This window comes from Pseudomonas sp. DP-17 (assembly GCF_022380625.1).
GTDB lineage: Bacteria > Pseudomonadota > Gammaproteobacteria > Pseudomonadales > Pseudomonadaceae > Pseudomonas > Pseudomonas nitroreducens_A.
In genome coordinates this window covers 1-56,288 of record NZ_JAKSXG010000021.1, presented here as the reverse complement: position 1 = coordinate 56,288, position 56,288 = coordinate 1, and the positions used below count along the sequence as shown (strand labels likewise).

Here is a 56,288-nt window from a genome sequence, read left to right as displayed (position 1 = left end):
GGATGTCGCCGCCGTGCGTGCGCGCTTCGGCCTGGCCGATGCCGACCTGCCGCTGCTGCGCCGCTGGATCGACGGTGCCGGTGTGCGCTGGGGCCTCGACGGCCAGCAGCGCGAACGCCTCGGCCTGCCCGCCGCCGCCGAAGCCAACAGCTGGCGCTTCGGCCTGCGGCGCATGCTGCTGGGCTTCGCAGTGGGCGAGGGCGAAGCCTTCCAGGGCATCCAGCCCTACGCCGAGATCGGCGGGCTCGATGCCGCCGCCCTCGGCCCGCTGGCCGGGTTGCTCGGCGCGTTGGAAGAAGCCTGCGACCTGCTCGCCGAGGAGGCCGATGCGGCGACCTGGGTGCAGCGCCTGCGTGCTCTGCTGGAAGACTTCTTCCTGGTGAGCGACGACCACGATGAACTGCTCCGCCAGCAACTGCTGAACCTGCTCGAAGGCTGGCTGGAAACCTGTGGCTACGCAGGCTTCAGTGACCCGCTGCCACTCTCGGTGGTGCGTGAGGCCTGGCTCGGCGGCCTGGATGCCGGCGGCCTGAACCAGCGCTTCCTCGCCGGTGCGGTGAGCTTCTGCACGCTGATGCCGATGCGTGCGATTCCCTTTCAGTTGGTCTGCCTGCTGGGCATGAACGACGGCGACTACCCGCGCCCGCAATCGCCGCTGGACTTCGACCTGATGCGCAACGACTACCGCCCCGGCGACCGCTCGCGCCGCGAGGACGACCGCTACCTGCTGCTCGAAGCGCTGCTCTCCGCGCGCCGCCAGCTCTACGTCAGCTGGGTTGGCCGGAGCATCCGCGACAACAGCGAGCGCCCGCCGTCCGTGCTGATAGGCCAATTGCGCGACCACCTCGCCGCTGGCTGGCGCAGTGCCGATGGCGGTGACCTGCTGCACGGCCTGACCCTGGAACACCCGCTGCAACCCTTCAGCCGCGCTTATTTCGATGCACCCTCGGTACAGGGTATCGACGGGCTCTACACCTATGCCCGCGAGTGGCGAGATGTCCACCGCGAGTACGGTGGCGAGACGACTGAAGCGCCGCTGTCGCCGCCGGTGCTGGACGCACCCATCGGCCTGCGCGTGCTCTCGGACTTTCTCGCCAACCCGGTCGGCGCCTTTTTCCTGCAGCGCCTCAAGGTGCGTTTCGGCGAGGAGCAACTGACTGGCCAGGACGAAGAGCCCTTCGAGCTGAATGGCCTGGATGTGTGGCAGTTGCAGTTCGAACTCTGCGAGCGCCTGCGCCCGTGGGTGGAACAGCACTGGCAGGCCGATCAGCTCACGGTGCAACTGAGCGCCCAGGTGCAGCGCCTGCGCCGTGAGGGCCGGCTGCCGCTGGCGGCGTTCGGCGACTTCTCCGCCCAGGCGCTGGTGGCGCCGCTGCACGACCTGCTGGCCCGCTACCGCGAGCAACTGGAGCACTGGTCGCGGGTGGAAGACGAGCAGCGTGAACTTGTCCACCAGCATGCCGGCATTGAGCTGGCCGACTGGCTCGGCGGTCTGCGCCGCAACGCCGACGGCCAGCTCGCCAGCCTGCAACTGGTCAGCGGCAAGCTGCATGAAGGCAAGGGCTACAAATGGCATGGACTGGTGCGCCCGTGGGTGCGCCACCTCGCGCTGCAACTGTGCGGCGAACCGGTGACGAGTGTGCTGGTCGGCCTGACCGGCACCCTCGAATTCCCGCCGCTGCCGGCACAGCAAGCGCGCGCCGAGCTGGATGCGCTGCTGGATGCCTGGTTCCAGGGCATGAGCCGCCCGCTGCCGGTCGCCTGCAAGGCAGCGTTCGCCTGGCTGGCCGCCGGAGAAGACGAAGAGCATGCCGCCCGTGAAGCCGCCAAGCGCTATGACGGCGGCTTCAACCTGAGCGGCGAGGCGACGTCCTCGGCAGCGCTGGCGCGCGTCTACCCGGATTTCGCCGCGCTCAACGCCAGCGGCGAATTCGCGGCCTGGGCCGAAGCGCTCTACGGGCCCTTGTTCGAACTTCTGCAGCGCAAGGAGGCCGGACAATGAGTGCCGTCGAGCTCAATCCCCTCGACTTCCCGCTGCACGGCAGCCGGCTGATCGAGGCCAGTGCCGGTACCGGCAAGACCTTCACCATCGCCTTGCTTTACGTACGCCTGGTCCTCGACCACGGTGGCGAACAGGCCGCGTTCGGCCGGCCGCTGAGCCCACCGGAAATCCTCGTGGTGACCTTCACCGAAGCCGCGACCCAGGAACTGCGCGAGCGTATCCGTGCGCGCCTGGGCGAGGCCGCGCGCTGCTTTGCCGAGCCCGAGCAGAAGCACGACGGCCTGCTGGTGAAGCTGCGCGACGGTTACGCAGCCGAGCGCTGGCCCGGCTGCGCACGCCTGCTGCGGCTGGCCGCCGAATGGATGGACGAAGCCGCCGTGTCTACCATCCACAGCTGGTGCTACCGCATGCTGCGCGAGCACGCCTTCGACAGCGGCAGCCTGTTCACCCAGGACCTTGCCGCCGACCAGAGCGAACTGCTCGCCGAGGCCGTGCGCGACTACTGGCGACGCAACTTCTACCCGCTGGGCGTGGCGGCGGCCAATGCCGTGCGCCATTGCTACGCCGGCCCCGAAGCGCTGGCCCGCGCCCTGCAACCGCTGTTGGCGGCGCAGGAGGCCGGCTTCCGCTACGCCGACCAACCGCTGACCGCCCCAGCTTCGCTGGCCGATCTGCTGGAAGCCACCGGTCAGTTCTACGACGAACTCGCCGCCGCCGAAACCCGCGCCCGCGAAGCCTGGGCGGCGGATCGCCAGGGCGTCGCCGAACTGCTGCGCAACCTGCGCGGCGATCTCAACGGCAACAGCTATCGCGGCAAGGATGACGACGCCGTGTTCGCCGGCTGGATCGAAGCGCTCGATGCCTGGAGCGAAGGCGCCGACGCGCCGGACAACCTGGCCAGGTTCGGCCAGACGCGGATCAAGGTGAAAGCCAAGGCCGTGGTGCCGGAGCACCCCGCGCTGCTGGCCATCGACGCCTGGGTCGAGCGCTCCGAGCAGCGCCCGGAGATCGCCCCGCAATTGCTGCTGCATGCCCTGGGCGAAGTGCGGCACAACCTGGAAGTGGAGAAGCAGAAGCGCGCCGAACTGGGCTTCGACGACCTGCTGGTGCGCCTCGACCGCGCCCTGGCCGGCAGCGGCGGCGAGCGCCTGGCCGAGCGTATCCGCGAGCAGTTCCCGGTGGCGCTGATCGATGAGTTCCAGGACACCGACCCGCTGCAGTACCGCATCTTCGAGCGCGTCTACCGCATCGACGCGAATCCGCGGAACCTCGGACTCTTCATGATCGGCGACCCCAAGCAGGCGATCTACGCCTTCCGTGGCGCCGACATCCACACCTACCTGCGCGCCCGCGCCGCCACCGCCGGACGGCACTACACGCTGGGCACCAATTACCGCTCCACCCTGGCCATGGTCAACGCGGCCAACCGCTGTTTCCTCTATGCCGAAGCCCACGGACGCGGTGCGTTCCGCTTTGCCGTGGAAGGCCAGGAAAACCCCGTGCCCTTCCTCGAAGTGGGCGCCCGTGGTCGCGATGAAACACTGCTGCTCGAAGGCAGCGAAACGCCGGCCATGACCTTCTGGCAACTGGACAACGAGGGGCAGGTCTGCGGCTCCACGCTGTACCGCCAGGAGATGGCCGCGCGCAGCGCCAGCGCCATCCAGCGCTGGCTGAGCTCGGCGCAGAGCGGCTTCCGCGATGCCGATGGCCAGTGGCGTGCCCTGCGTCCCGCCGACATCGCCATCCTCGTGCGTGGCCGCAGTGAAGCAGAGGCGGTGCGCGGCGAACTGGCGAAACGCCGGCTCGCCAGTGTCTACCTGTCGGACCGCGACTCGGTGTTCGACAGCCCCGAAGCCGTCGACCTGCTGCACTGGCTGCGCGCCTGCGCCGACCCCGGCGACGATGGCGTGCTGCGCATCGCCCTGGCCACCCGCAGCCTGGCGCTGGACTGGGCGACCCTGGAACGGCTGAACCAGGACGAGCGCTTCTGGGAAGACATGGTGCTGCGCTTCCGCGACTACCGCCTGCTCTGGCAGCAACAGGGCGTGCTGCCGATGCTGCGCCGCCTGCTCGCCGACTTCGCCCTGCCGGCGCGCCTGCTGCGCGAAACCGACGGCGAACGCAGCCTGACCAACCTGCTGCACCTGGCCGAATGGCTGCAGCGCGAGGCCGTTGAGCTGGATGGCGAGCACGCTTTGCTGCGGGTACTGGCCGAGCAGCTGGAAAACCCTTCCAGCGAAGAAATCCTCCGCCTGGAAAGCGACGCCGACCTGATCAAGGTGGTGACCATCCACAAGTCCAAGGGCCTGGAATACCCACTGGTGCTGCTGCCCTTCATCTGCACCTGGCGCGAACTGGATGGCAAGAGCGGCAACCCGCCGAGCTTCCAGTCCGGTGAATCCCGCGTGGTCGAGCTGGCCCGCGACAAGGAACTGACCAAGGCGGCTTTCCAGCAGGCCAACGACGAACGCCTGAGCGAGGACATGCGCCTGCTCTATGTGGCCCTGACCCGCGCGCGCCATGCCGTGTGGCTGGGCGTGGCGGCATTGGTGATGAGCAACAGCAAGAACCCCGAGCTGCACAAGGGCGCCATGGGCTACCTGCTGGGCGGCGGCAATACGCTGTCCATCGAGGACGTGACCACGCGCCTGGTCGAGCTGCAGGCCGGGCAGACCCTCATTGCCCTGGAGCCGGCGCCGCAGATCGCAAGCGAGCAGTTCGTCGGCGTCCAGGCCGGCGAGCTGGGCGCCGCGCGCGAACCGCGCCGCCGGGTGGCGGAAAAGTGGTGGATCGCCAGCTACTCGGCGTTGGCCAACATGACCGCCGTGGGCGCCAGCGAGGACGACAGCGAAGTCGCTCCCGCGCCGGCCGCCGACGAACCTATCAGCGCCGGCGAAGACCTGCTGCGCGAAAGTAGCCTGGAAGAACACCGCGAGCTTGAAGCGGTGCCCGCACCCTTCAGCCTGCACGCCTTCCCGCGCGGTGCGAACCCCGGCAGCTTCCTCCACGGCCTGCTGGAGTGGGCCGCCGACGAAGGCTTCAATGCCGACGAAGAACAGCTGCGCGACCAGATCGCCCGGCGCTGCGCCGTGCGCGGCTGGGAAGAGTGGATCGAGCCACTCACCGGCTGGCTGGGCCAGTATTTGCGCACGGCTTTTTGCCTGCCCGCTGCGGCCCCGGTCAGCCTGTCCGGGCTGGCCACCTTTCAGAAGGAAATGGAGTTCTGGTTCTCCACCCGCAATGTCGATACCCAGCGCCTCGACGCCGCCGTGACCCGCCACACCCTGGGCGGCGCAGCGCGGCCGACGCTGCAGCCGAACCTGCTCAACGGCATGCTCAAGGGCTTCATCGACCTGGTATTCGAACACGAGGGCCGCTACTACGTGGCCGACTACAAGTCCAACTGGCTGGGGGCGGACGACGAGGCCTACACCCAGGCAGCGCTGCGCGAGGCGCTGCTGGAGCACCGCTACGACCTGCAATACGCGCTCTACCTGTTCGCCTTGCACCGGCTGTTGCAGGCGCGCCTGCCCGACTATGACTACGACCGCCACATCGGAGGCGCGATGTACCTGTTCCTGCGCGGCAGTTCCTCGGCAACCCAGGGCATGTACCTGGAGCGCCCGCCCAAGGCACTGATGGACGAGCTGGACCGCCTGTTCCGCGCGGAGGTGCCGGCATGAAGAATACTGCCGAGATGCTCGAACTGATCGGCCGCTGGGCCGAGCGTGGCTGGCTGCGCGAGCTGGACCGTGCCTTCGCGACCTTCCTGGTAGAGCGCGCGGCGGATGCCGACCCGTTGCTGATCCTCGCCGCCGCCCTGGCCAGCCACCAGCTCGGGCGCGGGCACGTCTGCCTCGACCTGGAAGCGACCCTGGCCGACAGCCGCTTTGCCCTGTCCCTGCCGCCTGAAGGCGATTCGGTCAAGGACGCACCAGAACTGCCCGGTGTGCTGCTGGATGGCTTCGACCTCGATGCCTGGCGCGCCGTGCTCAACGACCCGCGGCTGGTCGGCGATGGCCCAGGCGACACGCCGTTGGTGCTCTCCGGCCGCCGCCTGTATCTGCGCCGCTACTGGCAGTACGAGCGCGAAGTGCGCGCCGGTATCGACCAGCGCCTGCAGCAGGGCGATGCACTGCGTGCCGCGCTGCCTGCCGCACAGCTGCGCCAGGCGCTGGATGCGCTGTTCCCGAAAAGGGCAGGGGCGCCGGCGGATTGGCAGAAGCTCGCCTGCGCGCTGGTCGCCGGCAACGCCTTCGGCATCGTCACCGGCGGCCCCGGCACGGGCAAGACGACCACCGTGGTGAAGCTGCTCGCCCTGCTGCAAAGCCTGGCGCTGGGGGAGGGCGGGCGACCGCTGCGCATCCGCCTCGCCGCGCCCACCGGCAAGGCGGCCGCGCGGCTGAATGAATCCATCGCCGGCGCCGTGCAGCGCCTGGATCTGGCCGGGCTGGCCAATGGCGAAGCGGCGCGCGAAGCCATTCCGACCGAAGTCACCACCTTGCATCGCCTGCTCGGCAGCCGGCCGGACAGCCGTCAATTCCGCCACCACGCCGGCAACCCGCTGGCGCTGGAACTGCTCGTGGTGGACGAAGCCTCGATGGTCGACCTGGAAATGATGGCCTCGCTACTCGCCGCGCTACCTGCGCGAGCGCGGCTGATTTTGCTGGGCGACAAGGACCAGCTGGCCTCGGTAGAGGCTGGCGCGGTACTCGGCGAGCTGTGCAGCCGCGCCCGTGAAGGTCACTATCGTCCGGCCACCCGCGACTGGCTGGAAGCGGTGACCGGCGAGGAGATCGCCCCAGCGCTGCTGGACACTGCCGGCAGCGACCTCGACCAGGCCGTGGCCATGCTCCGTCACAGCCACCGCTTCAGCGCCGAGAGCGGTATCGGCCAATTGGCCGAAGCGGTCAACGCCGGTGATATTCCGGCCCTGCGCCAGGTCTGGAAGGCGCAGCACGAAGACCTCGCCCGCATCGCCGTGGATGCCCGGGAAACCCGCAGCCTGCGCGATCTGGTGATCGACGGCGGGCGCGGCGGCGACCTGTTCGGCCCGGTCGGTTACGCCCATTATCTGCGTGTGGTCAGCGGTTCACGTCCGGCCGACGACGCCGATCAGGCCGCGCTGGATGACTGGGCACGAAAGGTGCTGGAAGCCCACGGCCAGTTCCAGCTGCTCTGCGCGCTGCGTCGCGGGCCCTGGGGCGTGGAAGGGCTGAACCTGCTGATCGGCGACCTGCTGCAGCGCGAGGGCCTGATCCCCTCCGCCCACGGCTGGTTCGCCGGGCGCCCGGTGCTGGTCACCCGCAACGACTATGGCCTGGGCCTGATGAACGGCGACATCGGCATCACCCTGGCGCTACCGCAGGCGGCCGGCGACGGGTCGCTGCGCTGGGTGGCGCGCGTGGCCTTCCCGGCGGGCGACGGCAGCGACGCCATCCGCTGGATCCTGCCCAGCCGCTTGCAGGCGGTGGAAACGGTGTTCGCCATGACCGTGCACAAATCCCAGGGCTCGGAATTTACCCACGCCGCGCTGCTGCTGCCCGACAGCCTCAATCCGATCCTGACCCGCGAGCTGGTCTACACCGGCATTACCCGCGCGCGCAAATGGTTCACCCTTGCCAGCGCCGGGCGCGGCTGGCAGGTGCTGGAGGCAGCGACTGAGCGACGGGTGCAGCGGGCGAGCGGGCTGCTGGATTTATCCTGAGGCATCCACGGCGAAGCTGTCCCAGGGCAACACCTCGTCCAGACGTCGTATCAGCGCATCGATCCATGCCGTCACCGCCTTGGGCGCTTTGGGGGACGCCGCGCCCGTAGCAAAGCTCCGCAGGGCCAAACGCCGCAATCACCAGCCGGTGGCCAGCCTCTGCTGCCTCCAGCAGGCCTTGCAGGGCCTGGGGCGGGTTCCTGTGCATCGCGGAACAGCGCAACGGTGGTGGTCGGCATGTGGCACCTCCAGATCAACGGAGCACGAAATCGCGCCCCTCCGGTTTAGCGGGTGTCTGGCGCATGCTCGCTTCGTGGCTTGTGGGAATACGCGCGGCAACCCGCATTTCTCCATTTTTTAGATTTGTCTGATGTCCGCCCGGCGAGCTTTTCGCCAGGCTGGCAGGCATGAAACTCAAGCAATTCCTTCGTCGTCAGGATTCCTCCTTTTCCACTCCGAAGGCCGCGCGAAAGCTGCTTCGTCTGTTGGCCTGGCTGGTGATCGCCTGCCTGTTCTTCACTTTGAGCCTGTTCCTTGCCGCGAGCTTCAACAGCGAGGTGTCGCAACTGCGCCGGCAGATGAATGCCGCCATGTACGAGGCCCAGAACTACCTGGGGCAGCGCGAGTCGCTGTTGGAGCACATCAGTCGCGGCGTGACCTGGAAAGCCCGCGAGCCGCTGTTGCAGTGGCGCCAGCTGAGCGCGCCGGTGCCGCCCCATGAGCAGGTCTACGTCACGCTCGGCGAGCCGGGTTCGAGCTGGAGCCTGGCGCTGTCGGGGCGCGACCTTTCGGAGCTGGAAGCCAAGCGCCTGAACCTGATCTACGTCTCGCCCGCGCCGGAGCGCTTCGTCACCCGGCTGTACGGGGCGCCAGCGCTCAATGCCGTGGTGCCGGCCTCGGTGCTCGAAGTGCTGGGGCAGCCCGGCACGGCGACAGAAGAGAGCCAGGTGCGCTGGCTCGCCGATCCGACCGACCCGCAGGCGCGGCAGTACCTGTTCACCCGCGCGACCAGCGAGCAGGACAATGGCTGGCTCGGGCTGGAGATGTTTGGCGCCGATCTCTCGGCGGCGCTCGCCATGCCCGACGCCGGGCGTTTCCTGCTGCTGGACCGCGACCACCGGACCATCCTCGGCAGCGCGGTCACGCCGCAGCTGGGCCTGCAATTCAGCGACCTTTGGGCAGGCGACAACTTCGCCTTCAGCGGCCCCGGCCTGATTCCCAGCCACCTGGCGCTGCTCAAGCACCTGGGCAGCTCCGACTGGTCGCTGATCTACTACTTCAACCTGTCTGACCTGCTGCTGCCGATCTGGCCCAGGCTGCTGGCCTCGCTGGCCTTCCTGCTGGGCTGCTGTCTGGTGGTCTGGGGCATGTGCCGGCGCATCAACCGCCGCCTGATCGGCCCGGCGCAGCACCGACTCAAGACGCTGGTGGAGAACGAGGACTTCCATCGGGCGATGATCCAGACCGCGCCGGTGGCGCTGTGCGTGCTGCGGCGCAACGATGCCGAAGTGATGCTGGAGAACCGCCTCGCCCAGCAATGGCTGGGCAGCGGCGAGGAACGTCGGTACTGGACCTACGGCTGGCTCGAGCGCGGTTTCAACAGTGGCGAGGACGGCGGCTCGGAAGAGGTGGAAACCCACACCGGCCGGCACCTGTACCTGAGCTACACGCCGACCCGCTACAAGGGCGAGGAAGTGCTGTGCTGCGCCTTCAGCGACATCAGTGCGCGCAAGCAGACCGAGGCCGCGCTGGCCGAAGCCAAGCGCCTGTCCGATGCTGCCAACGAGGCCAAGACGCTGTTCCTGGCAACCATGAGCCATGAGATCCGCACGCCCCTCTACGGAGTGCTGGGCACCCTTGAGCTGCTTGGCCGCACCGTGCTGGATCACCAGCAGTCGGGCTACCTGCGCGCCATCCAGCGTTCGTCCTCGACCCTGCTGCAACTGATCAGCGACGTGCTCGATGTGTCCAAGATCGAGGTCGGCCAATTGGGCCTGGAACCGGTGGAGTTCTCGCCGCTGGAGCTTACCCTCGACAGCATCCAGTCCTACGCCGCTGCCGCCCGCGCCAAGGGCCTGCAGATCTATGCCTGCTGTGACTGCCTGATGCCCGAGCGGGTGCAGGGGGACGCCACGCGCATCCGCCAGATCCTCAACAACCTGCTGAGCAATGCGGTGAAGTTCACCGACAGCGGGCGCATCGTGTTGCGGGTCCGTTCGGAGCCCGGCGAAGGCTGGCATGACACGCTGCACTGGCAGGTTGCCGACACCGGCATCGGTATTCCCTGGGACCAGCAGGAGCACCTCTTCGATGCCTTCTACCAGGTTTCCGGCAACGCGCGCATGGCGGGCGGAACCGGCCTTGGCCTGTCGATCTGCAAGCGGCTCACCGAATTGATGGGCGGGCAGTTGCGGGTCGTCAGTGACGTCGGCCTGGGCAGCAGTTTCTCTCTCAGCCTGCCGTTGCCCTGTGTGGACCGTCACTCCTCCAGTGAACCCAGGCTGGGTAACTCGATGGTGTGGGTGCATGCGCCGACACGCGAACTGGCCGAGAGCCTCTGCGGCTGGATCGCCCGCTGGGGTGCCCGCGCCCAGGTGGTAGCGGCCGACCAGCCCGTCGAAGAAGATGCCGCCAGCGTACTGGTGGACCTGCGCTTCAATTCCCATGATCGCAAGCCGCTGCCCGCCTGGCGCGGCTGCCGGGTGCTGGTGACCGACCTGGGCGGCGAGCAGCCGCGCCAGGAGGGTTGCGACTGGCACGTGGGCCGCTACAACCTCGAAGGGCTGCGCCGTGCCCTTGCGGCGGCGCAGGGCTGTGCCAGCGGCGAGGCGGCGCGCCTGGCCGATACCCTGCCCGACATCGGGCTCGGCCTGCGCGTGCTGCTGGTGGAGGACAACCCGATCAACCAGCTGATCCTGCGCGACCAGCTGGAAACCCTCGGTTGCATCGTCGAGCTCGCCATCGATGGCCGGCAGGCACTGACTCGCTGGCAGACGGACGCCTTTGACCTGGTGCTCACCGACGTCAACATGCCGCATCTCAACGGCTACGAGCTGGCCCGCGCGCTGCGCCAGCGGGGCTATCGCGGGCCGATCATCGGCGCGACCGCCAATGCCATGCACGAGGAAAACGAACGTTGCCTCGCCGCTGGCATGAACCGCTGCCTGCTCAAGCCGGTGGACCTGCGCACCCTGCGCCAATGCCTGACCAGCCTGCCCGCGGAGGTGCCGCCATGCGACATCAGCGCATCCTGATCGTCGAAGACCAACCCTTCCAGCGCGAATACCTGCTCAACCTGTTCCGCGAGCAGGGCGTCGTCGAGTTGCGCGCTGCCGAGGAGGGCGCCGAGGCGCTGCGCTGGCTGGAGCAGGAACGCTTCGACCTGGTGGTCAGCGACCTGATGATGCCCGGCCTGGATGGCGTGCAACTGATCCAGCGGCTGGCCACGCTGAGCCAGCCGCCGCTGCTGGCGATCATGAGTTCGGCTTCGCGCCCGCTGATGGGCAGCGCCTGCATGGTGGCCCGGGCCCACGGCATCACCGTGCTGGAGCAGATCGCCAAGCCGGCCCGCGCGCCGGTGATCCGCCGCCTGCTGGAGAAGCTTGTCTCGCGCCAGGAGCGCGAGGTGCAACGGCACGGGCCGGCGATTGCCGCGCCCACCCGCGAGGAGCTGGAGCAGGCCCTGGCGCAGCGGCAGTTCTGCGCCTGGTTCCAGCCCAAGGCTTCGCTGATCGATGGGCGTATCGTCGCGGCAGAGGCGCTGGTGCGCTGGGAGCACCCGCATCACGGCGTATTGTTGCCGGGCAGCTTCATGGCCGCGCTGACGGCTGCGGGGCTGGATGAGGCACTGCTCTGGGCGGTGCTCGAGCAGGCACTGCAGGCGCAAGCCGACTGGAGCCAGCTGGGGTTCCGCCTGTCGGTGGCGGTCAATCTGCCCACCCACCTGCTGGACGCCCCCGATTTGCCGGACCGTCTCGCCGCCTTCGTCGCCGCCCGTGGCGGGGTGCCGGCACACATCGTCTTCGAGCTGCTCGAATGCAGTGCCACGGCGACACCGGCCAATTACTACGCCGGCACCTGCCGCCTGCGCATGAAGGGCTTCGGCCTGGCACAGGACGATTTCGGCCAGGGCTACAGCTCGCTGTACAACCTGGTCTCGACGCCCTTCACGGAGCTGAAGATCGACCGCGCGCTGGTGCATGGCTGCGTGGATGACGAGGGGCTGGCGGCGGCGCTGGAAAGCATCGTCAAGCTGGGCCGGCAACTGGGGCTGGAGGTGATCGCCGAAGGCGTCGAGCATCCGGACGAGCTGGCGCTGTTGCGCCGGCTGCATTGCGACTGCGCCCAGGGCTACCTGTTCTCCGAGGCGGTGCCGCCTGCTGTATTCACCCGCCAGTTGCTCCAGGAGCGCGCCGCCATGGCTCATTGATCCACGGCAGGGACATCGCAGATGCGCAGGCGATTGCCGGCCTCCCGGGGGGCTGGCGGGTCGCCTTATCGCGTACTCACATCTAAAGTCTGCTGGTATCCGGCGGGCCCTCCGCCGCCACTTTCCCGCGACACCGGATGCTTTGCATGAAGGAACATGACCACGGCTCGATTCGTAAACTGGCCAGCACTTCGCTGCGCCTGAACGTCGTCCTGCTGTGCGCGGTTTCCCTCGCCCTGATGCTGGTGGGCGCGTGCTACTGGGCCCTGGGCCGGGTGGTGCAGGAAGAGCGCGACAAGGTGCATTTCCATTTCAGCCGGCTGGTGGGGGATATCCACGAGCATGAGGCTTTTCTCAACCGCATCGCCCTGCAGAGCGACGAGTCCACCCAGCGCCAGGACCTGGACGTGATCCCGCTGCAGCGACGCATGCTGATCCGCGAAAACGGCCTGGAGATCCACGAGGGGCGGGAGTTCTCCTTCGCCATGTCCTTCACCCTCGCGCATCAGGTGCGCCCTGTCGATCCACAGGAACGGCCCGGCACCTTTTCCTTCGGGGTGATGCTGGCGAACTTCTACAGCAGCTACTGGAGTACCTCGTCCTATCCCTCGCCCCAGGTACTGGTGCTCGACCTGCATGGGCCCACCAGCCTCGCGGTGCCCTCCATCGGCAACTTCCGCGGGCAGCGGCCGCTGACGCGGGGCAACTACCTGGCGGTGATCGAGGGTGTGCGCGAGGCGCTGGAGAAACACTCGCCCAAGCGCAGCGACACCCAGGTGCACTGGGCCCAGGCGCAGCCCTATACCGGCGGCGAGAACCGCGAGCTGCTGGCTTACGTCAGCCTCGACCTGCCCGATGCGCTGTGGTGGGAGTCGGACCTGGACCGCCGCGTGGTGGCGGTGTCGCTGCTGGACCTGGGACGCATCAATGACCTCGAGCAGGTGCTTGACCGGCCGGTGTTCGACGAGCTGGAACTGATCTCGCCGGGCGGCCAGGTGCTGATCGACTTCCAGGGCGGTGAAAAGGATTACCAGGACGGCCTGAACTTCAGCACCGACGGCCTGGTGTTCAAGGTCCGCAGCGAGTTCGATGGCGGTTGGACCGCGCTCTATCGCCTGAGCTACGCCAGCTTCTTCCGCTACGCCAAGTGGCAGTTCCTTGGCGGGCTGGCGCTGATCCTTGGCAGCCTGGCGGGCGGCTGGTTCGCCATCCGCTGGTACTCGCGGCGGGTGATCAAGCCTGCGCGCCGCGCCCATCTGGACATAGTCGAGAGCGACGCCTTCAGCCGCGCGGTGATCCAGACCGCGCCGGTCGCGCTGTGCGTGCTGCGGCATGGCAGCCACCAGGTAGTGATGCAGAACCGCCTGGCCGAGCAGTGGCTGGGCGATGCCGAAGCCATCACCCGCATCAGCCGCGACTGGGACCTGAGCGGAAGGATCGGCGGGGGCGATGGCGAGCTGGTCTTCGAGGTGGAAGGTCGTGCCCTGCACGCCAGCTTCGCGCCGACCCGCTACCGCGGCGAGAACGTGGTGCTCTGCGCTTTCAATGACATCAGCGCGCACAAGCAGGCGCAGCAGATGCTGGCCGATGCCAAGCTGTCGGCGGATGCCGCCAGCGAGGCGAAATCGGTGTTCCTTGCCACCATGAGCCACGAAATCCGCACGCCGCTCTATGGCGTGCTGGGCACGCTGGAGCTGCTCGGGCTGACCGAGCTGACCCTGCAGCAGCGCGACTATCTGGCGACCATCCAGCGCTCGTCGTCGACCCTGCTGCAGTTGATCAGCGACATCCTCGATGTGTCCAAGATCGAGGCCGGGCAGATGGCCCTGGAGGCGGTGGAGTTCAACCCGCTGGAGCTGGCCGAGGAGGTGGTCGCAGGCTATGCCGGCGTAGCCGAGGGCAAGGATCTGCAGCTCTATGCCTGCATCGATTCGAACGTCCCTGGCCTGGTGCGCGGCGATGCCGCGCGCATCCGGCAGATTCTTGCCAACCTGCTGAGCAATGCGCTGAAGTTCACCGACATCGGCCGCGTGGTGCTGCGCCTGCGCGTCGTGATCGGCGAGCAGGGCGAGACGGCGCTGCAATGGCAGGTCACCGATACCGGTATCGGCATGTCCGATGCGCAGCAGCAGCGTCTCTTCGAGCCCTTCTACCAGGCCCACGGCCACGAGCATACGGTCAGCGGCACCGGCCTTGGCCTGTCGATCTGCGCCCGGTTGAGCCAGTTGATGGGAGGGCGATTGCGCGTGGTGAGCGAAACCGGATTGGGCAGCAGCTTCACCTTCACCCTGGCGCTTCCGGTGCTGGAACGTGGCCAACCGCTGGCCGACGGCAAGCCGTTGCTGCCGCAACCGATCTACGTGCGGGCGCCGGTGAAAGAACTGGCGCAGAGCCTGGCCGACTGGATCGATTGCTGGGGCGGCTCGGCGCTGGTCCAGGAGCAGCTGCCGCCGGATGTTCCGCCCGGCGCGGTGCTGCTGGATCTGCTCGAAGCCGCTGGCGAGTCGCAATGGAGCGGCCCTCGGGTGCGGGCGTTGACTGATGGCGGGGTGCAGCCGCAGGCGTCCGCGCAGGGCTGGGAGGTCAGCCTTTACCACCTGGCCGGCATTGCCCAGGCGCTGCGCCTGGCACAGCAGGGCGGATCCAGCGAGGCGCGCCAGGCGCCCCGGGTCGCCCGGCTGGGCAAGCTTGGCCTGCGGGTACTGGTGGCCGAGGACAACCCGATCAACCAGGCGCTGCTCAAGGAGCAACTCGAGGAGCTGGGCTGCCGCGTCACCCTCACCAGCAATGGGCGCGAGGCACTCCAGCGTTGGGCGCCCAACGCTTTCGACGCGCTGCTGACCGATGTGAACATGCCGGTGATGAATGGCTATGAACTGGTGGGCGAACTGCGCCGCCACGACAGCCGGCTGCCGATCATCGGCGTCACCGCTAACGCTCTACGCGAGGAAGGCGAGCGCTGCATGGCGGTGGGCATGAATGCCTGGCTGGTCAAGCCGATGAGCCTGCGCACGCTGCACGACGGACTGCTCAAGGTCTGCGGCCACGCGACGGCAGAAGCGGCAGAAACGGCGGAAAACGAAGCGCGGCCCGAAGCGCCGGCGCAGGATCGACTGCAGGTTTCCGAGAAGATGCGCGAGCTGTTCCTGCGCACCATGCGCCAGGACATGCAGGGCGTGACGGAAGCCCTGCGCGCCGGTGATCTTCCCACCGTCCGCCAACAGGTTCATCGTCTGCGGGGGGCACTTGCGGTGGTGCAGGCCCATGGGCTCAGTGATGCCTGCGGCGCGGTGGAGGAAGCCTTGATCGCGCAACCCGCCGGGCCCGAACTGTCTGCGGCGGTGACCACGCTGCTGGGACGAATCGAGGCGGCCCTGGCCGGCCTCTGAGAGCCTGTCCGGTAACCGGGGCTATTCTGGAATAATGGCCGTGCCCTTGTGGCGGGCCGGCGAACGCAAACGTTGGGACTCAAGAAAACTCATGGAAAAAGTCAGAGTGGCACTAGCGGACGACCATCCCATTGTCCTGATGGGGGTTCGCGAGGTGATCGAACGGGACGATCGCTTCGAGGTAATAGGCGAGGCGCATAATTCCAGCGAGCTGGTGGCCCTGTACCGCGAGCAGCGGCCGGCCATCGTCATCACCGACTACAATATGCCGGGGGACCAGACCTACGGCGACGGCATCAAGCTGATCGAGTACCTGCTGCGCAATTTCCCCGACACGCGCATCCTCATCCTCACCATGCTGTCCAACCCGCTGATTCTCTCCAGCCTTTACGACCTGGGCGTGTCGGGGGTGATCCTGAAGAATGGCGATCTCGACGAGATCCTCGTGGCGCTCAAGGCACTGGCCCAGGACCGCATCTACCGCGGGCCGGGCATGCAGTCGGCAAGCAGCGTGCTGGCCAGCGGGGACGACGTGGAGGGGCGCATCGCCAGCCTGTCGGTGAAGGAATACGAGGTGCTGCGCCATTTCATCTCGGGCATGAGCGTGCGCGACATCGCGCTGCTGCTCAACCGCAGCGTGAAGACCGTGAGCGCGCAGAAGATCTCTGCCATGCGCAAGCTGGACGTGGATACCGACCAGGCGTTGCTGACGTTCTGCGTGATGGCCAATCTGTTTCAGTAGGCCTGCACAATGTAAGGAGCGGGCCATGCCCGCGATCCGCCCATCACCAAACTCCCCATGAAGCCTGAGTGATCAGCGCAGCGCCGCAGTGCCCTGCTGGCTGTTCCCGCCATCGTCGATCCACAGGTAACGCACCTCCCCGCCGCTCGCCGGCAGGGCCTGGGTTGGCGTCAACACGCGCTTCGAAAACGGCGGCAGCAGCTCGGCCGGCAGCGCCGAGCCGGCGTTGCCCTGGCGCACCTCGGCGCCGGCCAGGGTGATGAAATAGGCGGTGGGATTTTCCACCTGCAGCGCATTGCCGTTCCTGCGGAAGAGCAGTTTGCGGGGAGCCTCCTCAGCATCCTTTGCCAGTGCCCGCGGGCGGTAGATGACCTTCATCTGCGTGCGCAGGGTAACGGTCAGGCGCGATTCCCCTTCGCCCAACGGCTCGTCGGATTGGGGCGGAATCTCGTAGAGGTTCAGCCAGTACAGCGACTCGCGGTCCTTCGGCAGCGCATCGCCGGTATAGAGCAGGCGCAGGCTGCGCATCTGGCCGGGGTTCAGGCGGAATACCGGGGGCAGCGGCATGATCGGCGCCTGCGCGGTTTGCGGCGCGGCGTCGAGGTCGCCGTCGTCGATCCAGGTCTGCACGATGACCGGGTAGCTGTTCTGGTTCACCAGCGCGAGGGAAGCCTCGCGCTTGCCTTCGTCGAAGATCACCCGCGTGCGCTCGGCGGTGACGCCGGCGTGCACCTCTGCACCGACCAGTATCGTCAGCCCCAGCAGAGCGGCGCACCAACGCTTACTGCACACGGATCACCACCTGCGCGGTGGCCTCGACGCGGCCGGGGGTGACGGTGGGCATGCTGCCGAGGCTGAGTTTTTCCAGGCGCGCGCGGAAGGTCTCGCTGTACTGGGAGATGCCGCTGACCTCGCCGGTCTTGTTCGAGGCGTTACCGATCACCGGGTACCAGCCGCGCGCTTCGGCGTTGCTGCCGTTGGCGGAATCCTCGTTGGCCAGCAGGTTCATCGCGCTGCCGTTGCGCAGCAGGCGGATGCCCACGCCCTGGGCCATGCCGGGCTGGCCATAGCGGTCGGAGACCAGGTAGGAAAGCCCGCCGCTGGCATTCACCAGCCCCAGCCCGGAGGCGGCGGCCAGCGCGCCGGCCGAGACCTTGATGCCCAGGGCGGTACCGCTGGTGCCGGTTTGGCTGGTGCTGGGGGTGGTGCTGCTGAGTACGCCGCTCTGGCACTTGAAGTCGACCTGGAAGGGCATCTCGCGGCTCGACCCGGCGTTGATCTCACCGATGGAAATCGATGGGAATACCACGTGCGGCGTAACGTTGGTGACGGCGCAGGTCGGGTAGCGCTTGAGCGTGACATCGCCATACAGGCCGATGGCGCCCGGCCAGTTGTAATGCCAGCCGCTGTAGTTGCCGTAGTGGGTCTGGCCGACGTTGGGATAGGCCAGCCCCGGCCCCTTGATGGCGATGTAGCCGGCGGGCTGGGTGCGGCCGTACAGCTGCGATTTGGTATTGGGTGAATAGCCCTGGGTGGTTTCCAGCGGCGCCCTGAAGAGTTCCGCGCGCACCGCGCTGAGGTTCTTCGCCTTGACCAGCTGGTAGCCGCGCGAGTCGATGTCCAGCCCGCTGAGCTGGCGCTCGCGCCAGACATCGGTGAAGTACTGGCCGGTTTCCACATGGGTCAGGCGCAGCAGCACGTTGGGCCAGGCGGTGCGGTAGGCGGCCTGCAGGCCGATGGAGTTGCCCACGCTGTCGCCGCCCTGGTACCAGCCGCTGTAGAGGTCGTCGGCGTTGGTGGAGAACATCTCGTACACGGCGTCTTGCGGCGCGCAGCGGAAGAACACGCGCTCGGCGTCGTAGCCGGCGGAGTTGCCGTACTGGGTGATGGGCGACACGGCACTGGCGATCAGGCTGCCGTCGGGCTGGAAGCTGGCATCGCTGACGTTGATCACGCTGGGCAGGCCGAGGGAGCCGTTGCAGGTGTCGCAGGCGCCATCACCGGGCCAGGCGCCGGCCACGCCTTCGCCGGGGCGGATCTGGTAGGTCAGGGTGGTAGTCGCGCTGCCCACGCCGGTGACCTTGTAGCAGGTAGCCCACGCACTTGGCGCGAGCAGCAGGGCGAGCAGCGGCAGGCTGCGCAGGAGTGGATTCATGAAGCCTCCGGTAGACAGGTTGCCTGCAGGCGCACCAGCACCTGGTCGGGGGCGGCGCCTTTCAGGTCATAGGGCAGCAGGCAGCTGTCCTCCGCCCGGTCGCCCCATTGCACGCGCAGCCGGCCCTTCTCGCCCTCGGCGCGGGCGTAGACCTGCCCGCCCTGGCCGACCATGCCGATGTTCACGCCCTTGCCGTCGAGCACGTCGGCGCCCAGCGGCAGCGGCTGGCCATCGGGCAGCCGGGCCTGGATCAGCAGCGGGTGCCCGGTGAGGGTCTTGAACTCGACCCGCACGGCAGCGCCGGCGTAGGGCGCGATCTTGCGTTCGGTTTCCACCAACTCGGCGTTTTCGTCGATGCCCTGCGGGTCGAGGCTGATGGGGTTGTAGCGGTAGGGCGAAAGCGAGGGCACCACGGCATAACCGTTGCCGTCCACCCGCGCGCCCTGGCCGCCGCGCACGCCGGCGCCGCTGGCGCCCTTGGCTTCCACCAGGGCGAAGGTATCGCCGACGTAAGGGCCCAGGGTCAGGCCGCCGCTGTGCAGCACCGCCGCGCCGCGCATGCCGCCGTTGACCTGGCGGTAAGTGGAGCTTTCGGCGTAGCCGGCGTTGAAGGTGGCGACCGAGGTCTGCTGCTGCACGCTGCCGTTGAAGTCGGTGCCCTGGCCTTCGCTGTCGCGCCCGGCGGAGAGGGCGTAGCTCAGGCTGCGGTCTTCGCCCAGGGTGCCGTTGAGGCCGGTCTGGTAGGTGCTGCCGCTGGTGTCGCCGCTGCGCCGCGAGGCCATGGCGCTGAGGTTCGGCGCGCGGCTGGTGGAACCCAGCGGCATGGACAGGCTCAGGGTCAGGGTGTTGTTGCGGTTGCTGCCGTGCTGCAGGTTGTACTGCGGCGGTTGCGACGGGTCGTAGTCGTCGTTGACGTCGCGGTACCAGGTGGTCTGCTGGCGCGAGTAGGAGAGGTTGTAGCTGAGCTGGCGCCAGGTGTTGGAGTAGCCGACCTGCAGCTGGGTATCGCGGCTCTTGCCGTCGTAGTAGTCGGCGGTGGAGCCGGACAGGTAGAGGTTGCCGTACTGCCCCAGGCCCTGGTTGACCAGCAGGGTGAACTGGTTGCGCTGCTTGTAGCTGCTCGAATCCCAGTTGTCGCCGTGGTCGCCCGCGTCGCGCGCGGAGAGGGCGTCGCCCAGGTCGCGGTAACCCTCGGTGGAGTAACGGTAGCCAGCCAGCGTCAGGGTGGTCTGGGTCGGCTGGAAGGTCCGGCTGTAGTTCAGGCCGACGCGCCAGCCCTGCTTGCGCTGGTTGTTCTCCACGGTGGCGCTGGAGAAGGTGGTGTTCATGCCGAAGGCGCCGTAGGGCGTGGCCAGCACGCCGCCGCCGAGCACCGCCAGGTAGTCCTCGGCGACGCGGGCGCCGAGGTTCGCGGTGAGGGCGTTGGTCAGGCCGCGCTGGTAGGTCAGGTCACCGAACAGGTCGTTGCCATCGCCGTACTGGCGCGCCTGGCCCACTGTGGCGCTATAGCGCGACAGGCCGGGGCGCATGGATTCGGGCACGGCGGAGAAGGGCACGGAGAAGCGCGAGACGCTGCCGCCGGCCTCGATCACCTGCACGTCCAGGTCGCCGTCGTAGGCGGTGCCGTAGAGGTCGTCGATGACGAAGGGACCGGGCGCGACCGTGCTCTCGTGGATCTTCTTGCCATTCTGGCTGATCACCACTCGCGCGTTGGTATTGGCCGTGCCACGCACCTGCGGCGCGTACTGGCGTTGCGAGTCCGGCAGCATGCGGTCGTCGGTGGCCAGGCGTGCACCGCGGAAGCCCATGCTGCCGAACAGGTTGCCTTCGGTGTAGCTGTCGCCCAGGGTCAGTTCGCTGCGCAGGCCCGGCAGCGCTCGCTGGGCGTAGGTGCGAATGCTGTTCCAGTCGCTGCGGGTGTTCCCGGCGTAGCTGGAATAGGTGTAGTTGGACTGGTGGCGCAGCCGCCACAGACCCAGGTTCACGCCGCCGTTCAGGCCCAGGTAGCCGTAGTCCGAGTCGCCGCCGCTGCCGGAACCTTCGAAGCTCGAACGGTAGAGGTTGGCATCGTAGTTGACGAAGCCCATGGTGCTGCCGGCGTCCCATTCGTCCGGGCTGACATAGCCGCGCGGCTTGATGTCGAGCAGCGCCTGGGGCACCGCGAGGTCCAGGCGCAGGCGCGCGGTGTCGAGCGTCCAGGTCGAGTTGGGCAGGCGCTCGGTGAGCCAGTGGCAGATGCCCTGGTCGTCCTTGCCGGCCTTCGGGTCGGGGCGAGCCCCCAGGCTCTGGCGCAGGAAGCGTTCGCTGAAACAGGGTTCGGCGCGCTCACCACGCTGGCGCATCTGCACTTCCGCGCGGGTGGCGTACTGGCCGTTGAGGTAGAGGTCGACATGGTAGGTGCCGGGGTCCACCTGGTCGGCGCGGTTGAAGCGCTCCAGGCTGCCGCCGGCCAGGCCCGAGCCCATCAGCAGGCTGTCGTCGAAGCGGTACTGCGCATCGCCCAGGGCTATGCCCGCGATCGCCATGGCGAGGGCTCCCAGGGCGAACGGCAGCAGCGCTCCGTGGGCGCGATCAACGCGGCAGGTCATGGCGAAGTTCCACTCTTGCGCCGTAGTCGTTGATCAGCAGGGCGGAGAGGCGTGGCGTACCCGCGGGCAGTGCCGAAGGCTTTTGCGGCTTCCACTGGGCCTGGCCCATCGGCGCGATCATGCCAGGCTGCAGCTTCCACTGGCGCTCGCCGACGCTGAGGGTCGCGCTGCCGAAGGAGGCGTAGTAGCCGGCGGGGTTCTCCACCTTCACGCTCCAGTTGCTGCCGCTCTGCACCAGGGAGAAGCGCAGTTTCTCAGTCAGCTGTTCGGGGCTGCCGGCGATGCCCGCAGGGCGGTAGAACAGCTTCAGGCGGTTGCGCAGCATCAGCAGCATCTGGTTCTGGTCGGCCTTGGCGGCGTTGCGCGGCGGAATCTGCAGCACGTTGAGGTGGAACAGCGATTCGCGGTCCTTGGGCAGGCCGGAGCCGGTGTAGAGGATGCGCAGGGTCTGGCCGCTGCCGGGCGCCATGCGCGATACCGAAGGGTTCACCACGAACGGCGCCTTGGCGGTATCGGGCGTGGAGGCGGGATCGTCGATATCGATCCAGGCCTGGATGACGTTGGGGAAGCCGTCCTTGTTGGTCAGCTGCACGGTCTTTTCCCGGGCGTCGCCGGGGTAGATGACACGGGTGCCGGTGATCACCACGCTGGCCTGGGTCAGTGTGGCGGTGAAGGCTGCCAGCAGGGCGAGCGCGAGCGTCGCCGCGCTGAGCGGGCGCAGAGGGAGGGCGTTCATCCGGTTCACCTGTCTTGCCGGGACGTTCGGGGCGGTCACCCCTGAACGACCCGGCGCAATGCGGGGAAGCGGCACCGGGGGGCGGTGCCGCGGGGTATCACTCGTAGCGCAGGGTGTAGGTCACCGAGCCGAGTACCGGGCCGGGGGTCACGGTGGCGGCTTCGGAGATGTACTGCACGGCGTAGTCGTAGCTGGCGCTGGTTTCACCATCGGCGAGGACGATGTCGCCGGCCTCCACCGCTGCGCCGCCGGCCAGGTTCACCGGAGTACCGGCGGGGCCGTCGAGCAGTTGCAGGGCAACGCCGGTGGCACCGCTGGTGGCGGTGTTGGTCAGGTTGCCCGACGCGGTGGCATTGGTAGCCTGGAACAGGGTGGTGAAGTGCTCGTCGGCACCGCTGGGCGCGGCGCAGCCGGTCAGCTGGAGGGTGAAGCTGGTCTCGCCGGTGGTCTGGCCGACGCTGCCGTTCAGGGCGCTGACCGGAACGCTGTCGAGGATCACGGTCGGGTCGGTGTTGCCGTCGACCACGGCCGAGCAGGTCTGGTCGGTCACTTCGCCACTGAAGTTGATGGTGTTGGCGGCGAAGGCAAGGCCCGGCACAGCGAAGGCGGCTGCGACAGCGAGGGCGGTTGCGTGAAGTTTCATTCTCTTGAGCTCCATGGTCAGGGTGTTTTGCCATGTCCACTTTGCTTTCAGAGCGTTCCTAAATATCTGAGACGAATCTGAAAGTGTTTTCCTAGGCAGCTGTCGTCCCGACCAACGGCGCCCAGGTGCGAGGCAGAGCGGCGCGTTGAGGATGCCGATGGCGCCGTGCGGAAAAACTTCTCCCAGTGTGTCGATTCCTGACCGCGCGCTTCGACTATGAGGTAACCGCAAGCCCATAGCGCCCGGAGACGACCATGAAGTACCTGTGCCTGATCTATGTGGATGACCAGCGCCTGTCGAGCCTGTCCGGGCCCGAATACCGGCGTCTGATGGACGAGTGCTTCGCCAACGACGAATACCAGCGCCGGGCTGGCAGAGTGCTCGCCTCCGAGGCGCTGGAGACGGTAGAGGCCGCGACCACCCTGCGGCATGGAGCGGCGGGGTTGTCGATTACCGACGGGCCCTTCGCCGAGACGCGCGAGTACCTGGGCGGCTTCGTACTCATCGATGCGCGTGACCTTAACGAGGCACTGCAGATTGCACAGGGGATTCCCAGCGGTCGCCTGGGCGCGGTGGAAGTCCGCCCGGTGCGCGACTGGGACCGCTACTTTGCCGGGCGCTGAGGCCTGGCTGTTCAAGTGATGGCAACGTCAGGAGGATGTGATGCTCAAGTGGATTGCGTTGGTGATGGTACTGGCTGTGGCGGTGGTCCTGGTGCTGGCGGCGAATCGCCCGGGCACCTTTCGCGTGGAGCGCACCGCGCGCATCCAGGCGCCGCCTGAGAAGGTGCAGGGTTATATCGAAGACTTCCACCTGTGGGCGCAATGGTCGCCCTTCGAGAAGCTCGACCCGCAGATGCAGCGCAGCTTTTCCGGTACCGACAAGGGCCGAGGCGCGGTCTACGCCTGGGAAGGCAACGGCAAGGCCGGGGCAGGGCGGATGGAAATCCTCGAAATCGATCCGGGCAGCCGCGTGACCATCGCGCTGGACTTCCGCAAGCCGTTCAAGGCCAGCAACACCGCCGAATTCACCCTGGTGCCGCGCGATGGCGGCACCGAGGTGACCTGGGCGATGTTCGGCCCGGTGCCCTTCGTGGCCAAGATCATGCACCTGTTCTTCGACGTGGACCGCATGGTCGGCAAGGACTTCGAGGCGGGCCTGGCCAACCTCAAGGCGCTGGCCGAAAAGGGCTGATGCAACCTGCGACCCGTAGGAGGTGAGCCATGTGCCCTCTGTGCGTTTCGACCCTGACGCTGGCGCTGACCAGCGTTCTTTCCGCCGGCGGCTTCAGTGCCTTCGCCGTCACCCGCCTGCGCGGCAAGCGCCGCGCCCGATCACACGAGCAACGGGAGCCTTCCCAGGAGCGTGCGCTATGAAACCGGCCAACCAACAATCTTCCTTCCCAGCGATGCCCCGGGTCGTTTCCCAGGCTGCCTGGCGACAAGCGCGCATTCGCCTGCTGGAGCAGGAAAAGGCCGCGACCCACGCCCGCGACGCGCTCAATGCCCAGCGCCGCGAGCTGCCGGTGGTGCGCATCGAAAAGGACTACCGCTTCGAGGGCCCGCACGGCCCGCTGCGCCTGCTCGACCTGTTCGAGGACCGGCCGCAGCTGATCGTCTACCACTTCATGTTCCACCGCGACACGGGGCTGGGTTGCGAGGGCTGCTCCTACCTGATCGACAACCTCGGCCGGCTGGAGCACCTGCATGCGCGTGGCACTACCTTTGCCATGGTATCCCGCGCGCCGCTGGAGGAGATCGCACCGTTCCGCACCCGCATGGGCTGGCAGTTCCCCTGGTATTCGTCGTTCGGCAGCGACTTCAACTACGACTTCCACGTCAGCGTCGATGGGGCCGTCGCCCCGGTGGAATACAACTATCGTGACAAGGCGGAGCTGGAACGTCTCGGCCAGGACTACCACGTGCGCGGCGAACAGCCGGGCATGAGCGTGTTCCTGCGCGACGGCGATCAGGTCTACCACAGCTACTCGACCTACGGCCGGGGGCTTGAGGCGCCGCTGTTCACTTACCACCTGCTCGACCTCACCCCGCTGGGGCGCGGCGAAGGCTGGGGCGGCATGCCCGACTACCAGGGCAAGGGCATGAACTGGACGCGCTTCCACGATGAGTACGACCAAGCTCCGCCGCCGCACAGCTGTTGCGGTTCCTGATCCTTGAGCAGGAGGAATTCCCATGACTGCCGCTGGAAAGAACGCTACACACGCTGAGCTGCACGAACTGCTGGAAAGCTGGCTGAAGTCCGTGCGCGCCTCCGACGTGGAAGGCATCACCCGCCACTACACCCGCGACATCCTGGCCTTCGATGCGGTGAAGCAACTGCAGTTCAAGGGCGTCGAGGCCTACGCCAGTCATTGGCACGACTGCACCCGGATGTGCAAGGAACCCACTTTCGAGATCCATGAGCTGAGCTTCGAAAGTGGCGGCGATACGGCCTTCGGGCACTACCTCGCCTACTGCGGCGGCACCGATGACAAGGGCCAGCACAACGCTTCCTGGGCGCGGGTCAGCGTCGGCCTGCGCCGGGAGGCGGGGCAGTGGAAGATTGCCCATGAGCATTTCTCGATTCCCTTCGACCCGGCGACGGGGCAACTGCTGTTCGATGCCAGGCCCTGATAGGGGCGGGAGCAGCTCTTTTCCTTTGCAAGGTCATGCGGGCTTCCCCTCTCCCAGTAGGGAGAGGGGGCGGGTTCGGCGTCGGCTGAATCCGTGGCGTCAGCCGGCGCGGATAGCTCTCCGGGGGAGAGGGAGCCCGCACCGGGCTTCACCTGGAGGGCTACAGCGAAACACCCCGCAATGATCTTCCGCCGCATCCGTCCGACCACCTCCCACCTTGGAGGAAATGCGTGCAGGATAGGCAGACCTCTCCCACGCCAAGGACCTTCGGCCCATGCACGAGTACGCCGCCCAGCCCCTGCGCGATGTGGTGGACGACGTCTACCGCCGTGAATCGCGCCGGGTACTGGCCACGCTGATCCGCCTGCTGGGGGATTTCGACCTGGCCGAGGAGGCCCTGCACGAAGCCTTCGTCGCCGCCGTGGACCAGTGGCGACGCGACGGCGTGCCGGCCAACCCTCGTGCCTGGCTGGTCTCCGCCGGGCGCTTCAAGGCCATCGACGGCCTGCGCCGGCGCTCGCGTTTCGACGCCTCGCTGACGCAGATCGCCGAGCAACTGGAGATCGATGCGCAATCAGTGGAGGAGCAGGCCGACGAAAGCGTCGAGGACGACCGCTTGCGGCTGATCTTCACCTGCTGTCACCCGGCGCTGCCGGCGGACGCGCAGGTGCCGCTGACCCTGCGCGAGGTCTGCGACCTGAAGACCGAGGAAATCGCCCGGGCCTACCTCGCCACGCCCTCGACCATCGCCCAGCGCATCGTCCGCGCCAAGGCGAAGATCCGCGACGCACGGATCCCCTATCAGGTACCGGAAGCCGCCGAGCTGCCGGAGCGCCTGGCCAGCGTGCTGCGGGTCATCTACCTGGTGTTCAACGAGGGGTATTCCGCTTCGGCGGGCGACTCGCTGACCCGCACCGATCTGTCCGCCGAGGCCATCCGCCTGGGTCGGCAATTGCTGGAGTTGCTGCCGGAGTCCGAAGTGATGGGCTTGCTGGCGTTGATGCTGCTGCACGAATCGCGGCGCGAGGCGCGCACCGCCGAGGACGGCGAACTGGTATTGCTGGAGGACCAGGACCGCTCGCGCTGGAACCGACAGCTGATCGCCGAGGGACAGCAACTGATCAGCGCTGCGCTCGCAACCCGACGTGTCGGCCCCTACACCCTGCAGGCGGCCATTTCCGCCGTGCACGCCGCCGCAGCCGACATGGCCAGCACCGACTGGGCGGAGATCGTCGGCCTTTATGACCTGCTGCTGGCGATGCAGCCCTCGCCGGTGATCGAGCTCAACCGCGCCGTGGCACTGGCCATGCGCGACGGACCGCAAGCCGGGCTGGCGCAGGTGGATGCCATCCTTGCTCGCGGCGATCTGCAGGACTACCACCTGGCCCACGCCGCCCGCGCGGACTTCTGCCGGCGACTGGGGCGCCATGCGGATGCTCGCGCGGCCTACGGGCGCGCCCTGCAGCTGGCGAAGCTGGAGCCGGAGCGGCGCTTTCTTGAGCAGCGGCTGCGCGAACTCCACGGCTGACCGGCATGCCCTTCGACCAGTCGTTGCTGCCGGGCGGCGCGGCAGGTTCGCTCTACAGGCTGCTCACCAGGTGCCCGCCATCGACGGCGAGCACCGCACCGGTCATGAAGGCGCCGGCGTCGCTGGCCAGCAGGAGGAAAGGGCCTTCCAGCTCCTGCAACCGGCCCAGGCGGCGCATCGGCACCGTGTCGCGGATATAGGCCTGGCCCTTGTCGCTGTCGAAGTAGGCGTCGTTCATTTCGGTCCTGAAGTAGCCCGGCGCGATGGCATTGACCCGCACGTTGAAGCGCGCCAGTTCCAGCGCCAGGGATTTGCTCAGCTGCACCACACCGGCCTTGGCCGTGCAGTAGTGGCTGTAGCCGCCGCCCACTCGCAGGCCGAGGATCGAGGCGATATTGACGATGCTGCCACCGCGCCCGGCCCTGGCCAGGCGTTGCGCCGCGCACTGGGCGACGCGCCAGACACCGTCGAGGTTGGTGGAGAGCATGGCGCGCCAGTCTTCCTCGCTGACCTCCAGCGCGCGTTGGCCGTTGCCGATGCCGGCGTTGTTGAGCACTACCTCGACCACGCCGAACTCTGCCTCGGCGCTGTCGAAGGCAGCTTCGACGCTGGCGCGGTCGGTCACATCCAGCGCCACGGCATGGGCTTGGCCGCCCTCGGCTTGAATGCTCTGGGCAAGCTGTGCCAGGCGTTCGGTGCGACGTGCCGCCAGGACTACCCGAGCGCCGGCACGGGCGGCTACGCGCGCGAGATGCGCGCCGATGCCGCTGGAGGCGCCGGTGACCAGGACGGTCTTGCCGGCGAGGGAAAATAGGTCGTTGCTCATGGCTGCACCTGTGTCGACGGAGCGAATTCGCTGACCGCCAAGGTTAGCCGGATGCGCCCTCAAGGGTGTGCAGGGTGCGCCATTCGCCGCGCGAATGACGAGCCGGGCTTGGCCGATGGTCCGGCGGGCGCTTGGCGATGGGCATTTCAGGCTCCACGCCATCTTGCGATGGTGCTCCGTAGTTACCGGCGGACGTCCGCCGTAGGATGGCGTGGAGCGAAGCGATACCCATCGATAGCGGGATGTGCAGGGGCATTTCAAGAAAAAGCCCGGCACAAGTGCCGGGCTTTTCATGACGCGGGAAGCAAATCAGGCGGCGAGTGCGCGGGCCTGCTTCTTCTTCACCTGGGCACGGCAAGCATCGCCGAACGCCTGGAAGATCTTCACCGAGTCGGGGTTCTTCGCGGCTTGCCATTCCGGGTGCCACTGCACCGCGAAGAGGAAGGGCGAAAGCGTCGGGGCGTGGATGGCCTCGACCAGGCCGTCTTCGGCGTGGGCGATGGCTTCGATGCCCTTGCCCAGGTTCTTCAGGCCCTGGCCATGCAGCGAGTTGACGCGAATCTCATCGCCCAGCAGCTGCTGCAGCCAGCTGCCCGAAACCGGACGAACGCCGTGGACCTGGCTGTACTGCACGTCGACCGGGTCTTCGGGGTTCTCGCGATGGTCATTGAAGCCGGGCTCGGCGTAGACCTTCTGGTAAATATCGCCGCCCAGGGCCACGTTGATTTCCTGCATGCCGCGGCAGATACCGAAGATCGGCAGGCCACGCGCGATGGCGGCCTTGATCAGCGGGATGTCGAAGTTGTCGCGGTCCTTGTCCTGGCCCTTGCCGGGAGTTTCGTTCTCCTGGCCATACAGGGTCGGATCGATGTTGCTGCCGGCACCGGTCAGGTACACGCCGTCGGCCATGTCCAGGTATTGCTCGAGGTCTTCGATGCCGCAGCAGGTCGGTACCAGTACCGGCACGCAATCGGACTGTTCGACCAGGGGCACGATGTATTTGTGGGTCATTACCTGATAGTCGTGGCCTTTGCGCTCTTGGCTGCCCATGGACATCAGGACGACGGGTTTACGGAGAGTCTGTTTCTTGTTGCCAATGTTGCTGTTGGACATATGTCACCTTTGGACGGGCTGCAGCCCATCGTTTTTGTGCAGGCGCGCAGCGGAAAGGCGCGCTACCTGAGGTTCCGAGCACTGCCGGGAGCGCACAGAAGGCGAAGTTTCCCGGTCGAAACCTGCCTACCAGCCTGCCAGAGCCGTTAAATATGTCAAACGAATTCGGTGGCGAGCGTCAAAAATAATGGTCGAAATCCTGTCTTACAATTCCTTTATCTTATTGTTTTTAAAGTGTTTTTATAAATTTCCTGGCGTGATTAAAAGTCCATTATTTAAAACGCTGGATCATAATGGTGAAAAATTCTGCACGCTTTTTCATGAAGGGTGTTCGGGATCGGCAACGACTGTGCAGGCGGCGCGCTCTGCCTCGCGGTTTTGCCTCGAACGGCACGCTCAATGGCACTCGATACGGTTCCGGCCGTTCTGCTTGGCCCGGTAGAGCGCGCTGTCGCTGCGCGAAAGCGCGGCCTCGGCGGAGATGTCGTTGGCTTCCAGGGCGGCGATGCCGATGCTGATGCTCAGCGGGATGCGTTGTCCGTCCTGCATCAAGGGTTGCTCCAGCAATTGCTGCTGCAGCCGCTGCGCGAAAATCTTCGCGGCAGCGACATCGACGCCGCCCAGTACCACGGCGAACTCCTCGCCGCCCATGCGCCCGGCGAAATCCACGCGGCGGATGTCGCGGCCCAGGATACAGGCGAAATGGCGCAGCGCCTTGTCGCCGACGGCGTGGCCCCAGCGGTCGTTGATCGCCTTGAAGTGGTCGATGTCGCACATCAGGATCGCTGCGTGGCGGTTGGGCGAGCGTTGCACGCGGCCGAGCTCCGCATCGATCAGGCGCATGAAATGGCCGCGGTTGGGCAACTGGGTGAGGAAGTCGGTGGTGGCCAGTACCTGAAGCTCCGCCTCGATGCGCTTGCGTTCGGTGATGTCAGTGATGAAGCCGTGCCAGATCAGGCCGCCGTCGGGCAGGCGCTTGGGGTGCGCGTTGCCCTGGCGCCAGAGCGTGCCGCGGCCGGCGATCTGCACGCGGTATTCGTGCCGCCAGGGTTGCAGATGGGCGGCGGAGGCTTCCAGCGAGGCGAGGCAGGCCGGAAGGTCATCGGGGTGGATCAGGTCGCGCAGGAGTACGGATCGGTGGCGCATCTGTTCGGCGGGCACGCCATAGATGTCCATCACGCCTGCGCTGACATAGGGGAAGGTACCGGTGCCGTCGGGGAGGCGGCGGAACTGGAAGACCATGCCGGGGATTTCGTTGGTCAGGTCGGTGAGCAGTTCCACGCTTTCGCGCAGCTTCTCGGCCATGCCGCGCAGGGCGCTGATGTCGGTGGTAGTGCCGAGCATGCGCAGGGCATTGCCCGCGGCGTCGCGCTCGACCACCTTGCCGCGGCTGCACACCCAGAGGTAACTGCCGTCCTTGTGCCGCAGGCGGTGCTCGACCTCGTAGGCCTCGGTGCGGCCCTCGAAGTGGTCGCGCATGGTGTTCTGCACATACTCGAGGTCTTCGGGATGCACGCGGGTGTAGGCGTCCTCGATGCAGCTGCCGATTTCGTCCTCGGTGTAGCCCAGCAGTGACTTCCAGGCGGTGGAGTAGTGGATCTGCCCGGTGGGCACATGGCGGTCCCAGATGCCGGTGCCGCTGCCGTCCACCGCCAGGGCCATGCGCCGCTCGCCCTCCTTTTGCGGTACGCGGTCGCGGTCCAGCAGCGCTTCGCCCAGCTCCAGTACGTCGGTCAACAGCCTTTGCTGCTCGTCGCTCAGTGCCTCGTCGCTGTCGCCGAGCAGCACCAGTCGCGCCTGGGGAAAGCCCTGCGGGTCGCGCAGCATCCGGCTGGCCAGCAGGTTCAGCCGTCGGCCCTGATGGCTGAGCGGACTGGCGGCGGCATCGAGGGCCAGCAGGGTGGCCAGGGAAAGGGCTGCCGCACCGTCCATGCCGAGCTGGCCGAGCAACTGGCCGCGCATGTCGATGAGCAGGACGGCGCAGTCGCCGCCTGCATGCCGGGCGAGACGCAGCAGGCCGTCATATCGCCCGTGCTCCTTTACCGCGGGATTACTGGAAGTTCGCATCCGATAGCAGCTTCTTCAACGGAGGATGGGCTTGGGCATGACGGCGCGCGGGACGCTGCGGCATGCGGACGCAGATGGCCCTATGAGATCACGGCATTCGGGGCGCCACAATGTCCCTCCACGACATGGGCGACGAGCGTGCAGAAGAAGGGCGGCGCCTGCGTAGCGCAGGCGCGCAAGGGTCAGTTGATCAGTTGGTCGATCAGCACGGCGTTGGTGTAGAACAGGCAGCCGTCGCTGGCGCGGTGTCCGACGAGATGGAACTGGCCGCGGTGCTCTGCGCCGCCCAGGTACACGCGGAACATGCAGTCCGCCAGTGGCCCGACGCTGTCGGGCATGTGCAGGTCGAGGGTAGCGAGGTCGGCTTCGACCATCATTTCCTTCTGGTGGTTTTCCTGCAGGAACACCTCGGCCTGTTCCAGGTGCAGGCGGTCGTCGTCGGTGAGATAGAAGTGGATATCGGTCACCGGGATGGGTTGCTGATCCGCGGTGAGCTTGCACCAGCCTTCGAGTGTCAATGCGCTCATGATGCTGTCCTCCTCCGTTCGCGGGCTGATACCGCGCCGTCAGAGTTTGGACCGCCTCGCTCGCCGGTTCGCTCACTCTTTGTTCGATAGGCCGATGCGGGGCATAAAAAAAGCCGCTCCAGGGGAGCGGCTCGAAGGACGTCGAAGGAGCAATCACAATATCAACGTCAGGAGTTGTCTTCCGCAGGGAAATGCGGAAGCGGGAAGATGGGCTGATTCTAGAAAGTTGGCTCTTCGAAATAAACGGTTAATCCGGGAAGAGACTTTCTGCCGTGGCGTAATAATCTCTCGGGAACACGGGGCAAACATTCAGATAAATCCGAAAGTTGCCCCGAATTATTGCCCGGCGAATATTCGCCTGGATTACAGGATCGACAGCGGGTATTCGACGATCAAGCGCAGTTCGTTGTTGTCCGCTTCACCCTGGTCGGCGTTGGCGCGGTGGAAGGCTTGGCGCATGCGGAAGGACAAGTCCTTCGCCGGGCCTTGCTGGATCACGTACTTGGCTTCCAGGTCGGTCTCGTGGTGGCTGCCGTCTTCACCGTACAGACCGACGTAGGCGCCATCCGCGTCGGCGTGGCTGCCGTCGATACCGGTACCGTTGATGTAGCGCGCCATGAAGCTCAGGCCCGGTACGCCGTAGGTGTCCATCGCCAGGTCGTAGCGGACCTGCCAGGAGCGCTCCCCCGGACCGTTGAAGTCGGAGTACTGCACGGAGTTGGCGAGGAACACCGAGTCACCGGTGGCGCCAGCGCCGTCGTCGCCGAAGCCGACATAGTCGAACGGGGTATCGCCGTGGACCTTCTGGTAGGCCAGGGTGACGGTGTGCGCCTGCAGGAAGGAGTAGGCCGCGGCGAGCGACCAGGTGGTGTTGCTGATCTCGCCGGCCTTGGCCTGGCCTTCGTCGTTGGTGCGGTAGATGTTGAAGTCGAAGGCCAGCGACTGGTCGTTGGCGACCGGCAGCACCCAGTTCAGGTTGCCGTAGTACTGGCGCCAGATGTCCTTGAACTCGGAGCCGTACAGCGAAACGCTGAGGTTGTCGTTGATCGCGTACTTGCCGCCGAGGAAGTCGACGTCGCTGGTTTCCACCGCGGCATAGGCCGCCCACAGGCCGCCGTCACGGGCGGTGGTGACCGGGCTGGTGCCGGAGGTGAAGTGACCGGCTTCCAGGTCCAGGCCTTCGATTTCGCTGCTCAGCAGGTTGAAGCCCGAGGCGGTCTGCGGGATCAGGCGGGTGCCGCCGGCGGCGAACACCGGAGCGGTCGGCTGCATGTCGCCGAATTTCAGCTCGGTCTTGGAGATACGCACTTTCAGCGCGCCACCGGCCTTGCCGTAGTCATCATCCGGCTTGCCGTCATTGCCGACCGGCAGGTTGCCGGTACCGGCGCGGCCACGGCCGGCGTCGAGCTTGATGCCCAGATAACCGAAGGCGTCCACGCCGAAACCGACGGTGCCCTGGGTGTAGCCCGAGGAGAAGTTCGCCAGGAAGCCCTGGGTCCAGTCGCGGTTGTCGGCCGCGCCGTTCTTGCCGTCGTGATCGTAGTACTGGTTGCGCAGCAGGACGTCGAGCTTGGCGTCCTCGACGAAGCCCTTGGCATCGGCCTGATCGGTGACGAAGGGTTCGGCGCCGGCGAACTGGCTGGCGGCGGCGGAAACAGCGAGGACGATAGCGCTGCGTTTGAGGTGCTTCATGGATATTGCCCCTAGAGTCTTGGAGGACCGGCTCGATGAAGTGCGTGAGAACCGGACGTTTTTATAGGCAGGCACAATGAATCCGGACGTGGATTGACCACGGCGGAAAGTCGCAGGAAGTTGCGTTGGCATTGTTGCAGTTAACTGACTTTGTATTCCCCCGCGTATTGCTCCAGACGCGGGCTTGGATACGCAAAGCCGACGTCATAATGCCCAAAGAGTTCGTCGTTTAAATCACGGATTATGAAAAGGTCTATGTCCCAAACTGTAATAATCGGGACGTTGGTCGAGTTGACATAACGCATTCGGAAGTTCCGCGTATATAAACAATGTCACTGTTTCCGGGGGCTGCGGGCACGGCGGCATGGCGCGCGGCCCGGCGATGCGGCTAAGCTGCGCGACCCGGCCGCCGCACCAGGTGCGGCGACGTGCCCCATTCACTGACAGCAGAGATTTGTCCCATGACGCCTACCTTCATCCCCGACGCGGACCCCGAATCCATCTCCTCCGACGTCGCCGGCTTCGGCGGCCTGCTGGTGTCCACGCAAATCCCCACCCTGGAGGACGGCAGCCTGGAACTGGGTGACATCAAGGCCCAGAGCGAAGCCACCCTGCGCAGCCTGCAGCTGGCCCTGGAAAAGGCCGGCAGCGGCCTGGACCACGTCCTGCACCTGACCATCTACCTGACCAGCATGGCCGACCGCGCCGCGTTCAACGAGGTGTACTGCCGCTTCTTCGCCAAGCCCTACCCGGTGCGCGCCGCCGTCGGTATCGCCGAGCTGGCCGTCGAAGGGATGAAAGTGGAAGTCACCGCCATCGCGGCCAAGCGCGCGAGCTGATTTTTCCTATTGCAGGATCGGGCCGCCTTGCGGCCCTTTTCTTTTCTGGCATCGCCAGGACAGGGCCAATGCCGCAAGCCCGCTCCCACCAAGAGCAGCATGCGGCAGGCCTGTAGCAGCGAGCTTGCTCGCAAAACTCCCCGCTCCCCGCCGAATGTATTGCTTTGTATCTGCCGCTCCCTGAGCGGACACAGGCATACAAAAGCCTCCCGCCGCCGATACGCCCGCGATACATCGCCCAGGCGAAATAGCCCTACCCGAACGACACAACGCGACGGTAGGGAAAACCCTCCAGAGCATCGTTCCAGGGATTCGCCCTTGCGGCATGACCCGGCGCACCCAGCGTCACAGCATCTGGAGAAGCACCATGACTCGTACCTCGAAAACCCAGCTCGGCCTGCTCGCTGTCGCCCTGGCCGGCGGCCTGAACCTGGCGTCCTCCGCCTTCGCTGTCGAAGCCCTGCCCCAGGGATACCAACTGGCTTCCGCCGCCAAGGCCGGGGAGGGCAAGTGTGGCGAGGGCAAGTGCGGCGCCAACGAGGCCAAGGCCAAGGCGACCCAGGGCGAAGGCAAATGCGGCGAAGGCAAGTGCGGTGCCGATGGTGCCCAGGCCAAGGCCACCGGCGCCGAGGGCAAGTGCGGCGAAGGCAAGTGTGGCGATGCGTCCTTCGCCCGTACCGACGCCGACCACGACGGCCGCGTCTCGCGCGCCGAACTGCTGGCCGTGGCGCCCAAGGCAGGCGCGGAGTTCGATGCCATCGACGCCAACCACGACGGCTACCTCTCCGAAGCCGAGGTCTACCAGTTCCGCAAGAACCAGTTCGACTCCAACGGCAAGCCGTTCCCGTCCGACCTGTACAGCAAGCTGAGCCAGGCCAGGAACTGAGCCACGCCGACACCTCCCCGCGCCATCCGCCGGGGAGGGCACTTCGCCAAGGAGACTGCCATGACGACTACCACCTCGCTGCAAGGCGCCGGCCTCGGACTGCGCCGCGCCATGCTGACCGACCTGCTGAGCGTGGATGAGCGCGCCGTCGATTTCCTCGAAGTCGCGCCGGACAACTGGATCGGTGTCGGCGGCTCCTACGGCGAGGGCCTGGCCCGCCTGGCCGAACGCTTCCCGTTGTCCTGCCATGGGCTGTCGCTGTCCTTGGGCGGCCCCGAGCCGCTGGACCACGTATTCCTCGGCCGCATCCGCGAGTTCCTCGATCAGCACAGGGTGCCGCTGTTCAGCGAGCACCTGAGCTACTGCTCCGACGAAGGCCATCTCTACGACCTGATTCCCATGCCCTTCACCGACGAGGCCGTGCACCACATCGCCAGCCGCATCCGTGAGGTGCAGGACGTCCTCGGCCGTCGCATCGCGGTGGAGAACATCTCCTACTACGCCGCGCCCTACCAGGCGCTGAGCGAAATCGACTTCCTGCGAGCCGTGCTCGGCGAGGCCGACTGCGACCTGCTGCTGGACGTCAACAACCTCTACGTCAACGCCCACAACCACGGTTACGACGCCGCTGGCTTCCTCGCCCAGGTGCCGGCCGAACGTGTCGTTTGCCTGCACGTCGCCGGCCACTACGACGAAGCGCAGGACCTGAAGATCGACACCCACGGCGCCGCCGTGAAGGACGACGTCTGGAACCTGCTGGCCAGCGCCTACCAGCACCTGGGCAGTGTCCCGACCCTGCTGGAGCGCGACTTCAACCTGCCGCCACTGGGCGAACTGCTCGGCGAAGTGGACACCATCCGCAACCTGCAGGCGGCCGCGCGCCAAGCGGAGGTGCGTCATGCCTGAGTCCTTGCGCGAACAGCAGTTGCGGATGACCCGCTACATCCGCGACCCGCAGTCCAACGAGCCGCCGCCCGGTATCGCGGCGCAGCGCCTGGCGGTGTATCGGCAACTGTTCTTCGGCAACCTGCAGTCGCTGCTTGCCGGAAACTTCCCGGTGCTGCACGCCAGCCTGCCGGACGAGCAGTGGCAGGCACTGACCCAAGACTTCTACGCCGGCTACCACTGCCAGACGCCGCTGTTCACCGAGGTGGCCGGCGAGTTCGTCGACTACCTGGAAGGCCTTGTCGATCTATCCGGCTGGGTGGCGGAACTGGCGCACTACGAATTCATCGAGACCGCGCTACTGCTCAGCGATAGCAAGGAACCGGCCCACGACCCGGACGGTGATTTGCTCGATGGCGTGCCGTTGATTTCCGGCCTTGCCGTTCCGCTGGCCTATACCTGGCCGGTCAGCCATATCGGGCCGCGGCACATTCCGCTGCAGGCACCGGCCGAACCGACCCTGCTGCTGGCGCGCCGGGATGCCGACCTGAAGGTGTACTTCGCACGCCTGGCCCCGCTGGCCCATGCCCTGCTGGTGTCGCTGCAACAGTGGCAGCTCACCGGTCGCCAGCACCTCAAGGCGCTGGCGGAAATCGCCGGCGTCGAACCGGCCGCGATCCAAGGGCAGGGCATCGCCCTGCTGCGCAGCCTGAAAGAACAGGGCGTGGTGCTCGGCACCCGGCCGAACTGCACCACTCCACGTCGTCCCCCTCTGCATCGTCCCTGAAGGAGAAGCGTCATGACCGACACCCTGACAACCGTGATCTACACCGCCCATACCCACACCACCGGAGGCCGCGATGGCCGCGGCCGGACCACCGATGGTGAACTGGACCTGGCGCTGAGCCCGCCCGGTTCCGGCCGCCCCGGCAGCAACCCCGAGCAACTCTTCGCCATCGGCTGGTCCGCCTGCTTCATCGGCGCACTGCGCCGCGCCGGGCAGAAGCTGAACGTGCGCCTGCCGGCCGATGTGGCGGTGGATGCGAAAGTTTCACTGGGCAACACTGCCGATGGCGGCTTCGCCCTGGCCGCTCAGCTCACCGTGCACCTGCCGGGACTGGAGGCCGAGGACAAGGCGAAGCTGGTCGACGAAGCCCACCAGATCTGCCCGTACTCCAAGGCGACTCGCGGGAATATCGAGGTTGGGTTCGTCATTCCCTGATCGCGCTGTTATTCACAGCCAAGCCCGCGCACCTTCACCGGTGCGCGGGCTTTCTGCTTTTCGTAGGAGCGAGCTTGCTCGCGAACCCGGTGACCGTCGAAGGCGCTGGAGAATCCGTTCGCGAGCAAGCTCGCTCCTACAGCCCCTGTTCGAGTTCAGCGTTGAATGGGGCGGCATGGGTATCGCTGCGCTCCACCCATCCTACGTTGACGCGTCCGACAGGCTTATGCGCCGCGTCTTCATTGACCTTCCCAAGCCCAGCCCGTACCGTTTCCCAGCCACTCAACAGAGCGGTGCGGGATTGGCGTCCCGGACTTCAGAACAGACGTTAGCTTTCGGGCTCATGTCGGCAGGGTCGCGCCTGTGTAATGGGCGGGCCGTGCAGGGCATCTTCGGATGCGCCGGATGTTCTGACCGGTACGCCAACCTGTACGGCCTGTTCTCCCGGATTGGCGTCTGGATGAGCAACTCAAAGCTCTCATTCAGGACGTAAAAGGCTTCCATTCCAGAGCCGCAACGATGCCACCCACTCAAGCTCTTCGACGCCGCCGAAGACCGCCGGCCGCTGTGCCCTGCTTGCTCCTGCTGGCCTGCGCAGATTACCTGCCCAGTGGCGATCTTCTTTCACCCTCCCTGAGCGGCCTCGAACTGCTGCGGACCAAAGCCGCGCTGTTGTATGAAGGCGCTTGCGCAGGCGTGAATCGAGTGCACCTGTAGGATGGGTGGAGCGCAGCGATACCCATGCGGATCGCATGCTGCCCGTGCCTGATATCGCGGAAATCATCCGCACCTGCCCTAATGAGCCGAAAACAAAAACGCCCTCTCCATCGGAGAGGGCGTTTCTGTCGAACAGTCGCTGTGCGGGGCGATCAGTTCAGCCGCGAAGCCCCCAGGAACCGCCGCACCAGCCCATCCACGCTCAGCGCACCCGCGCCCTTCAACATCAGCGGCACCAGCGCCACCAGGTAGATCAGCGGCAGCTTGTAGTTGCCAAAGCCATGGTCGGTGATCGAGTAGCCCTGGGCGAGTTCCGCCAGGCTCGACCACTGTGCCGGCCAGTGCACGGCGGCGATGGCGACGATGGTCACGACGATCAGCGAGGCCGAAGCGAACCGTGTGGCCAGGCCCAGCAGGAGCAGGATCGGCGCGATCAGCTCGGCCCACATCGACACCTGCCAGTCGAAGCCGGCGGAGAAGTGGTTGAAGGGGAAGGGGAAGTTGGCGTGGATCTGTTCGAACCAGTTTTCGCCATGCCATTTCTCCAGGCCCGACTCGAAGAACTCCCAGGCCAGGAACAGCCGCAGCGGAATGTCCCAGCCCCAGGCGGCGAGACGGTCGAGTGGGTCGAAAGCGGTCTTGAGCGGGTTCAGGGTCAGCAGGGTCATGGTGCACCTCTTGGGTAAGTCATGGACAAGGCTCAGATGGCCGGACGGTGGTTTGGCCCGGGCGTGGAAGACGTCGAGATCAGGCGTTCGGCAGCGCGGCGCGTGCGCTACGGCGCAGGCGCACGGCGAGCTTGGCGAGGAGCTTGAAGGCGATGGCGCTGAAGATCAGGCCGAAGCCCAGCGGGTACCAGGACCCCATCGGCAGCCGCTTGTAGAAGGACAGGAGGAACACTCCGGCGATCACCCAGGTGCCGGTGCTGTGCAGGCCCTTCCAGACGCGGGCGCCGAGCAGCTTCACCGCGTAGGGGAAGGAGGTCATGGTCAGCAGGACGATGAACACATAGCCGACCGAGCCGGGAATGTTCGCGGCGACGCTGCGGCCGTTCCAGAAGGTCTCGGGGTAGAACTTCACGTAGAGGATGATCAGCACCGCGTGCACGGCATGGGAGAAGGCGAAGGCCAGCCCGAGGAAGCGTCGCTCGCGCAGCAGTCCGCGGGTGAACCCGCCTGGCACCAGCGCCGCCAGGGACGAGGCGAGGAATGTGGCGAGGAACAGCGCGAAGGAGGTACGCGCGGTGACGCGGATCGCGCTGCGTAACGCGTCCACCCCTTGCGGCTGGGACCACAGGGCCAGCGTGGTGACGATCAGCACCAGCAGCGACAGCAGGGAAAACAGGCGCCAGCCATGCAGGCGGGCAGGTTCGGCGGGACGGTTCATGGCGGGCTCCTTTGGGCGAACGCGGCGGGCGGGGGTGCCGCCGCTGTTCGTGGAGCCATCCTGGCGACGGGCCTTATCCCGGATGTGTCCGGTGAGGCCCGTCTTGTATCTCTCTGTACAAAGCCTCAGCTGGCAGGGCGCAGTTCCAGCTGCACACACAGTCCGCCGCTGGTGCGGTTGGACAAAGTCAGCGTACCACCCAGCGCCTGGCTCAGCTGCTGGGCGATCGCCAGCCCAAGGCCGGTGCCGCCGGTACTGCGGTTGCGCGAGCTTTCCACCCGGTAGAAGGGTTTCATCACCTCGCCGAGTTCTTCCTCGGGGATGCCGGGGCCGTCATCGAGTACACGGACACACACGACGCCCTGGGCATCGCGCTCGACTTCCACCTGGGCGGAGCCGCCGAACTTCAGCGCATTGTCCACCAGGTTGGTGAGCACCCGGCGCAGCGCGTGGGGACGGGTTTCCAGCACGGCATTGCTGTTGCCCTGCAGTTCCACGGCCTGGCCGCTGTCCTGGTAGTCGAGCACCAGGCTGTCGAGGAAGGCGTCGAGGTTGACCTTCACCGCCGCCTCGCTGGCGCCGTCCATGCTGCGCGCATAGGCCACGCCCTCGCGGACCAGATGCTGCATTTCTTCCAGGTCGCTCCAGAGGCGTTCTCGCTCGGGCGAGTCATCCATCTGTTCGACGCGCAGCTTCATTCGCGTGATGGGCGTCTGCAGGTCGTGGGAAATGGCAGCAAGCAGCTGCATGCGCTCCTTCAGGTAGGCGCCAATGCGGCCTTGCAGCGCGTTGAAGGCGCGGGCGGCATAAGCGACTTCGCTGGGGCCGCGCTCGTCCAGTTCCGGCGCCGGGGCGTCGGGGTCAAGATCGTCCACCGCTTGCGCCAGTTGCGTCAGCGGGCGGATCGCCAGGCGCACGGCCAGCCAGGTGCACAGCAGCAGCAACGCGAGCTGTACCAGCAGCACCCAGGGCAGCCATTGCGCCACGGGCACGCCCTTGGGTGTCACGTCGATGGTCAGTGGGCTGCCGTCCTTGAGTGTCAGGTGGACCTGAAAGTGCGGGATGGAGCCGGGGATGTTCTCGAAGCGCAGCGGATAGCGCGGGCCTACGACATCGGCGATGGACATGGCGGCCATCGGCGCCTGCGCCATGTTCATCGGTTCGCCGGGGTCGCCACCATCCAGCCGGTAGCGATAGTTGGGCCGCTGCACCATCGGCAGCCAGGCCTCGCGCTCGTCCCTGGGCAGACGGTCGAGCAGGGCGACGGCAGTGCTGACGTCGGTTTCCAGGTTGCCCAGCATCATGCTGCGCGCACTCTGGTAGCGCTCGTAGAACTGCGAGCAGAACGACAGGCTGTAGGCGAACACCAGCCCGGCGAGGAATATCAGCGCCAGGCGCGCGGCCAGCGTGCGTGGCCAGTGCAGGAGGGATTTCATTCGTTGGGCTCGAGCAGTTCGACGGCCAGGGCGAAGACGTAGCCTTCGCTGCGCACCGTCTTGATGTAGGCGGGCTCGCGGGCGTCGTCCAGCAGGCGCTGGCGCAGGCGGCTGACCAGCAGGTCGATGGAACGGTCGAAGATGTCCGCCTCGCGGCCCTGGGTGAGGTTCAGCAGCTGTTCGCGGCTGAGCACGCGTTGCGGGTGGTCGACGAACACGCGCAGCAGGCGGTACTCGGCGCCACTCAGGGCGACCAGGGTGCCGTCTTCGTCCAGCAGGTGGCGCGCGGTGGTGTCGAGCTTCCAGCGCCCGAAACCGATCAGCCGGCTGGCCTCGCTGACCTGCAGGTTGGGCGGCAGCATGCGCGTGCGGCGCAGCACGGCGTTGATCCGTGCGAGCAGCTCGCGGGCGGAGAAGGGCTTGGTGAGGTAATCGTCGGCGCCCATTTCCAGGCCGATGATGCGGTCGGTTTCGTCGTTGCGCGCGGTGAGCATCAGCACCGGGGTGGACTTGTGCTTGCCCACGCGCAGCTCGCGGCACAGCTTCAGGCCGTCGTCGCCGGGCATCATGATGTCGAGGACGATCAGGTCGACGCTGTTGCCATCGAGGAATGCACGCATCTGCCGGCCGTCCGCCGCCAGGCTCACGCGCAGGCCGTTCTTCTTCAGGTAGTTGCCGACCAGCTCGCGGATCTCGCGGTCGTCGTCGACGATCAGTACGTGATCGACATGGTCCATGCCGGTGCCTCATTCGTAGTGGGTTGAAGCGAGTTTATAGCGCAGCGTCGCACTTGCCTGCCGTGCTTTGTATTCCACTGTATCCAGAGCCGCCGCCGATACCCGGCGCCGCAAACCCGGGCCTTGCGCGACACAAGCCCGATACCTCCTGAACGTGAAATGGGCACCAACGGCGAGGCACACAGCCCCCGCCGGCCAAACCCGACACAGGACAGGAGAACCGCCATGAAAACCATCCAACTTGCCAACGCTTGCCTCTTCGCGGCCCTCGCTGCCTTCGCCAGCTTCGGTGCCCAGGCTGCCGACTCCCAGCCCGCCGAGGCGTACCACTACGGCCAGAAGCTGGACGTGAAGCAGGTCATCGCCATCCAGGAAGAAGCTGCGTCGCCCTTCGACTGCGGCATCGTCAACGCTCGCATGGATTACCTGGATTCCCACGGCCAGCCGCACAGCCTGGCCTACCGCAAGTTCGCCACCAACTGCAACGAAGGCGGTTGATTCCCGAAGGCCACGGCCAGGGACGGCCGCGGCGTTTATCCCCAGCCGCCCACTCCTGAAAAAGCCCACGGGCCGACCGCCCACCGAGGTGCCCATGTTGCTCATCGCCTTTCTCGGCGGGGCGCTGACCCTGCTCAGCCCCTGTATTCTTCCCGTACTGCCCTTGTTGCTGCAGCGCGCCGGCGGACCGGCGTGGTCGCCGTGGGTGACCTTGCTCGGCCTGGCCAGCGGCTTCGCCGTGCTGGCGAGCCTGGCGACCGTCTCCAGCAACTGGGTGATTGCCGCCAGTGAGTGGGGCCGTTGGTTTGCCCTCGCGCTGCTGTCGGTTTCCGCCGTTGCGCTGCTCTGGCCACGTTTCAGCGACGCTCTGGCCAAGCCCTGGGCGTGGCTCGGGGACCGCCTGCATGGCGAAGCTCGGCGTATGCCACCGGGTTTTTCCGCGTGGGTGTTGGGCTTTGCTGCCGGCCTGCTGTGGGCGCCCTGCGCCGGCCCGGTGCTGGGCCTGATTCTCTCCGGCGCCATGCTGCAAGGCCCGAGTGCGCAGACCAGCCTGCTGCTGTTCGCCTACGGCCTGGGTAGTGCCGCCGTGCTGGGCATCGTGCTCTTCGCCGGTCGCCGGCTGATGCAACACCTGCGTCCGCGCATGGCCGTCATCGAAGGCCTGCGTCGCGCCACCGGCGTACTCGCCCTGCTGGCGGTGGTCGGCATCGCCAGCGGCACCAGCGCACAGCTGGCTTCCGGCAGCTCATCGACCCTGGTGAACAGCCTGGAACACAAGGTCATCGACGGCGTGCCCGCGCTTATCAGCCAGCTGATGCCAGGCGACATGGCCCACGGCGCCGAACGCCTGCCCGACCTCGGCCCGGCTCCCGAACTGCAAGGCGCGGTGGAGTGGATCAACAGCCCCGAACTGAATCTGCGTGACCTGCGCGGCAAGGTGGTGCTGGTCGACTTCTGGACCTACGACTGCATCAACTGCCAGCACAGCCTGCCGTACGTGAACGCCTGGGCGAAGAAGTATGCCGAGCAGGGCCTGGTGGTGATCGGCGTGCACACCCCGGAGTACCCGTACGAGCGCGTCCCCGCCAACGTCCGCGACGCCGTGAAGAAGCACGACATTCACTACCCCGTAGCGCTGGATAACCAGTACCGCATCTGGAACGCCTTCGCCAACCAGTACTGGCCGGCGCACTACTTCATCGACGCCCAGGGGCGCGTGCGCCACCTGTCCATCGGGGAGGGCGGGTATGAGGAGCAGGAGCAAGTGATACAGGCGTTGCTGAAGGAGAGGGATGGGGCGAAGGCTGGGGCCTGAGCAAGCGAAGGGGCGGATGGTGTATCCGCCCCTTTGTCTCTTGTGTTGAAGCTTATCTGGAGACATATGGTCTGGGCCTCCAGCTTCTGCCCGTCAAGGCATGATCGATCAGCTCTGGTGATCAGGGCTTATTTGTCCCTGCTCGGGCATCTCCTCCCCGCTGATCAACCACCAGCGGAACTGCGGGTAATGCTCCGCAAGCTGCTCTAGCTCATCGACGGCAAATCTTGCCTTTCCTCGTTTGATGCTCTGCCAGCGTACGTATTCCTTGCTGTTCACTTCAGCCAAATCCTTAAGGCTGGTCAGCTCTAGTAGTTGCAGCGCTCTATCGGCCATGCCCTGGGCCATTGAAAACTCTCATTATGGAATATTGCCATAAAAGCGGATTTATGGATAATGTCCATAATTCTCGCTGCCGTAGTGGCTTGAATACTGACCCAACCACTCTCGAACGGGAAGCCTCGCGCCTGCGCATCCGCTCGCCCTTTCGAAAGCCCACCCAGCTCGAGCTTGGCGACTCGAACCAATGGATCGCTGTTTCCTGCCCCCGGAGGCTCGCCATGGATGATCTCTTCACCGCCACCACCTTCACACGTGACAACCACCACCTGCGCGGCGTGCTGATCGACGATCAGCCCTGGATCGTTGCGCATGACTTCGCGCGACTGCTCGGCCTGCGGCATCCGCAGAGCCTGGCGGGGAAGGTTTCGGGGGATAAGGTGCGAACCGTCTGGCTGTTGCAGGCCCGTGGCACAGAGGAGAAGGTCGAGGTCATCAACGAGCCGGCGCTGTACAAGGCGCTGATCCGTTACGGCCATCCGGAGTACCGCACGGTGGCGCGCTGGCTGTCCGAGGAGGTGATCCCGCTGCTGCGTGATCAGGGACGGGTCGACCCGCAACGACCCCGCCGCGTCCAGATGAGCTGGCGTTCGGACCGGGTCACGGTCCTCGATTGGCAGGGGCGCCTGTGGATTTCCTGGGACGATGTGCCGAAGTTCAGCACGATATCGGCCGATGTCGGTGGTTGGCTGGGGAAGTGGCGAGGGCCCTCGGATTGACCGCTTCGAGGCCAGAGACTCTGAGTGCACCAAGCCGCACGGAGCTGGCGGGATGGGGAAGAACACCCTAGATTAGTCACCGCTATTCGAGGGAGGGAGCCCCCATGCAGTGCCGACTTTGCAAGCAGATTGCCCTGACCGATGAATCAGGGCTCTGCGCTATGCACTTCGAGCTTGAGCGCAGCCAGTTGAAGGGGCGGTGGAGCGTGCGGCCTTATCTCGCCCGATTTCCACTGTCGCTAGGTCTGATCATCGCGGGGCTGGCGCTTTGGTTGGGACTCTCACTCAAGGCGATGTACGCCCACAATCCTGTCGATTCGACGCCCTTCGTCGAGGCGCGGCCGGGAGAGACCTGGATCATCAAAGGGCGTCGCGTCCGACTGTTCAGTGCACCGCAGCGCGAGCTTGGCTCGGGCCACAACGCGATCTTCCTGCATTACGGGGCTCTGGCGGAGATCAAGGCAACCCGGGATGATGGATGGATGCAGGTGAGGGTCGTAAACGGTGGCCAACTCATGGAGGGCTGGATTCGTGCCCAAAATGTGCCGGCCGCCAACAAGGCGAACTGACGCCTTTCAACCGCCCTCCACCCGATTCCGCCCTTGCTCCTTCGCCTCATACAACGCCGCATCCGCCCTTGCTACCAGCCCTTCGGCGGAGGCTTCCTCCCCCGGTAGTGCTACTGCAATGCCGATGCTCACGCTCACCCGCCCCAGTGGTGAAAGCTCATGGGGAAGGGCGAGGGCTTCCACCGCCTGCAGTAGCTTCTGCGCCATGCCACGCACGCCCGCAAGGTCGGTCATCGGCGCGAGGAAAACGAACTCTTCACCGCCGTAACGCGCTACCAGATCGGTCGAGCGGCTGACTGTCGTCGCCAGCGCCTGGGCGATTTCGCGCAGGCAGGCGTCGCCGGCCGGGTGGCCGTAGTGGTCGTTGTAGCGCTTGAACCAGTCCACATCGACCACCGCCAGAGCCAATGGCTCGCCCGAGCGGCGCGCGTGGCCCCATTCCTGCTCCAGCACCTGGTCGAAGCGGCGGCGGTTGGCGATGCCGGTGAGGGCGTCGGTCAGGCTCAAGGCTTCCAACTGGTTGTTCAGCTCACGCAGCTCGTCGGTACGCTCGGCGACGCGCAGCTCCAGTTCGTGCTCGGAGCTGCGGAGGTTATCCACAAGCTGCTGCTGGGCGCGGATCAATTCCTCCTGTACCCGCGCCTTTTCCCGGCGCATCACGTTGAAGCGGTCGGCGAGGGCGAAGGCCAGCACGATCATCTCCATCGCCGAGCCCAGCTGCAGGCCGTCCACGGTGAACAGGTTGGTCGGCACTATGCCCATGGCGCGCAGCGAAGTCATCGCCCCGCCGAGCATCAGCAGTGCGAAGGCGGCGAGGAAGAAGAACGCGCTGCGCTGGCGTTTGAAGGCGCAGACGATGGCTGCCGCCAGCAGTACCACCGCCGTCGTGAAGTTCAGCAGGATGCCGGCACGGGACACATACGGCAGCGCGAACGCGTAGGCGACCAGGCTGAGCAGGTACAGCGCGATCATCGCGCGCAGCACCCTGTCCAGGCGCGGCAGGATGCGGTCGAGTTGCATCATCCGCCGGGCGAACACCAGCAGCGCGGCGAGGGCCAGCGATACGCTCGAGTAATAGACGACGTTGGAGTTCAGCGGCTCACCTGAGAGCGACCAGTCCGGCGCCAGGCCGTTCTTGATCGCCAGTGCTCCGGCCGTGCAGCTCACGAAGACCACGTAGAGCAGGTAGATCGGGTCGCGCAGGGCGAACAGCAGCATCAGGTTGAACAGGATCATCGCCACGGCGATGCCGAAGTACCAGGCCTTGCCGGTGTAGTCGTCACGCTCGTAGGCATGGAACGCCTTCACCGGCCATAGCTGCAGCGGCACCAGCAGGCCGATGCTCGACTCCACCCGCAGGTACAGCACCTGCTCGGCGTGCGCCGGCAGGTTCAATGGGAAGACGAAGTTGCGGTTCGGGTAGACCTTGCTGCTCTGCGGGACGTCGCTGCCAGTGTTGATCGTCCGGTAGTTGCCATTCGCCTGCGGGATGTTTGCCTGCACGTGGGAAATGCGTGGGTTCTCCACCACCAGCAGGCGCTGCACCGGGGCTTCGCTCGGGTTGTTCAGCTGCAACTTCAACCAGAAGGCCGAGCGAGTGAAGCCCATCGCCAGCGAGCTCCCCGGCGGTTGGTCGCCCTTGAAACGTGCCTGCTGCTCGGGGGACTGCACGTCTGCCAGCGTCAGGTTGCGGCTCGGGTCTTCGAGGATGGAGACATAGGTGGTCAGCGTGAGCGGCTGTTGGGTGACGCTGGCTGCATCGACCACTTGACCGGCCCAGGCGGGGCGGATCAATAGAAGGAGGAGGGTAAGGAGCCAGGACAGGAATTGCCGGTGCGGGGCGAGGGCGGGCATGCGGCGGGTCCGGGAACGTAGGTGTGTCACGGAGTTTACAAGACAGGCTTTGACGACGCCAAAAACGCAAAGCCCCCGGTAACTCGCGCTGCCGGGGGCGTTTGCTTGGGATTCTGGAGCGGGCGAAGGGAATCGAACCCCTTAGGGCCAAGTATCAGAGCGACTCAGTCCGTGCCATCACGAGTTTTGGTAGGAATTAAGCGGCTCAGTTCGCGCCACAGCGTGTCAGTGATTTCGACACTTTTTCGACAGTACGTGCCTAGCCGCTAGTGGCATGTGGCCCTCATGTGGTTTCCGTTTGAAGGAAGGCGACTGGTAGAATGTGGTGCCACGCATCAGGAAAGGACGCCCCATTTATGCCCGCAGTTATCGCCGAAAATGATGTCTCTGTTTGGAGCGACGAGACTGGCGCTGTCTACCACTATCCCAAGCGTTACAGCTCTATTTTGCTCCCTGGGGCGCAGGTGATTTACTACAAAGGCAAGCTGACAGATAAAGCGTTTGCTGATCAGCGCCTAAGTACCCAGCCACATTATTTTGGCGTCGCGCGCATTGGAAAAGTTTACTCTGACCCCAAGAGTTCAAAAGGAGATCTCTTTGCTCTAATTGAGGATTTCCAACCATTCGAATGGGCTATCCTAGCAAAGGAGGGAGACAGCTATCTGGAGCCTATATCACCATCGAAAATTAGTAACTATTGGCGCAGCGGTGTACGAGAGATTAGTCAGCATACTTTCGATGACATCCTATCCCGTGCAAAGATCAAGTCTCTGCAGATTTCCGAGAGCTTAGAGCAAGAGGACGCATACGACTTCAAGTCTCGTGTTGAGGGAAGCCCTATCGCCTACTATGGTGTTCGCTACGAGAGAGATCCCAAACTACGGACCCAAGCGATTGCGATTCACGGGCTGAGCTGTAAAGCATGCGGGTTTGACTTCGAGAAGGCATATGGTTCCTATGCGAAGGGCTACATTCATGTTCACCACACTATGCCAATTTCAGAGTTCGATGGCCCAATGCCGGTGAACCCTGAAACTGACCTGGTTACTCTTTGCGCAAATTGCCATTCGGTCGTTCATCGCAAGCGAAGCTCCACTCTCAGCCTTGATGAGTTAAAAGGAATGATCCGTGGGCTGTGGCTGTTCAAGGAACGTAGCTGAAAATAACGCGAGAGACTTCCTCTATACCAGTACTCCCGACGCCCTCTTTTCAAAGCTGCTCGACCTTGATTTCAGCGTGAACTGCTGGCTTGGTTATTATGTTGAAAAAACCTAAAGTTTTCTCGAGTTCGGGCCGTAGCTATAGGTGGTGAGATTCTCAATCAAAAAATAACTGGAGCTTATGAATGGCCAAGCTTGTCATTGCGGTAACTTGCATCATAATCGGTCTGATTCTTGGGATAATCCGAGCTTGGCACGGTGCCTGGTTTGCATGCGTGAGTTATTTCTTGGCGTCCGTGCTTGTCGGGATAAATATAATTTTCGGAATTCCAGCCGCCTGGGAGTTGCCAGTCTCAAAGATGTTGTCAGCGCTAATGCTAGTAACTGGAATTTACTCAGTTTTCTTTGAAAGCCCAGGTATGCAGCTGATAAATTCATCTGCGCATGGTGAGATTTTAAACTCCCTCATCACGAGGCAGGATAGTTGCCCTGAACTGAAAAATTCTTTAAGAGAGGCGCACCAGAAAGCAATGAGTAGATGTTCAACTCAAAGCTATAAGGATCAAATTAGTGCGGTTGCAGATTATCAAAAGGCGGAGCATCTAGGTGCTGGAGCGTCATTCGTAGACGGTATAGCAACTGCATCACGGTCAGTTGAGGTAGATGCCTGCTATGAGAGCTATCTTGAAATCAGCGCGATTTGTCCAGCACTATTTGATGATCTCAGTGATGAAGTTAAGAAGAAATTGCTAGATGTCGAGAGTTTAAAAAAAGGCTAGCCAGGGAGGTAAAAACCAACCCCAAGGTAAGGAGTACTCTTTAAGTCGAGCCTAGCAAGTAGTTTTGAGTTGCCAGGCCGGCAGCATGGTTGAGTGTAATCACGATGAAGAACCACTATCGCATCCGCTCCTTGGAGCCTGCGCAAATTTTTCTTCGATCACCATGAAGAGCTAGGCTGTGTGGCCAGCTGAGCCGCCATGCCGGTCTTGTAGGGGCATCGCACGCGAGCCGTGGAACCGGGCGTCAAACCCGGTTTAAGCAGTATTTTAGAGGGGGCCAATGCCTGCTATTGCTTGTACTGAGGCCGACTCGGCGTTGCGTTTTGGGCCGATGCGTTCCGTTGATTTCGACACTTTTCGGCAGGCATGTGTTATGCGGCGTTTAACAGTAGAAACTGTTTCGTTGATCAAAAAAACGCCAAGCTAACTTTGCCTGTTCTTAGAATGGGAGATCGGATCCTTCTTCATCTTCTTCGAATTCATCCCAGGCGACCTCATCGTCCTCTTCGTAGCTCCTATGTCCAAATCCGGCGATCAATAGTTTATTCTCGTACATTCGCGTTTTTAGACCTTCTAGTCCACTTCGTATGGCGAGAACGGTTCCTAGTACGCGCAGTTTTTCGCCCTGCCTTTCATATCGATTCACTTGAATCAAGCTTCCTAGATATTGGTTGCCCCGCAACCACTCATACCAAGCGGAAACTGATGTGGCGCATGCACGGTCGAAAACAAAGCTTATTTCTACTTTATTTGCTGCTCTTGTTCCTTTGACTAGTTGAGTTTCCTTTGGGGCCGGTGATACATCGGAAAATCGATGAAGGCCTTGTACGAAACATAAGTCGCCAATGATCATGGAATGCCCGACTATAGAGCGATCAAGATTGTCAGATATGTTTCGTACTATAGCTTTTTCAAGAAGGGCGCTGAGCAGTTCTCTCATATATCCGTAGAGGTATTTTCCATTTGATCCGGAATATATGAAGTCCTCTGGTCCTGCGGATGCAATTATGTTGCCAGTGTTGTCGCAGAGACCTAAATTATAGACGACGGGGAACGATAGCAGTTGGTTTGGCTTAATTTCATTTGCTTGCGCTAGCTCGAAAAGACGAAGGTGATTGAAATACCACCAGTTTGCGGATTGAAGCTGAGTTGCTTGTTGTATTGCTATAGAGTCTTTTTTATATACTCTCTTCTCCCATTCTAATTTTGCCTTGCGTATTCGTTCAGGAGTTAATGTCAGTTCCAGTCCTCGCGAGTTATGGGCTTCCCCATGGTGGATTGGACAGAGAACTGCCAAGTTTTCGGGGGAATGGTCATGTGTTTCTGACCAAGGAGATATATGGTGAACGATGATTGGGAGTTTAGGGTCTCGGCAAATACAGCACAGCCATCTATTTCTGAAAAGGACTCTAGAAAGATTTTCTAGGGGGATGGCGGGCCTTCTATCTGCTCTTAATACGAGAATATTCTTAGGGGTTAATCCAAGCTCTTGAAGCTTTTCATTGCTTTTAAGTTTTAGCTTGCTTAGTGTCCACCCCTCTTCTCGAAGTTGCTTTGCGGTAGCACTGTCTATTCCTCGCGCTAGAAGAGCCTTTTCCGTTGGGTTTGTAATCATTATTAACTCCGCCGGTGATTGTCAGTTTATTAGAATGAATTTTTATTTCTGCTACGGTATAAGCTGGCGAATGTGTTCAAATACTTCGCGCTTTTCTTGTTTTGAGCCGCATGCGAACTTGTTCAAAAGATTTGCCAGTTCAAAGTCATCAAGAAATGAATTTTCATATCCAAATTTCCGTACAAATCTGTTGAGGTCGCAAGTCGCGATGGTAGATAAGCCTTTTTTTGTTATTCCGATATATGCAAGTCTTCTCTTGACTATGTGGTCACTGTATTCGTCTATAAAGGGGTGGACAATTTTGAATCTATTGGACGCCGATGGATAACGAATCGCCCGTCCATTTAGGATTGAATCCTCTCCATCATCTACAAGTGTATTTCCCTTCGCCTGGTTGCAGTCGGCGCAGATTATACACATGTTTCTAGTTTCGAATATGAAGCACTCATAAGTAGATTTGGGAAGTATGTGCTCAATGTTTGCATTGTTGGCGGAAGTTACTGATACTTCATTTGCGCAGTAGGCGCAAATGCCTCTTTGATGCTCTCTATAATAAGCTCTTATTCTTGTTCTAAGAGGTTCAAGCTCTTCGCATCCCCAGTCTCTGTGGGTCCTCCCGGCAAATCTCCACTCGGAGATCAAACCGTTGTCTTCTTCGTTCAAGATGTAAGGTTGGTTAATTAATGGCATAGAGTTCACAAACCTCGGATACGGTGCTAATTAATTCGAAGTTTGGGTCTGTCTGGTCAAGTTTGAGTTGCAGTAGCTTAAGTTTTGTCAGGTCCTCCATGTCGGCTAGAGTGGTCGATTTACTGTTTTTGACTTTTGTTAATAGTTGAAATGCTAATCGAGTTATATATTCATTCATTGCGCCAGGAGCATCGAATAGCTCTGTGAGTTGGAAGTCTGCCGAGCGGTTGTAGTAGTCTTTCGCCAAATATATTCTATTGTTGTCTCCCATAGTTGTGATGTAGCAGTTTTCTGATGGGAGGCGAGAAACTATTTGCGGCGAATGGGTCGCCAGTATGAATTGGCAATTCTTGTAGTCTGCGAATACCCTGACAAGAAGGTCCATGAATTTCTCTTGCCAAGAAGGGTGTAAACTTATTTCTGGCTCGTCTATTAGTATTAAGGAGTTGTTTTCTATGTTCCCGGCGATCCCAAGCATTATCACCATTAGGCATTGTTCGCCGGAGCTTGCTCGTCGGAGTGATAGCTCTTGCGATGTTTTTCCTAATGATTTGTTTAGTTTTAAATCAATTAGCCTGACGATTCCGTAGTTTAGCAGTGTTATTAGGGATTCTACTAAGTATGAGTCTGTGGAGTGGTGGTTGCGATTCTCTTTGTAGGTGAATTCTAATTTGAAGAGAGCGTCTTTCTTTCTTTCAAGTCTGTCCCATACGTAGCTAAGGGCTTGCGTTATTCTAGATTTGCCTTCTAAGTTTTGCTGGAGATAGATTTCTGAGCTTCTCGCATCTAAAAGCTCTGTTATCGCGGTGTCGTCAGGCACACCAGATTCATCGTGCCAAATAATTCCGGTTTTTTCGAAGTCTAACTTGTAAAGGCTTTCCTGGCGGTCAAATGTTAATTCAAGGTCTCTTTTGATGTTTAATTTAAATATGAAGGAAAGCTTCGGCTCTAGATCTAATAGGTTGAAAATTTCATAGAAGTTCTCGTGTCGAGATTTTTTAATATATTTATGTAATAGTCCTGCAGCCGCCGAAGAGACAAGCGCCATGGCGTTGGTAGACGAGTTTGACTGACCTCGCATGCCGATGTAGGTATAGATTCTGGAGAATATTTTCTGATGTGCTTTCGATAATGGGAATTTATCGAATGGACTAGTGGATAGTGCAATTATCTTATTTGGTGAGAATCTTTCTACCCCGGAATAGTACTTCCCCAGGGCCCCCTCGGAGAAATAGCGAGAGTATTGAGTTATAATTTCCGCGAGGAACCTGCTTTTTCCGACTCCGTTTTTTCCTATTAATATTGAGAAGGTGTTTTGTCCATCTGTGCGCTCATTTTTTGTTAGAGGTATAAATCCATCTTCAAAAGGAAATTCACTTAAGATTTTCATGTGGTTTTAATCTTTTTTAATTTAACCTATAGGGCTGAAGGTGCTCGCTGCCGTGCAATAGCGCTGTTTTATCTGGTCGCTGCTAGGCTTCCGGTCGCTTTTCCATCTGCCCTCCCATGAGCGGCATTCTTCTTTGAAGAACTGCTTCGCTCCCTTTCTGCATTCGCGGTAGTCGATTGATCCATGTTTGTGATTGGCACATACCGAAGTGTCGTCAATGTAGTTATTGATAACCGTCCACTCTGCGTAGTAATGCGCGCCACCGCTCCATTTATCGACCCATGCACCTGATTGCTCGATGCTGTTGCGGGACAATCTACTTGATGCCGCCGTGGGATTCCGGTACGCCTCGGATTGGCGCACGGCTTCCATGTCAACGACGTTTGTCGCGCCCTTGGGAACGTAGTTGGTGTCGTTATAGACGGTTTGCTTTGGCTGGGCCTGCTGGCGGTTGCGCTCGTTTACGTCATTCCAGAACAGTTGCTCCGGTGTCGCGGCGGGCTGGCCGGCGGGCTCGTTGAATTCGAATTTCGGCGTGTAGCTTTCTGCCGGGGGTACCTGAGCAATCGGCGGCTCAGGTGAAAACTGGAGCTTGTGATCGGCCACGTAGACGGCCAGGGCGGTGAAAGCGACGCCGATGGACACGGCAACCACCCACTTTCCAGCGCTTTGGCGTTTGCGCTTGAGGTGCTGCGGGGCATCTTCCCAGTCTGCTTTCATCTGCACTCAGTCCTTTGAGTTGTGCTGCACTATCATTGTGCCAGTAAATAGTCCTACTTTCTGAAGGGATAGGGAAGTGCTCACGTCACTCGGCAATGCCAGGATTGTGAGTAGGCCACGCCGTCGATGAACTCAATGCCGGTGATGACCAGCGCGTGGGTCGCCATACCGTGAATTTGCACGTCGTGCAGCGTTGGCAGAATCGACCCGTTAGGACTGGTTTTGAGGATTTCGGCGATCAAGGTGGGGCGATTGAGTGGCGAGGTTGAGGCCATCCGCACCCATACGTCTCCCTTAGTACAGGGGCTTTGTCGAAGCCAGCGCGTCCAAGGGCTTTGCCATAGCGGCGCATGCGGCGAATATCGAATTGGATGGCGAAATACTGTTTAAATAAACAGTATTTTGCTGTCGCTTGGCTAGTCGGCAATCGTCATTGGTCGGATTGCCGGCGCTAGCCAGGTCCTTTGCTGAACCAGCGCAGTGCCACCTTCCTGGTTAGCTCTACCCCGCGCTGGGTGTGGCTAATTTGGCATCAGCCTCCTCATAGCCAGGGGCAACCTGGCCGCGGGCAGGGTCAACCTCGCCTTTCAGAAGCCAGAGCTCGTACTGAGGGAATGCCTTCAGTAGCTCTTCTAAGTCTTCGATTCGCGCCTTCACTTTGCGATTGGTCGCGACTGTCTGCCACCGCTGTCTCTCAGAAATAGCAGTGCTCTCGGCTAATTTTGTCGCGCCGATAAACCTTACAAGCGTTCTAACCCGCTCTTCTATCATTCCAAACGGCTCTAAGAACTGATAAATAATTTATTGATGAATTATTTATCAGTGCTAGGATGGGCTCGTGATAAATAATTTATTAGGGCGCTTCGTCCTAATGGAATGAATAGTGACGGAACGAGCATGGAACTGGAAGAGCTGAACCCCGGTGCCCTTGTAGGGCCGCAACAGGACGTAGAGCCCATCGAGAAGTGGGCGGAACGCAACGGCGTCACCTTCGGCACCGCCCGCGCTTGGGTGTACCGGGGCGTCCTGCCCTCGGTGAAGCTCGGCAAGCTCCGTATGGTGAATAGCGCGCTGCTGCGTATGTGGCTGCTGGAGCAGGAGTGGACGGCATGAAGGCAGAAATTCTCGCGGAGTTTCTGCGGACGCTGACTCTTTTCCGCTGCTCTGATTCGCAGCTCGGCACTTGGGCGCGGGATCACAACGCCAGTTGCTATGGCCGTCTTCTGGGATTTATCGACGCTCTCGAAATGGCTGGGGAGATTGGATACGACGAGTTCTCCCGCATGGAAACCCTCATTTTTAACGTGACCGGATACAGCGGCCGTCCATTCCCCGGCGCTCTCAATGCTGGTCCTGTCATGCCGTCTTGGGAGGCGTTCAAACGCTGCCAGGGAGTAGGGGAGGCAACTGCTGATGATTCCATTGAAGTACGTTCGTCAACCGCACGCCCTGGACTGCGACTGCTCTGTCTGCTGGTCCCGTCGCGAACTGGCGAAACCCGATCCCTGCCAGTCCACACCCTGCACCGAGTGCCGCCCTACGCGAGTCTTCACGGTCGTTACCACGATGGCCAAGGTCGCTGGAGTGTGGCGCTCGATCCACTCGACGTACCGGGTGGAACCGGGTTTTACCTGCGCGAAACACATGCCCGCGCTCCGTCCCCCGAAGTACTGGCACGTTATCTACGACAGCGGCAGGCCGACACCCTTCGTCCCTGTGCGCGAGCCCTTCGAGCTGGAGGCCTGAGCCATGCACACTGACGCCGCCTTCAGCCTTACCTTGCTCTTCGCTCTTCTCACCTGTGTTGGCTTTCCGCGGATGTGCGTGGCCCACGAAATTTCGAAGTGGGCCGACCGCCACAACCGCCCCCAGGCCAATCAGGTCCAGGGCCGCCGCACCGGCTTGTCCGAACGCGCTTTCCCGTTCGGACAAACGGAGCGCCGGGCGAAGCGCACCCTTGACCGTCCCCCACCTTGAATAGCCTCCGCTCGGGAGTGAGGGGCAGCACCACCGCCCCGCGCTCCTGAGCCCTCGGCGGCGAGAGCGGGATGACAAGGGCAGCGCCCTTGGTGTTTTCCCCACTCACCGCACGCACCACCGCAAAACCCTGGCACCACCACACCCGCTGAAAGACGGCCACCAACGCGCCCAATTTGCAGCAGCGGGCCAACTCATGCCCGAAAAAGGCAAAGGAGCTTCACATGAATATGTTTGCGACCACTGGCGGAATTGTTGAACTGTGGGTCACCCAGACCGACACCTTCACCTCCAAAACGTCCGGCGAAGTCTTCGCCAGCGTCCAGGCTATTTCGCCGATCCCGGACGGCGCTCGCGGCAATGCCCGTGGCTTCGAAATCACCCAGTACGACATCGAGCCGACCCTGCTCGACGGCATCGTCTTCGAAGGCTCCCCGGTGCTGTGCAGGTTCGCCACCGTGGTGCGCCCGACCAAGGATCGCTTCGGCAACACCAAGAACACCCAGGTGCTGACCGAGCTGCTGGCCGTGGGCAAAGAAGCCGCTGCCCCGACGCCGGCCAGTCGCCCAGCCGCTCAGCCTCAAGCCCAACGCCCGACTCAGCCCGCCGCGGAGAAACCCACCGACAGCAGCAAGTCCTGAGGGGGAGGGTAGGTAGATGAAAGCGCCGCTCCGTTTCGCCTTCGGTTGGGTTCTGTACGTGGCAATCCTCTGCGCCGTATCGCCTGCCGTGCGTGCGGTGCGCGAGTTCCTCGAACCTTACCCGCTGGACTCCGTGATCGCTGTGGTCGCGGCGGCGTTCGCCTTCTTCGGCATTTGGTGGTTCGTCCTGCGCTCCTTCTGGAGCTGGTGCGACCAGCCACGCAAGGAGGCCCGCTGACATGTCAGGCGTGGTTGCCGTTCAGGTCTGCACCAGTTGGGCGTCCACAGCGGACGGCCTCATGCAGTGCCAGCACCTCGAATGGCAACAGGCCTATCTCATTCCGCCCGAGGCCGCTGGAGCCATTGAGATTCTGGTCAACGGCGGCTTCTCCCTGGAGGCCTTCAGCATCGGTGCTGCGGGCGTCATGGGGGCATTCGTGACGGGGCTTTTGACTGGCTGGGTCGCGTCACTTCTTCGTAAAGCCAGATAGAGAGGAAACACCATGAACGCCATGAAACAACGCATCGCCAAGTTCAGCCCGGCTCGCTCCTTCCGCAATCTGTGCATCGCCGGCTCCGTCACCGCTGCCACCTCGCTGCCGGCCTTCGCGGGCGTCATCGACACCAGCGCGGTGGAAACCGCCATGACCGATGGCCAGGGCGACATGAAGACCATCGGCGGCTATGTGGTTGCCGCGCTGGTCATCCTCGCGGTGGCCGGCCTCATCTACAGCATGCTGCGCAAAGCCTAAGCGTGCTGTGGTCGGTGTGGTTGGGGGCCTTCTTCGCCGGGGCCTTCATCACGGGCTACCGCTGCGGCGAATTCTTCTGACTGCACTGATGTGCCGAACCTGGACCCCGCTTCGGCGGGGTTCTTTTTTCTGGACACACCACAATGAAACATCAATGCCACCGCCTCCTGCTGGTCGTGCTGCTTCTGCTGAGCGGCCCGGTCCTCGCGGCTGACTATTCATGGACTGTCGCAGGTCAAGCGTGGACAACCGCGCCGTCACCGGGACAGGCGTGTGCGATCTGGGCCAAAGACATCACTTACCCCGGTGGCCAAAAGACCAGTTTTGGATTTGTCAGCGAAACGAAGTATTGGTGCCGGGTGGCTGCCAACAATGGCACTGGTTC

Annotated in this window: 52 protein-coding genes (1 of these 52 running past the window's edge); 31 read left to right on the top strand and 21 right to left on the bottom strand. The window is 63.7% G+C overall.

Features of this window, described 5'->3' with window-relative positions; translation table 11 throughout:
- From recC to MJ122_RS29360, 7 genes are all read left to right on the top strand, one after another.
- On the top strand, nucleotides 1–2,002 hold the 3' portion of the coding sequence (gene recC / locus MJ122_RS29390; protein WP_239747132.1) for an exodeoxyribonuclease V subunit gamma. 1,466 nt of this gene lie to the left of the window's left edge; only the last 2,002 of its 3,468 coding nucleotides appear in the window; its start codon lies off the left edge, out of view; its stop codon occupies nucleotides 2,000–2,002.
- Complete coding sequence (gene recB / locus MJ122_RS29385; RefSeq protein WP_239747131.1) at nucleotides 1,999–5,685, top strand: exodeoxyribonuclease V subunit beta; 3,687 nt, start codon at nucleotides 1,999–2,001, stop codon at nucleotides 5,683–5,685. The genes recC and recB overlap by 4 nt, the downstream gene beginning before the upstream one ends.
- Complete coding sequence (gene recD, locus MJ122_RS29380; protein WP_239747130.1) at nucleotides 5,682–7,709, top strand: exodeoxyribonuclease V subunit alpha; 2,028 nt, start codon at nucleotides 5,682–5,684, stop codon at nucleotides 7,707–7,709. Before recB ends, recD begins: the two co-directional genes overlap by 4 nt.
- 407 nt (nucleotides 7,710–8,116) lie before the next feature.
- Nucleotides 8,117–10,963 carry an ATP-binding protein gene (locus tag MJ122_RS29375; RefSeq protein ID WP_239747129.1) on the top strand — a complete coding sequence of 949 codons (2,847 nt, stop codon included), beginning with the start codon at nucleotides 8,117–8,119 and terminating at the stop codon, nucleotides 10,961–10,963.
- Entirely contained in the window at nucleotides 10,942–12,138 is a 1,197-nt protein-coding gene (locus MJ122_RS29370; protein ID WP_239747128.1) for an EAL domain-containing protein, read from the top strand. The genes MJ122_RS29375 and MJ122_RS29370 overlap by 22 nt, the downstream gene beginning before the upstream one ends.
- Nucleotides 12,139–12,284: 146 nt before the next feature.
- Complete coding sequence (locus MJ122_RS29365) at nucleotides 12,285–15,527, top strand: hybrid sensor histidine kinase/response regulator (protein ID WP_239747127.1); 3,243 nt, start codon at nucleotides 12,285–12,287, stop codon at nucleotides 15,525–15,527.
- A gap of 91 nt (nucleotides 15,528–15,618) precedes the next feature.
- On the top strand, nucleotides 15,619–16,269 hold the full coding sequence (locus MJ122_RS29360) for a response regulator (protein WP_017519398.1): 651 nt from the start codon (nucleotides 15,619–15,621) through the stop codon (nucleotides 16,267–16,269).
- Nucleotides 16,270–16,341: 72 nt separating this feature from the next.
- Here the strand turns inward: MJ122_RS29360 and MJ122_RS29355 are convergent, their stop codons facing one another.
- The 5 genes from MJ122_RS29355 to MJ122_RS29335 all read right to left on the bottom strand — a co-directional run bounded on the left by MJ122_RS29355 (nucleotide 16,342) and on the right by MJ122_RS29335 (nucleotide 22,391).
- Nucleotides 16,342–17,034: a molecular chaperone gene (locus tag MJ122_RS29355; RefSeq protein ID WP_239747147.1), complete on the bottom strand. Its 693-nt coding sequence runs from the start codon at nucleotides 17,032–17,034 to the stop codon at nucleotides 16,342–16,344.
- Nucleotides 17,035–17,050: 16 nt separating this feature from the next.
- Nucleotides 17,051–18,424, bottom strand: coding sequence for a fimbrial protein (locus MJ122_RS29350; RefSeq protein WP_239747126.1), 1,374 nt, complete (start codon nucleotides 18,422–18,424; stop codon nucleotides 17,051–17,053).
- Nucleotides 18,421–21,012 carry a fimbria/pilus outer membrane usher protein gene (locus MJ122_RS29345; RefSeq protein WP_239747125.1) on the bottom strand — a complete coding sequence of 864 codons (2,592 nt, stop codon included), beginning with the start codon at nucleotides 21,010–21,012 and terminating at the stop codon, nucleotides 18,421–18,423. The genes MJ122_RS29350 and MJ122_RS29345 overlap by 4 nt, the downstream gene beginning before the upstream one ends.
- On the bottom strand, nucleotides 20,996–21,748 hold the full coding sequence (locus MJ122_RS29340) for a molecular chaperone (protein ID WP_239747124.1): 753 nt from the start codon (nucleotides 21,746–21,748) through the stop codon (nucleotides 20,996–20,998). Before MJ122_RS29340 ends, MJ122_RS29345 begins: the two co-directional genes overlap by 17 nt.
- A 97-nt stretch (nucleotides 21,749–21,845) precedes the next feature.
- Nucleotides 21,846–22,391, bottom strand: coding sequence for a fimbrial protein (locus MJ122_RS29335; protein ID WP_088417639.1), 546 nt, complete (start codon nucleotides 22,389–22,391; stop codon nucleotides 21,846–21,848).
- Nucleotides 22,392–22,645: 254 nt separating this feature from the next.
- Here MJ122_RS29335 and MJ122_RS29330 point away from each other — a divergent pair, with 254 nt between their 5' ends.
- From MJ122_RS29330 to MJ122_RS29305, 6 genes are all read left to right on the top strand, one after another.
- Complete coding sequence (locus MJ122_RS29330) at nucleotides 22,646–23,014, top strand: YciI family protein (protein WP_088417640.1); 369 nt, start codon at nucleotides 22,646–22,648, stop codon at nucleotides 23,012–23,014.
- 40 nt (nucleotides 23,015–23,054) lie between these two features.
- On the top strand, nucleotides 23,055–23,585 hold the full coding sequence (locus tag MJ122_RS29325; RefSeq protein ID WP_239747123.1) for an SRPBCC family protein: 531 nt from the start codon (nucleotides 23,055–23,057) through the stop codon (nucleotides 23,583–23,585).
- A gap of 29 nt (nucleotides 23,586–23,614) precedes the next feature.
- Nucleotides 23,615–23,767 (top strand): hypothetical protein, encoded by a 153-nt coding sequence (locus MJ122_RS29320; protein ID WP_239747122.1) that lies wholly within the window; start codon nucleotides 23,615–23,617, stop codon nucleotides 23,765–23,767.
- Nucleotides 23,764–24,561 (top strand): DUF899 domain-containing protein, encoded by a 798-nt coding sequence (locus MJ122_RS29315; RefSeq protein ID WP_239747121.1) that lies wholly within the window; start codon nucleotides 23,764–23,766, stop codon nucleotides 24,559–24,561. Before MJ122_RS29320 ends, MJ122_RS29315 begins: the two co-directional genes overlap by 4 nt.
- A gap of 22 nt (nucleotides 24,562–24,583) precedes the next feature.
- Nucleotides 24,584–25,024, top strand: coding sequence for a nuclear transport factor 2 family protein (locus tag MJ122_RS29310; RefSeq protein ID WP_088417643.1), 441 nt, complete (start codon nucleotides 24,584–24,586; stop codon nucleotides 25,022–25,024).
- Between the two features lie 274 nt (nucleotides 25,025–25,298).
- Entirely contained in the window at nucleotides 25,299–26,552 is a 1,254-nt protein-coding gene (locus MJ122_RS29305; RefSeq protein ID WP_239747120.1) for an RNA polymerase sigma factor, read from the top strand.
- A gap of 52 nt (nucleotides 26,553–26,604) precedes the next feature.
- On the opposite strand, the gene MJ122_RS29300 is transcribed toward MJ122_RS29305, so the two are convergent.
- From MJ122_RS29300 to MJ122_RS29280, 5 genes are all read right to left on the bottom strand, one after another.
- Nucleotides 26,605–27,378 carry a glucose 1-dehydrogenase gene (locus tag MJ122_RS29300; RefSeq protein ID WP_239747119.1) on the bottom strand — a complete coding sequence of 258 codons (774 nt, stop codon included), beginning with the start codon at nucleotides 27,376–27,378 and terminating at the stop codon, nucleotides 26,605–26,607.
- 309 nt (nucleotides 27,379–27,687) lie between these two features.
- Entirely contained in the window at nucleotides 27,688–28,491 is an 804-nt protein-coding gene (locus tag MJ122_RS29295) for a type 1 glutamine amidotransferase (protein WP_017519411.1), read from the bottom strand.
- Nucleotides 28,492–28,887: 396 nt separating this feature from the next.
- Nucleotides 28,888–30,558 (bottom strand): sensor domain-containing diguanylate cyclase, encoded by a 1,671-nt coding sequence (locus MJ122_RS29290; protein WP_239747118.1) that lies wholly within the window; start codon nucleotides 30,556–30,558, stop codon nucleotides 28,888–28,890.
- Between the two features lie 182 nt (nucleotides 30,559–30,740).
- Entirely contained in the window at nucleotides 30,741–31,085 is a 345-nt protein-coding gene (locus MJ122_RS29285; RefSeq protein ID WP_239747117.1) for a hypothetical protein, read from the bottom strand.
- Between the two features lie 363 nt (nucleotides 31,086–31,448).
- Entirely contained in the window at nucleotides 31,449–32,777 is a 1,329-nt protein-coding gene (locus MJ122_RS29280) for an OprD family porin (protein WP_088417648.1), read from the bottom strand.
- A gap of 461 nt (nucleotides 32,778–33,238) precedes the next feature.
- Here MJ122_RS29280 and MJ122_RS29275 point away from each other — a divergent pair, with 461 nt between their 5' ends.
- From MJ122_RS29275 to MJ122_RS29255, 5 genes are all read left to right on the top strand, one after another.
- Nucleotides 33,239–33,616, top strand: coding sequence for a RidA family protein (locus MJ122_RS29275; RefSeq protein ID WP_017519416.1), 378 nt, complete (start codon nucleotides 33,239–33,241; stop codon nucleotides 33,614–33,616).
- Nucleotides 33,617–33,983: 367 nt separating this feature from the next.
- Nucleotides 33,984–34,502, top strand: coding sequence for a hypothetical protein (locus MJ122_RS29270; protein WP_239747116.1), 519 nt, complete (start codon nucleotides 33,984–33,986; stop codon nucleotides 34,500–34,502).
- Nucleotides 34,503–34,562: 60 nt separating this feature from the next.
- Entirely contained in the window at nucleotides 34,563–35,408 is an 846-nt protein-coding gene (locus MJ122_RS29265; RefSeq protein WP_239747115.1) for a DUF692 domain-containing protein, read from the top strand.
- Complete coding sequence (locus tag MJ122_RS29260; protein ID WP_239747114.1) at nucleotides 35,401–36,174, top strand: putative DNA-binding domain-containing protein; 774 nt, start codon at nucleotides 35,401–35,403, stop codon at nucleotides 36,172–36,174. Before MJ122_RS29265 ends, MJ122_RS29260 begins: the two co-directional genes overlap by 8 nt.
- Before the next feature lie 12 nt (nucleotides 36,175–36,186).
- Entirely contained in the window at nucleotides 36,187–36,609 is a 423-nt protein-coding gene (locus MJ122_RS29255) for an organic hydroperoxide resistance protein (RefSeq protein WP_275590881.1), read from the top strand.
- Between the two features lie 869 nt (nucleotides 36,610–37,478).
- On the opposite strand, the gene MJ122_RS29250 is transcribed toward MJ122_RS29255, so the two are convergent.
- From MJ122_RS29250 to MJ122_RS29235, 4 genes are all read right to left on the bottom strand, one after another.
- Nucleotides 37,479–37,994, bottom strand: coding sequence for a DoxX family protein (locus MJ122_RS29250; RefSeq protein WP_239747113.1), 516 nt, complete (start codon nucleotides 37,992–37,994; stop codon nucleotides 37,479–37,481).
- A gap of 79 nt (nucleotides 37,995–38,073) precedes the next feature.
- Entirely contained in the window at nucleotides 38,074–38,712 is a 639-nt protein-coding gene (locus MJ122_RS29245; RefSeq protein ID WP_239747112.1) for a hypothetical protein, read from the bottom strand.
- 125 nt (nucleotides 38,713–38,837) lie between these two features.
- Nucleotides 38,838–40,148 (bottom strand): HAMP domain-containing sensor histidine kinase, encoded by a 1,311-nt coding sequence (locus tag MJ122_RS29240; protein ID WP_239747111.1) that lies wholly within the window; start codon nucleotides 40,146–40,148, stop codon nucleotides 38,838–38,840.
- On the bottom strand, nucleotides 40,145–40,885 hold the full coding sequence (locus MJ122_RS29235; protein ID WP_017519429.1) for a response regulator: 741 nt from the start codon (nucleotides 40,883–40,885) through the stop codon (nucleotides 40,145–40,147). The genes MJ122_RS29240 and MJ122_RS29235 overlap by 4 nt, the downstream gene beginning before the upstream one ends.
- A 225-nt stretch (nucleotides 40,886–41,110) precedes the next feature.
- Between MJ122_RS29235 and MJ122_RS29230 the strand changes: the two genes are divergently transcribed.
- Together MJ122_RS29230 and MJ122_RS29225 are read left to right on the top strand one after the other, a co-directional pair.
- Complete coding sequence (locus MJ122_RS29230) at nucleotides 41,111–41,383, top strand: DUF2790 domain-containing protein (RefSeq protein ID WP_239747110.1); 273 nt, start codon at nucleotides 41,111–41,113, stop codon at nucleotides 41,381–41,383.
- Between the two features lie 94 nt (nucleotides 41,384–41,477).
- Complete coding sequence (locus MJ122_RS29225) at nucleotides 41,478–42,698, top strand: cytochrome c biogenesis protein DipZ (protein WP_239747109.1); 1,221 nt, start codon at nucleotides 41,478–41,480, stop codon at nucleotides 42,696–42,698.
- A 108-nt stretch (nucleotides 42,699–42,806) separates the two neighbouring features.
- Here the strand turns inward: MJ122_RS29225 and MJ122_RS29220 are convergent, their stop codons facing one another.
- Nucleotides 42,807–43,046 carry a DNA-binding protein gene (locus MJ122_RS29220; protein ID WP_239747108.1) on the bottom strand — a complete coding sequence of 80 codons (240 nt, stop codon included), beginning with the start codon at nucleotides 43,044–43,046 and terminating at the stop codon, nucleotides 42,807–42,809.
- A 212-nt stretch (nucleotides 43,047–43,258) separates the two neighbouring features.
- Between MJ122_RS29220 and MJ122_RS29215 the strand changes: the two genes are divergently transcribed.
- Both MJ122_RS29215 and MJ122_RS29210 read left to right on the top strand, forming a co-directional pair.
- Nucleotides 43,259–43,756: a BRO family protein gene (locus tag MJ122_RS29215; RefSeq protein ID WP_239747107.1), complete on the top strand. Its 498-nt coding sequence runs from the start codon at nucleotides 43,259–43,261 to the stop codon at nucleotides 43,754–43,756.
- 104 nt (nucleotides 43,757–43,860) lie between these two features.
- The gene (locus MJ122_RS29210) at nucleotides 43,861–44,325 is read left to right on the top strand and encodes a hypothetical protein (RefSeq protein ID WP_239747106.1); all 465 of its coding nucleotides are present in this window, start codon (nucleotides 43,861–43,863) and stop codon (nucleotides 44,323–44,325) included.
- 6 nt (nucleotides 44,326–44,331) lie between these two features.
- Here MJ122_RS29210 and MJ122_RS29205 read toward each other — a convergent pair whose 3' ends face one another.
- Complete coding sequence (locus tag MJ122_RS29205; RefSeq protein ID WP_239747105.1) at nucleotides 44,332–46,179, bottom strand: diguanylate cyclase; 1,848 nt, start codon at nucleotides 46,177–46,179, stop codon at nucleotides 44,332–44,334.
- Nucleotides 46,180–46,535: 356 nt separating this feature from the next.
- On the opposite strand from MJ122_RS29205, the gene MJ122_RS29200 reads away from it, so the two are divergent.
- Nucleotides 46,536–47,339: an HNH endonuclease gene (locus MJ122_RS29200; protein WP_239747104.1), complete on the top strand. Its 804-nt coding sequence runs from the start codon at nucleotides 46,536–46,538 to the stop codon at nucleotides 47,337–47,339.
- A 185-nt stretch (nucleotides 47,340–47,524) separates the two neighbouring features.
- Nucleotides 47,525–48,118: a hypothetical protein gene (locus MJ122_RS29195; protein ID WP_239747103.1), complete on the top strand. Its 594-nt coding sequence runs from the start codon at nucleotides 47,525–47,527 to the stop codon at nucleotides 48,116–48,118.
- A gap of 439 nt (nucleotides 48,119–48,557) precedes the next feature.
- Here MJ122_RS29195 and MJ122_RS29190 read toward each other — a convergent pair whose 3' ends face one another.
- The 5 genes from MJ122_RS29190 to MJ122_RS29170 form a co-directional block, all read right to left on the bottom strand.
- Nucleotides 48,558–49,733, bottom strand: coding sequence for an HNH endonuclease signature motif containing protein (locus MJ122_RS29190; protein ID WP_239747102.1), 1,176 nt, complete (start codon nucleotides 49,731–49,733; stop codon nucleotides 48,558–48,560).
- Between the two features lie 51 nt (nucleotides 49,734–49,784).
- On the bottom strand, nucleotides 49,785–50,396 hold the full coding sequence (locus MJ122_RS29185; protein ID WP_239747101.1) for an HNH endonuclease: 612 nt from the start codon (nucleotides 50,394–50,396) through the stop codon (nucleotides 49,785–49,787).
- Between the two features lie 13 nt (nucleotides 50,397–50,409).
- A complete protein-coding gene (locus MJ122_RS29180) occupies nucleotides 50,410–51,813 on the bottom strand; it encodes an ATP-binding protein (RefSeq protein ID WP_239747100.1) in 1,404 nt (467 codons plus the stop codon).
- Nucleotides 51,814–51,834: 21 nt separating this feature from the next.
- Nucleotides 51,835–52,533 (bottom strand): hypothetical protein, encoded by a 699-nt coding sequence (locus tag MJ122_RS29175; protein ID WP_239747099.1) that lies wholly within the window; start codon nucleotides 52,531–52,533, stop codon nucleotides 51,835–51,837.
- Nucleotides 52,534–52,613: 80 nt separating this feature from the next.
- Complete coding sequence (locus MJ122_RS29170) at nucleotides 52,614–52,808, bottom strand: hypothetical protein (protein WP_239747098.1); 195 nt, start codon at nucleotides 52,806–52,808, stop codon at nucleotides 52,614–52,616.
- Nucleotides 52,809–53,430: 622 nt separating this feature from the next.
- Between MJ122_RS29170 and MJ122_RS29165 the strand changes: the two genes are divergently transcribed.
- The 7 genes from MJ122_RS29165 to MJ122_RS29135 form a co-directional block, all read left to right on the top strand.
- Nucleotides 53,431–53,646: a DNA-binding protein gene (locus MJ122_RS29165; protein WP_239747097.1), complete on the top strand. Its 216-nt coding sequence runs from the start codon at nucleotides 53,431–53,433 to the stop codon at nucleotides 53,644–53,646.
- A 300-nt stretch (nucleotides 53,647–53,946) separates the two neighbouring features.
- On the top strand, nucleotides 53,947–54,279 hold the full coding sequence (locus MJ122_RS29160) for a DUF5447 family protein (RefSeq protein WP_239747096.1): 333 nt from the start codon (nucleotides 53,947–53,949) through the stop codon (nucleotides 54,277–54,279).
- A 455-nt stretch (nucleotides 54,280–54,734) separates the two neighbouring features.
- Nucleotides 54,735–55,151 (top strand): DNA-binding protein, encoded by a 417-nt coding sequence (locus tag MJ122_RS29155; RefSeq protein WP_239747095.1) that lies wholly within the window; start codon nucleotides 54,735–54,737, stop codon nucleotides 55,149–55,151.
- Between the two features lie 16 nt (nucleotides 55,152–55,167).
- Nucleotides 55,168–55,389, top strand: a complete 222-nt coding sequence (locus tag MJ122_RS29150; protein WP_239747094.1) for a hypothetical protein — start codon at nucleotides 55,168–55,170, stop codon at nucleotides 55,387–55,389.
- Nucleotide 55,390: 1 nt separating this feature from the next.
- The gene (locus tag MJ122_RS29145) at nucleotides 55,391–55,642 is read left to right on the top strand and encodes a hypothetical protein (protein ID WP_088421818.1); all 252 of its coding nucleotides are present in this window, start codon (nucleotides 55,391–55,393) and stop codon (nucleotides 55,640–55,642) included.
- A gap of 12 nt (nucleotides 55,643–55,654) precedes the next feature.
- Nucleotides 55,655–55,903 (top strand): major capsid protein, encoded by a 249-nt coding sequence (locus MJ122_RS29140; protein WP_088421817.1) that lies wholly within the window; start codon nucleotides 55,655–55,657, stop codon nucleotides 55,901–55,903.
- Nucleotides 55,904–56,046: 143 nt separating this feature from the next.
- Nucleotides 56,047–56,288 (top strand): hypothetical protein (locus tag MJ122_RS29135; protein WP_239747093.1); only part of this gene is annotated, 242 nt, incomplete at its 3' end.

Bases quoted from the DNA above. Each gene is read 5' to 3' on its own strand.
- recB (WP_239747131.1), top strand. From the start codon at position 1,999: ATGAGTGCCGTCGAGCTCAATCCCCTCGACTTCCCGCTGCACGGCAGC.
- recD (WP_239747130.1), top strand. From the start codon at position 5,682: ATGAAGAATACTGCCGAGATGCTCGAACTGATCGGCCGCTGGGCCGAG.
- MJ122_RS29375 (WP_239747129.1), top strand. From the start codon at position 8,117: ATGAAACTCAAGCAATTCCTTCGTCGTCAGGATTCCTCCTTTTCCACT.
- MJ122_RS29370 (WP_239747128.1), top strand. From the start codon at position 10,942: ATGCGACATCAGCGCATCCTGATCGTCGAAGACCAACCCTTCCAGCGC.
- MJ122_RS29365 (WP_239747127.1), top strand. From the start codon at position 12,285: ATGAAGGAACATGACCACGGCTCGATTCGTAAACTGGCCAGCACTTCG.
- MJ122_RS29360 (WP_017519398.1), top strand. From the start codon at position 15,619: ATGGAAAAAGTCAGAGTGGCACTAGCGGACGACCATCCCATTGTCCTG.
- MJ122_RS29350 (WP_239747126.1), bottom strand. From the start codon at position 18,424: ATGAATCCACTCCTGCGCAGCCTGCCGCTGCTCGCCCTGCTGCTCGCG.
- MJ122_RS29345 (WP_239747125.1), bottom strand. From the start codon at position 21,012: ATGACCTGCCGCGTTGATCGCGCCCACGGAGCGCTGCTGCCGTTCGCC.
- MJ122_RS29340 (WP_239747124.1), bottom strand. From the start codon at position 21,748: ATGAACGCCCTCCCTCTGCGCCCGCTCAGCGCGGCGACGCTCGCGCTC.
- MJ122_RS29335 (WP_088417639.1), bottom strand. From the start codon at position 22,391: ATGAAACTTCACGCAACCGCCCTCGCTGTCGCAGCCGCCTTCGCTGTG.
- MJ122_RS29330 (WP_088417640.1), top strand. From the start codon at position 22,646: ATGAAGTACCTGTGCCTGATCTATGTGGATGACCAGCGCCTGTCGAGC.
- MJ122_RS29325 (WP_239747123.1), top strand. From the start codon at position 23,055: ATGCTCAAGTGGATTGCGTTGGTGATGGTACTGGCTGTGGCGGTGGTC.
- MJ122_RS29320 (WP_239747122.1), top strand. From the start codon at position 23,615: ATGTGCCCTCTGTGCGTTTCGACCCTGACGCTGGCGCTGACCAGCGTT.
- MJ122_RS29315 (WP_239747121.1), top strand. From the start codon at position 23,764: ATGAAACCGGCCAACCAACAATCTTCCTTCCCAGCGATGCCCCGGGTC.
- MJ122_RS29310 (WP_088417643.1), top strand. From the start codon at position 24,584: ATGACTGCCGCTGGAAAGAACGCTACACACGCTGAGCTGCACGAACTG.
- MJ122_RS29305 (WP_239747120.1), top strand. From the start codon at position 25,299: ATGCACGAGTACGCCGCCCAGCCCCTGCGCGATGTGGTGGACGACGTC.
- MJ122_RS29300 (WP_239747119.1), bottom strand. From the start codon at position 27,378: ATGAGCAACGACCTATTTTCCCTCGCCGGCAAGACCGTCCTGGTCACC.
- MJ122_RS29295 (WP_017519411.1), bottom strand. From the start codon at position 28,491: ATGTCCAACAGCAACATTGGCAACAAGAAACAGACTCTCCGTAAACCC.
- MJ122_RS29290 (WP_239747118.1), bottom strand. From the start codon at position 30,558: ATGCGAACTTCCAGTAATCCCGCGGTAAAGGAGCACGGGCGATATGAC.
- MJ122_RS29285 (WP_239747117.1), bottom strand. From the start codon at position 31,085: ATGAGCGCATTGACACTCGAAGGCTGGTGCAAGCTCACCGCGGATCAG.
- MJ122_RS29280 (WP_088417648.1), bottom strand. From the start codon at position 32,777: ATGAAGCACCTCAAACGCAGCGCTATCGTCCTCGCTGTTTCCGCCGCC.
- MJ122_RS29275 (WP_017519416.1), top strand. From the start codon at position 33,239: ATGACGCCTACCTTCATCCCCGACGCGGACCCCGAATCCATCTCCTCC.
- MJ122_RS29270 (WP_239747116.1), top strand. From the start codon at position 33,984: ATGACTCGTACCTCGAAAACCCAGCTCGGCCTGCTCGCTGTCGCCCTG.
- MJ122_RS29265 (WP_239747115.1), top strand. From the start codon at position 34,563: ATGACGACTACCACCTCGCTGCAAGGCGCCGGCCTCGGACTGCGCCGC.
- MJ122_RS29260 (WP_239747114.1), top strand. From the start codon at position 35,401: ATGCCTGAGTCCTTGCGCGAACAGCAGTTGCGGATGACCCGCTACATC.
- MJ122_RS29255 (WP_275590881.1), top strand. From the start codon at position 36,187: ATGACCGACACCCTGACAACCGTGATCTACACCGCCCATACCCACACC.
- MJ122_RS29250 (WP_239747113.1), bottom strand. From the start codon at position 37,994: ATGACCCTGCTGACCCTGAACCCGCTCAAGACCGCTTTCGACCCACTC.
- MJ122_RS29245 (WP_239747112.1), bottom strand. From the start codon at position 38,712: ATGAACCGTCCCGCCGAACCTGCCCGCCTGCATGGCTGGCGCCTGTTT.
- MJ122_RS29240 (WP_239747111.1), bottom strand. From the start codon at position 40,148: ATGAAATCCCTCCTGCACTGGCCACGCACGCTGGCCGCGCGCCTGGCG.
- MJ122_RS29235 (WP_017519429.1), bottom strand. From the start codon at position 40,885: ATGGACCATGTCGATCACGTACTGATCGTCGACGACGACCGCGAGATC.
- MJ122_RS29230 (WP_239747110.1), top strand. From the start codon at position 41,111: ATGAAAACCATCCAACTTGCCAACGCTTGCCTCTTCGCGGCCCTCGCT.
- MJ122_RS29225 (WP_239747109.1), top strand. From the start codon at position 41,478: ATGTTGCTCATCGCCTTTCTCGGCGGGGCGCTGACCCTGCTCAGCCCC.
- MJ122_RS29220 (WP_239747108.1), bottom strand. From the start codon at position 43,046: ATGGCCCAGGGCATGGCCGATAGAGCGCTGCAACTACTAGAGCTGACC.
- MJ122_RS29215 (WP_239747107.1), top strand. From the start codon at position 43,259: ATGGATGATCTCTTCACCGCCACCACCTTCACACGTGACAACCACCAC.
- MJ122_RS29210 (WP_239747106.1), top strand. From the start codon at position 43,861: ATGCAGTGCCGACTTTGCAAGCAGATTGCCCTGACCGATGAATCAGGG.
- MJ122_RS29205 (WP_239747105.1), bottom strand. From the start codon at position 46,179: ATGCCCGCCCTCGCCCCGCACCGGCAATTCCTGTCCTGGCTCCTTACC.
- MJ122_RS29200 (WP_239747104.1), top strand. From the start codon at position 46,536: ATGCCCGCAGTTATCGCCGAAAATGATGTCTCTGTTTGGAGCGACGAG.
- MJ122_RS29195 (WP_239747103.1), top strand. From the start codon at position 47,525: ATGGCCAAGCTTGTCATTGCGGTAACTTGCATCATAATCGGTCTGATT.
- MJ122_RS29190 (WP_239747102.1), bottom strand. From the start codon at position 49,733: ATGATTACAAACCCAACGGAAAAGGCTCTTCTAGCGCGAGGAATAGAC.
- MJ122_RS29180 (WP_239747100.1), bottom strand. From the start codon at position 51,813: ATGAAAATCTTAAGTGAATTTCCTTTTGAAGATGGATTTATACCTCTA.
- MJ122_RS29175 (WP_239747099.1), bottom strand. From the start codon at position 52,533: ATGAAAGCAGACTGGGAAGATGCCCCGCAGCACCTCAAGCGCAAACGC.
- MJ122_RS29170 (WP_239747098.1), bottom strand. From the start codon at position 52,808: ATGGCCTCAACCTCGCCACTCAATCGCCCCACCTTGATCGCCGAAATC.
- MJ122_RS29165 (WP_239747097.1), top strand. From the start codon at position 53,431: ATGGAACTGGAAGAGCTGAACCCCGGTGCCCTTGTAGGGCCGCAACAG.
- MJ122_RS29160 (WP_239747096.1), top strand. From the start codon at position 53,947: ATGATTCCATTGAAGTACGTTCGTCAACCGCACGCCCTGGACTGCGAC.
- MJ122_RS29155 (WP_239747095.1), top strand. From the start codon at position 54,735: ATGAATATGTTTGCGACCACTGGCGGAATTGTTGAACTGTGGGTCACC.
- MJ122_RS29150 (WP_239747094.1), top strand. From the start codon at position 55,168: ATGAAAGCGCCGCTCCGTTTCGCCTTCGGTTGGGTTCTGTACGTGGCA.
- MJ122_RS29145 (WP_088421818.1), top strand. From the start codon at position 55,391: ATGTCAGGCGTGGTTGCCGTTCAGGTCTGCACCAGTTGGGCGTCCACA.
- MJ122_RS29140 (WP_088421817.1), top strand. From the start codon at position 55,655: ATGAACGCCATGAAACAACGCATCGCCAAGTTCAGCCCGGCTCGCTCC.